Here is a 52,260-nt window from a genome sequence, read left to right as displayed (position 1 = left end):
GATCGAGGAGGCCCTGCGCATCGCCGAGGAGATGGGCGTCGACGTCGACCTCGACGACGACGAGACCACCGGTCCGGAGGTCGTCGTCCGCTGACGCGACGACCCGGCACCGCCTACCCGGCGGCGCGGGCCTCGGGCCACCGGGCGACGGCCTGCGACGCCGCGTGCCCCACGCGGCGCAGCACCCCGGAGACGGCGGAGACGTCGAGGCCGCCGGCGGGCCCGGCCACCGATATGGCCGCGGCGACGCGTCGTCCCGGTCCCCACACCGGCACGGCGAGGCTGGTGACGCCCGGACGGCAGCCGCCCACCTCCACGGCGATGCCCGTCCTGCGCACCCGGCCGAGGTCCTGCCTGAGCCCGTCGGGCCCGGCCATGAGCGAGCCGTCGGCGAAGGCGAGCAGCACCCTGCCCATCGCCGTGCTGCCGGGAGGGGTGACCGACCCCACCGTGATCGGCAGGTGCACGCCGTGGTGGCCGTGCAGCCGTTCCAGGCACAGGACGCCGCCGTCTCCGGGCACGCCGAGCAGCACCGCGTGGTTCGTCACGCGGTACAGGTCGAGCAGGTACGGCAGCAGCCGGTCGCGCAGCGCGGACGGGCGTATCCCGGACGCCTGGACGGCGAGGTCGCGCATGCGCTCACCGAGCCGGTAACCGTTCAGGTGCCGGTCGGCCAGCCGCAGGTCGGCGAGCAGCCCGAGGATGCGATGGACCGTCGACCGGGGCAGTCCGGTGCGCCGGGCCACCTCGGCGGCGCCGATCCAGCCCTGCGCGGGCAGTGCGCCGAGAATCAGGTACGACTTCTCCACGGCGCCGGACGCGCCGCGGGCGGCCCCCGCGTCCACCATCAGAACCTCGGCAGGGGACCGTCGCCTTCAGGCGATGGGGGAATGCCGTCCCTGATTGGTTTTCTGTCCGGGCTCATGGCGAGTTCCTTTGACTGGTGGATTGGATGGGCGGTGCTTTCATGGTGATCATGTGACTCCTCGGGTGCGCGCCTACCCCGGTGCATATGACCTCGGGCACCGCGTGGTGTGGTGCCCGAAGTACCGCCGTCCCGTTCTGGGCGGCCGGGTGAAGGCCGGCCTTGGGGAGCTGATCGGCGGCCTGTTTCGGCTGACCGGCGATTCCGCGCGTGCTGTCTCCGGGTTTTGTCGGCGCCTTCCAGTAGCGTGGTGATCTGATTACTGAGCGTGGAACGAACGTGGGGGGTGGGTGTGCGCCGGTCGTTCACGTTCCTGCTGCGCCCCACCGGTAAGCAGGCCGCCGCGCTCGCCGCCTGCCTTGAGGATCACCGGGTCCTCTACAACGCCGCCCTTGAGCACCGGCGGACCGCCTACCGAAAGGCGGGCGTAACCGTTCGCTACGGTGACCAGTCCGCGGAGTTGAAGCACATCCGTGCCGATGACCCCGCCGGTCAGGGCCGGTGGTCGTTCTCCTCCCAGCAGGCCACCTTGCGCCGGTTGGACACGGCGTTCCGTGAGTTCTTCGCCCGGGTTCGTCAGGGACGCGTGCCCGGGTTCCCCCGGTTCAAGGGGCGCGGCTGGTTCGACACCGTGACCTGGCCGAAAGACGGGGACGGCTGCCGGTGGAACTCCCAACCCGAGCACCCCACGGCGACGTTCGTCCGCCTTCAGGGCGTCGGGCACGTCCGGGTGCACCGGCACCGCCCCGTCAAGGGCCGGGTGAAGACGATCAGTATCAAGCGGGAGGGTTCCCGCTGGTATGTGATCCTGTCGTGCGAAGACGTGCCCGCGCAGCCGCTGCCCGCGACCGGCTCGGCCGTCGGGATCGACATGGGCGTGGCCTTGCTGGTCACGACCAGTGACGGTGAGCCTTTGGCCAACCCGCGCCCCCTGGCCTCCTCCGCCGGTCGTCTCGCGGCGGCCCAGCGGGCCCTCGCCCGCAAGAAGCGGGGGTGCAAACGACGCCTCAAGGCGGCGGCGCGGGTGGCGGCGCTGCACGCGAAGGTCGGGCGTCAACGTCGTGATACCGCGCACAAGGCGGCGCTGGCCCTGGTCCGGGCATATGACGTGATCGTGCATGAGGACCTGCGGATCGCGAACATGACCCGGTCCGCGTCCGGCACGATCGAGGCTCCAGGGCGGAACGTGGCGGCCAAGTCGGGGCTGAACCGGAGCATCCTGGACGCGGGGTGGGGGGTGTTCCTGCGTGTGCTCGCGGACAAGGCTGAAAGCGCCGGTCGCGAGCTGATCGCAGTCAACCCCGCCAACACCTCCCGCATCTGCTCGCGGTGCGGGCACTGCGCGAAGGACAACCGTCTCACCCAGGCCGAGTTCGCCTGTACGGCGTGCGGGCACACCGCGCACGCCGACGTGAACGCGGCGATCAACATTCTCAGGGCAGGGCTTGCCCTTCGCGACGCTGCCGAAGCGGCGTAGCGAGAAGCCGCTCCCTTCAGGGAGCGGAGGAGTCACGAGCCTCCCACCGCTCATCCGGGGCGGCGCGGCGTGCGTATCAGGACCGCCACCAGCACCAGGGCGACCGCGACGAACACCGTGGCGAACAGGAACGCCGTCCCCATCGCCTGCGCGAGGGCCTGGGCGTGGTCGGCGGTGCGGGCCTGGCGCAGGCTCGTGCCGTACACGGTCACGAGGACGGCGAGGCCGAGCGACCCGCCGATCTGCTGCATGGTCTGCATGATCCCCGAGGCGGCGCCGGCGTCGGCGGGCCCCACACCGGCGAGGATCGTCGCGTTCAGCGGCATCAGGAACGCGCCGATGCCGACGCCGAACATCAGGACCGGCACCAGCAGATGCGGCGTGTACGGCGTGCCGGCGTCCAGGCGCGACAGCCAGAACGCGGCGCCGACGACGAGCAGCAGCCCGGCGACGATGAGCGGCATCGCCCCGGTGCGCGGCAGCAGCCGGGGCGTGAACCGGGCGGTGACGAACGTGCCCAGCGACATCGGCAGGAACGCCAGGCCGGTCGCGAGCGCGCTGAATCCCAGCACGTCCTGCAGGAACTGCGACACGAAGAACAGCACGCTGAACAGGCAGGCCATCGTCAGCAGCACGGTGGCGTAGCCGGTCGCCCGGTTGCGGTCGCGGAACAGCCGCAGCGGCATCGTCGGGTGCGCCACCCGGACCTGCGTCACGAGGAAGACGGCCAGCAGCACGAGCGCGAGGACGAACGCGCCGATCGTCACCGCGTCCTCCCATCCGGTGGCGGCGGCCCGGATGAAGCCGTACACCAGGGCGGCCATGCCGGCCGTCCCGGTCAGCGCGCCCGCCAGGTCGAGCCGCCCGGCGCCGCGCCGCGGCTCGGTGACGAACAGCGGGGTGAGCACCGCCACCGCGACCCCGAACGGGACGTTGACGAACAGCACCCAGCGCCAGGAGGTCCACTCGGTGACCACGCCGCCGAGGATCATGCCGAGCGTCTGTCCCAGCCCGGCGGCGGTCGCGTAGACCGCGAGCGCCCGGTTGCGCGGGGCGCCCTCGTCGAAGTTGGTGATCAGCAGCGACATCGCGCCGGGCGAGGCGAGCGCGGCGCCGACGCCCTGCACGGCCCGGGCCGCGAGCAGCTGCCAGGAGGTGACGGCCATGCCGCCGAGCAGCGAGCTCAGCGTGAACAGCACGACGCCGGCGACGAACACCCGGCGGCGGCCGAACAGGTCGCCAGCCCGGCCGCCGAGCAGCAGCAGGCCGCCGAACGTGAGCATGTACGAGCTGAGCACCCACGACAGGGCCGTCGGCGTGAAGTGGAGACCGGCCTGGATCTTCGGCAGGGCGATCGTCATCACGTTGTTGTCGACGATGATCATCATGTAGCAAGTGACGATCAGCGCGAGGACGACGCCCGGGCGGTGACCGTACCTCGGTGGGGCCTGTGCGGGCGGAGCCCCGGTGGACGAGGTGGTGGACGATGCGGACATAGGACTTCAGTTCTCTCGTGAGCGGGTTCTTTCCCTGACGACCATGGGCAGCCGCCGGGGCTGGAGCATCGGAGACCGGGCCGGGCGGATCGTCTCGCCGGGCGCCGGGTGGAGGCTCCACCGCCGCACGAGCGCGGCCATGAAGATCATCATTTCCTCCCAGGCGAACGGCTCGCCGATGCAGCTCCGGTTGCCGGCCCCGAAGGGCAGGTAGGAGATGCGCGGAACGCGCGCTCCGGCGTCCCCGGCCCAGCGGTCCGGGTCGAACCGATGCGGCTCGGGGTACACGGCCGGGTCGCGCTGGATGGCGTGGACGGAGAACAGCACGTGGCTGCCGGCCGGGACGCGGTGGCCGCCGAGATCGACGTCGTCCACCGACCGCCGGGTGAACAGCCAGGCGGGCGGATAGAGCCGCAGCCCCTCGGTGAGCACCCGGCGCAGGAAGCCGAGCTCGGCCAGCGCGTCGTGGCCGAGCGGCCGGGCGCCGAGGACCTCGCGGACCTCGGCGGCGAGCCTGTCCTGCACGTCCGGGTGGGTGCTGAGCAGGTGGCAGGTCCAGCTGAGCACGTCGCGCGCCGTCTCGACGCCCCCCAGGAACAGCGCCATCGCCTCGTCGTGGATCTGCCGGTCGTTCAGGTGCGGACGGGCCCGCAGCAACATCGCCATCATGTCGGCGTCGCCGGTCCCGGCGTCCGTCCCGCGCGCCTCGTACTCCGCGATGACGCCGGCGAGCGCCTCGTCGAGGCGGCGGCGGGCCCGCTCGAACCGGCGGTTGGCGGGGGTCGGCAGCCGTTCCAGCCAGCCCACCGGGAAGGCGATCCGCCTGGTGACGCCCTTGAGCAGCACGGGAAGCGACTCCTCCACGGCGACGGCGACCGGGTCGCCGAGCCCGGAGGAGAACAGCGCCCGGCAGACCACGGCGACGGCGAAGGCGTGGATCTCCAGGTCGAGGTTCACCGTCTGCCCGTCCCGCCACGCGCCGACGCGCTGATCGGCGGCCTCCCGCATCTGCTCGGCGTACGCGGCGATGCGCCGGTGGTGGAACGCCGGCTGCACGAGCCTGCGGTGGGCCATGTGCTGCGGCTCCCTGGAGTTGAGCAGGCCCTCGCCGAGGAACGGCGCCGACTTCTCGTACGCCACGCCCTTGTCGAGCTTGCGCACGTCCTTGGTGAGGATCTGGTGGGCCAGCGCCGGGTCGTTGACCACGTACGCCCGGACCGGTCCGAGCCCGATCGTCACGACGGGGCCGTGACCGCGCAGCGACTCGAAGAAGCCGCGGGGATCGGTGAGCATCCGGTGGAGGTGGCCGAACAGCGGCGCGCCGCCGGGGGCCGGCCTCACCTCGGGCAGGGTGGCGGTCATCGTCCTCATCTCCTCAGGCGACTGCGGGGGCGGTGCCGTGCGGGCGGGCGCCGGCGGCACACGGGCGGCGCTGCCGCCGATCGGTGGGGGCGGCCGGTGCGGGTGGTCAGTGCGGGTGGTCAGTGCGGGTAGTCAGTGCGGGTGGTCAATGCGGGTGGTCAATGCGTGCGGGCCACGACGAACTCGGCCAGCCCGGCGAGCTCGGCGGCGGCCACGGGATCGACGGTCACGCGGTCGAGGGTCCGCAGGGCGGCGTCCAGGTGTCGCGCCGCGCGCTCCGCCGCGAACGCCCGGCCGCCCGCTTCGCGGATCAGGGCGGCCGCCTCGGCCGGCCGCGGCACCGGCGCGCCGAGCAGGGTGGCCAGCCGGCCGGACCGGTCGGCCGCGAGCGCCGCGACCACCGGGAGCGTCTTCTTGCGCCGGCGCAGGTCGTTGTGGACCGGCTTGCCGGTGACCTCCGGGTCGCCCCAGATGCCGAGCAGGTCGTCGACCGCCTGGAACGCCAGGCCGAGTTCGCGTCCCATGCCGGTCACGGCCGCGACCGTCTCGGATGGGGCCCCGGCGAGCACGGCCCCGAGCCCGGCGGCGCAGCCGAGCAGCGAGCCGGTCTTGCCCGCGGCCATCGCCAGGTATTCGTCCACGCCCACCGCGCCGGGGCCCGACCACGGGCGTCCCTCGAACGCGAGGTCGGCGGCCTGCCCGTTGGCCAGGTCGAGCAGCGCGCGGGACAGCAGGCGCACGGCCGCGGGGCCGGTGCCGGGGGTGGCGTTCGCGAGCGTGTCCATGGCGAGGCCCAGCATCGCGTCGCCGGCCAGCACCGCCGCCCCCACGCCGTACGCCTTCCAGACCGTGTCACGGTGCCGCCGCCGCTCGTCGCCGTCCATCACGTCGTCGTGCACGAGGGAGAAACCGTGGACCAGCTCGACCGCCACCGCCCCGGGGACCGCGGCCTCGGCCGGGGCGCCGAGGGCCTGCGCGGTGAGCAGCGCGAGCGCCTGGCGCATGCCCTTGCCACCGTCGCCGGGAACGGCGTTGCCCGCGGCGTCCGTCCAGCCGAAGGCGTAGGCGGTCATCCGCCCGGCCCACGGGTCCAGCCGTCCGACGGCCTCCCGCAGCGCCGGCAGCACAAGGGCGCGGCAGCGGCCGAGCGTGCCGACCGCGCTGTCCTCGGAGACCGTCACAGCGCCCCCACTCTGCTCCGGGCGCGGCGCACCGGCGTCATCAGCAGCCTCCCGGTGCCGAGCGACGCCTTCGGCACCGCGATCTGCGGTTTGCTGCCGCCCGCCGGGCGCAGCCGCCAGCGGGAGGCGATCGCCGCGAGCGTCAGGGTGGTCTCCGCCTTGCCGAAGCCGTCGCCGATGCACTTGCGGCTGCCCGCGCTGAACGGGACCATCGCGCCGCGCGGCACGTGCCCGGCCCGCTCCGGCAGCCAGCGGTCCGGGTCGAACCGGTCCGGGTCCTCGAACACCGCCGGGTTGCGGCCCAGGGCGTACGGGCTGTACATGACCGTCGTGCCCGCGCTCAGCCGCCTGCCCGCCAGCTCCGTCTCCTCGGTGGTGACGCGGGTCAGCAGCCAGGCCGGGGGATACATGCGGAGGGTCTCGTTGAGCACCCGCCAGGTGAGGTCGAGCCGGGGCAGGTCGTCGAACGACGGCGGGCGGCCGCCGAGCACCTCGTCCACCTCCGCGTGCAGGCGCTCCTCGATCTCCGGGTGACGCGCCAGCAGGTGGAGGACCCAGGCCATGGTGTTGCCCGTCGTCTCCGTGCCGCCGATGAGCAGGGTCATGACCTGGTCGTAGACCTCCGCGTCGGACAGCCCCTCACCGGTGCGCTCGTCGCGGGCGTTGACGAGGATCGACAGCAGGTCGCCGCGGTCGGTCCCGGCCCGGCGGGCGTCCTCGATGGTCTCCGCGATGACCGCGTGCATGCGGGCGCGCACCCGCTCGAACCGGCGGTTGCCCGGGGTGGGGATGCGCTCCTGCCAGCCGAGCGGCGCCACCATGCGCTTGTAGACGCCGCGCATGATGATCGGCATGCAGTACGCGACCTCGGGGACGGCCCGCTCGCCCACCGTGGTGGCGAACATGGTCCGCGCGGTGATGCGCAGGGTGAGCGCGTGCATGGCGTCGCTCACGTCGAACGGCTCGCCCTCCCGCCACGCGCCGACGACCTCGTCGATCTCCTCGGCCATCAGGGCGACGTAGCCGGGCATCCGGCTGTGGTGGAAGGCCGGCTGGAGCATTCTGCGCTGCACCCGGTGGTCCTCCCATTCGGAGGCGACCAGGCCGTTGCCCACGAGCAGCCGGGCCTTCTCGAAGAGCGGGCCGCCCTTGTCGAACGTCCGCGACCGCTGCAGCATCCACATCACGACGTCCGGATGGCAGGCGAGGTACGCCTTGCGGGGGCCGAGCCGTACCTCCGCCAGGTCGCCGCGCGGCGGCAGCGCGGCGAGGAACTCCAGCGGCCGGCGCCACAGGTGGACGGCGTGCCCGAGGACCGGGAGCGCGCCCGGCGCCACGACGAACCGGTAGGACGGCGTGGCCGGCGCACGCCGGGCGGAGGTGACCGGGCACGCCTCGCCGGGGCTCCCTGCGGCCGGAACCGGCTCGGGCCCGGCGGACGGCTCAATCCCGACAGAACGCTCGGGCCCGGCGGACGGCTCAATCCCGACAGAACGCTCGGGCCCGGCGGACGGCTCAGTCGCGGCGGAGAGCCCGGGCCCGGCGGAGGTGACCGGGCAGCCCTGGCGGGGGCTCTCGGCGGACGGGCGCGGCTCGGGGACGGTCACGCGGCGCCCCCTTCCACGCCGTACGGCTCCTGGCGGAACCTCGTCACGGGCGCGTGCAGGTCGACCCAGCCCGAGGTGCTGCCGTCCCAGACCGAGCCGTCACCGAAGTATCGCGGGGTGAGGTACTCGAACTCCTGGCTGCCGCCGATCATGTGGTCGAGGGCGCGCAGGTAGGCCCGCACGTCCGCCCGCTCGCCGAGCGGCCCCTCCAGCACGGCGTCGCGGGCCGCGATGTACGCCTTCTCGTGGTCTTCGGCCAGCTCGCACAGCCGGTCGACGGCCTGTTGGAGACAGAGGCCCTCCCGCTCGGTCAGGACCCGGACCACCGTCATCTTGTCGTCCTGCGCGTGCTCCTTCCGCCACGACAGCAGGTCGTTGATTATGATCATCTGGCGCCGGCAGTGCAGGTGGACCTCGGCGAGCCGCGGGATCAGGTCGCTCATGTCGACGCCCGCGCCGTACTCGGTCATCAGCTCGATGAAGTCGCAGCCGAAGCTGTCCATCCGCACGGCCAGGCAGGTCTCGTAGTCGGGCACCTCGTCGGCCAGCTTCGCCCGGATCTCGGTGGCGCAGCCGCGCAGGAACGCGTCGAGGCTCGCGGCGAACCGCCGCACCTGTCCCTCGCCGAGCCCGGGGCTGATCCGCCGCCACAGGTCCTTGCCCGCCCTGACGTACGGGTCGTCGCCGGGCGCGCCGGTGTCGCCGTTGAAGTCGGCCAGGATGGCCGCGAACGCCTCCCTGGCCCTGCCGTCGCTCGCGCCGAGGGCGGAGCGGTCGGAGACGAAGCTGTCGATGACGGTGACGTACTGGTACCAGTCGGCGATGTCCCTGGCCCGCTGCTCGGTGGCGTACGGCACGGTCAGCGGTCCGTACAGCCCGTTGCGCTGCCGCAGGAAGAACAGCAGGTGCTCCTCGCCGGCGAAGCACTCGCCAAGCATGGTCCGCACCCAGCCGTTCGAGGCGAACTCGATCTGGGCGGCGTTGGGGTGGTAGGCGAACGGCAGCAGCCGCGGCAGCTCGGGGAGGAAGAACTCGGTCGGGCTCGCCGTCGCGGGCGAGCCTGCCTCCGGCGGAGGCGATTGCGCGTGGAGAACGTGGCCCATGGCTACTCCCGGGATTTGTCATTCGGGCACGCCGCTGACGCCCGTTGCCGGGCGGGAAGGCATACGTGAACCGGCCGATCGTCAGGCGCGAACAAAAAACGGATGCATTCAGGGCGTCACTCTAAATGCGCCCTTCCCGCCATGTCAACATTACCTACTTGCTTAGTAGGTTGCTGCGGAAAACGGCTGTTCAGCGCGTTATGAGTCGCCGGGGAGCCACTTAGCCTACGTCCATCAGCACGATCGGACAAAGAGGAGGAACTGCCCGATACAGGGAGATATCTCCGGTCGACTCACCCGCTCTTGGAGCCGGAACCTACCGAGTCACGAGTCAAGCTAAGCAGGAATTCGGGCCGGAGAACCGTCGGCTATGCCGTGGAAACGCCGTCCGGAATAGACCGGGAAAAGCGGCCGAGGACGCGTATCCCGGGCTCCGGCGGCACGTTCACGGCAGGCCCAGCCGCCTCCGCGACGGCCCGGGAAACGAGCCCGCCGATCGCGCGGTGCGCGAGCAGGTAACCGTAAATCTCCTGCCGCACCATGTCGGGGCTGTGCGAGCGCAGCATCCGGCCCGGGCCGCGCAGCATGCCGTTGAGCTCGTCGCGCCCGGAGCGGCGCACGCCCCACTCGTGGTGTGCCCGGGCGAGCGTCGCCGCGGGCGCCGCGCCGGGGTCGGTGATGGTGGTGGCCAGGGTCACGCGCTCGCCGCCGGGCGTCTCGTACTCCAGGACGCGCACGAGCGCGGCGCCCGCCTCGCCCGGGTCTCCGGCCGGCAGGCGGCCCGCCGACGCGGCCCGCACCAGCGCGTCACGGGTCTCACCGCCGAGGTCCGGGTCGGCCAGCACGGCGGTGGCGGACCCGTCGGCGCAGGCGGCCACGACCGGAAGCGGAAACCCGGCGGGGACGCGCCACAGCAGTTGCGCGCCCGTCCGGGCCGCGCCGCACCAGTCGGGCCAGCCGAAGAAGTCCGTTCCCGCGATGAGCAGCCAGTCGCCGCCGAGCCGCGGATGGAGCCTGCGGGCCAGGGTCCGCAGGCTCTCCCCTTGGCCGCCGATCTCCGCGGCGACGACGGTGCGCGAGGCGGACTCGGTCACCGTCACGAGGCGGATCCGGGGTAACGCGGAGACCTCGCCGTTCAGCACGCCGTAGCCGAACTCCGCGACGTTCTCCTTGGAATCGGGAGCGTCCCAGTCGGCCGCGTCGAGCCCGGTGATCCGCCACGGGCCGAGGAAGGCGCCGGGGACGCCCGGGTCCGCGACGGGCACCGCCACCCGCGTGAACAGCTCGCGCAGCGGCTCGTGGCCCAGCCGCCTGCGTGCCTGGGTGATGCCGCCGGAGGTGGGCCGCTCACGCCGCGGATCCCAGCAGCCCCAGGAGGAGAAGGTGTCGACGAGGCGTCCGGCGACGTCCTCGTAGTCGCCGTCGGGGAACAACGCCATCCCCATCGCGAAGTAGACCATGAGGTACGGCGGCAGCTTGCCGTCGGACCTCCGGGCCTGCCGCCCCGTCTCCAGCAGCGCCCGGTCGACGGCCTCCCGGGGGATGGACGCCGCCACGACCCCGATCGACAGCCAGTCCGGGAGCCGCCCGTCCACGTCACGCCTCATATGCGGACTGTAGAACACGGCGCGCGGGCCCTCACTCCCGCCGGCGCCTTCCGGCCGCCCTGTTGAGCGACCGCTGTTCGCTGACTCCTCCGCTCCCTGAAGGGAGCGGCGAGAAAGGCGCCGGCACAACCCGGACGGAGGGAAACGGGGAATCACCGAGCAGCCGAAGCAGGCCGCGGATCAGCTCCTCACGGCGGGCCTTCACCCGGCCACCCAGAACGGGACGCGGTACTTTCGGACACCACACCACGTGGTACCCGAGGTGATACGCCGCACCGGGGCAGGCGCGCACCCGAGAAGTCACACGATGACCATGAGAGCACCGCCCATCTCATCAACCGGTGAAAGGAACTCCCGATGAGCCCGGAGACAAAGCCAGCCAGGGACGGCATTCCCCCGTCGCCTGCCGAGGTTCCGCTGGAGTGCATGAATTCAGGCGTGAACGCCCCACGACTCACATCGGCGCTCCAGGGGCGTTTCAGTCCGCTGCGCTTCGATCCGGATCATCGGCTGTCCGGCCCGGACGTCGAAGCCCTGCTGGAGGCGGCCCGATGGGCTCCGTCCGCCGGCAACGCCCAGCCCTGGTCGTTCCATCTGCGCCGCCGAGGGGAGGAAGGACACGATCGGCTCGTCGCGCACCTCGCCGGCAGCTCGCGCCGATGGGCGCCGGATGCCAGCGCGCTGGTCGTCAACCTGGCCCGCCGCGAAGTCGACGACGGCCTGCTGTACTCCGAGTTCGCCGACTACGACCTCGGCCAGGCGGTGGCCCATATGACCGTGCAGGCCCACGCGATGAGCCTGGCGTGCAGGCAGTTTCGCGCCTTCGATCTCGAGGGGCTGCACAACCGACTCGGCGTTCTGCCCGGTTGGCACATTCTCACGATGACGGCCATCGGAGTTCCGCTCCGGGGCGACACGGCACCCCCCGCACGCGAGCGCCGGAGCATCGTGGACCTGCGCACCGCGGGAGTGTCATCTCCATGAAACGCGGCGGCGGCACTCGAGCGCCGGTGATCAGGCCGCCGCGGGTGGCCGGGGATCGGCGCGCGCCGGGGAAGGGAGGCGGGGCCCCCTGCGTCGCCGGGGCGGAACGCCACCGTCAGGGATGGGCGATGAAACGGCCGAACCGGCCCTGGTGATACAGCAGAGGGCGATCCGGGCCGCGTACGTCGGCCTGGGCGACCAGGCCCACGACGAGGATGTGGTCGCCCACCTCGACGGTCTCGTGCGGCAGGCAGATCAGATGCGCGGCCACGTCCTCGAGCAGCGGCGCTCCGAGGTGCCCGGGACGCCACCGGGTGGGCTCGGCGAACCGGTCGATGCCCTTGCGGGCGAACCTGGCGGCGAGTTCGGCCTGCTCGCTGGCCAGCACGTTCACGGCGAAGTGGTCCGCCGAGCGCAGCGAAGGCCAGGTGGTGGACGCCTGGTCCACATAGAAGGAGACGAGGGGCGGGTCCAGGCTGACCGAGGAGAACGAGGTGGCGGTCAGCCCGACGGGTACGCCGTCGCTCTGCGCGGTGATCACGACGACGCCCGCCGCGTGCACCGCGAGGGCACGCTTGAAGCCGTCGGCGTCCAGAGAGGGGGCGGGCAGAGTCTCCGTCATGGAAACCTCCGTGTTGGTCACAGCTGGCTGAGGGGTCGGTCCGGCGATCGGGAGGACCTCGACATGCGCGCCCGGTCCGGGACCGAGCGCCGGCGACGCGGTCGCAGTTCACGTCGGGGTGCCGGGTCAGTTGCACCCCCTGGCTCATACCGCGACGCTACGACCCGTTCGGACGGAAGTCAACATTCCCTACTAGGTTTACATAGATAGCTCTGTTCGACAGCGGCGTCCCGGTTTGCGTGGAAGGTCGGAAGCCTCTAGATTCCCCACTAATTGAGTCTGTTTACCCGGTTTTGAAGGTCGGTCGATGATGCGTGCTGTCGGGCTCCGGGCAGGAGGAGTGCTCCTGCTGGCCGCGATCTGGTGGGCGGTCGCCGCGGCCCGCGTCTGGCCCGAGGTCTTCGTCCCCTCACCCGGCGCGGTGTGGCGGCAGCTGTGGCTCACCTCCTCGGCCCATGACGGCCAGCGAGGGTACAGCGGCTACCTGCTCTACGAGCACCTGCTGGTCAGCCTGCGCCGCATCGGGCTCGGCAGCCTGTACGGCGTGGCCGGCGGCATCGCCGTGGGCCTGCTCATCGGCCTGGTGCCGACGGTCCGGGCGCTGCTCGGGCCGCTGGTCACCTTCGTGCGGACGCTCCCTCCGCTGGCGTACTTCAGCCTCCTGATCATCTGGTTCGGCATCGACGAACTGCCGAAGATCTGGCTGCTGCTCATCGCCGCGATGCCCCCCGTCGCTGTGGCGACCGCGGAGGCGGTGCGCGGTGTGCACGAGGACTATCTGCACGCGGCCCGCTCTCTGGGCGCCAAGCGGTGGCAACTGCCGTACCGCATCGTGCTGCCCTCCGCACTGCCCGAAGTGATCACCGGTGTCCGGGTCGCCGTGGGCGTCGCCTACACGACCGTGGTGGCCGCCGAGACCGTCAACGGCGTGCCGGGCATCGGCGGCATGATCCGCGACGCCCAGCGCTACAACCAGACCGACGTGGTGGTCCTCGGGCTGCTCGTCATCGGCGCGTCCGGCCTGCTCATCGACACCCTCCTGCAACTCCTCGAGCGCACGCTCGTGCCCTGGCGCGGCAGAGCCTGAGAAGGCTCCCGGGCGACACAGAGCCTGAGAAGGCTCCCGGGCGACACAGAGCCTGAGAAGGCTCCCGGACAACACAGAGCCTGAGAAGGGTCCCGGACAACACAAAGCCTGAGAAGGATCCCGGGCAGAGCAGAGCCCGGGGAAGCCCCCCGAAGAAAGACACCGCAATGAGACACCGACTCGTCCCGGCGCTGCTGCTCGTCCTCGGCCTCGCCGCCTGTGCCCCCTCGACGGGTGCGGGCACCGGCGCAGGACAGGCCGCCGCGCCCGCCCGCAACGCCGACGGCTCGCCCAAGGAGATCCGCATCGGCTACCAGCTCATCCCCAACGGCGACCTCATCGTCAAGGACCAGCGGTGGCTGGAGACCGCACTGCCGGACACCACGATCACCTGGACCAAGTTCGACTCCGGCGGCGACGTGAACACCGCGATGGTGGCGGGCGGCATCGACATCGGGCTCGCCGGCAGCGCCCCCGTCACGCGAGGCCTGTCCGCGCCGCTGAACATCCCCTACAAGGTGCCGTGGATCTTCGACGTTATCGGCGAGAACGAGGCGCTGGTGGCCAGGCAGGCCACCTCGATCGCCGGCCTGAAGGGCAAGAAGATCGCCACCCCCTTCTCCTCCACCTCCCACTACAGCCTGCTCGCGGCGCTGCAGCAGGCCGGGCTGAAGGAGTCCGACGTCACCGTCGTCGACCTGGAGCCACAGGACATCCAGGCCGCCTGGACGCGCGGCGACATCGACGCGGCGTACGTGTGGACGCCGGTGCTCGGCGAGCTGCGCAAGACCGGCACGGTGCTGATCACCAGCAAGGACCTGGCCGCCAAGGGCAAACTGACCGCCGACCTGGCGGTGGTGCGCAGCGAGTTCGCCACGGCCTTCCCCGGCGCCCTGCGGACCTGGCTGGTCCAGCAGGACCGGGCGGTCAAGCTGGTGCGCTCCGACGGGCAGGCGGCCGCCGCCGCGGTGGGCCGCCAGCTCAACATCACCCCCGCGGAGGCCGCCGAGCAGATCGGCGAACTCGTCCTGCTGGACGGCGGGCAGCAGGCGGGCGCCGACTATCTGGGCACGCCGGACCGGCCGGGAACGCTCGCGGAGAACCTGCGCAGCACCGCCGAGTTCCTGAAGGCGCAGAACAAGCTGCCCTCCGTCCCCGAACTCTCGGTGTTCCAGGCGGGCCTGGCCACGAAGGAACTGCGCGATGCCTTCCCCGGATGAGGCGCTCACCGTCCGGACCGCCGCGGTGCGGCTCACCGGCGTCAGCCTGACGTACGGCACGCGCGGCGGCGGCCCCTTCCGTCGCCGGGGAGAGCAGGTCGAGGCGTTGCGCGATCTCGACCTTGACGTCGGCCCCGGCGAGTTCGTGACGATAGTGGGGCCGTCCGGGTGCGGCAAGAGCACGCTGCTCCGGCTCGTCGGCGGCTTCGCCTTTCCCAGCACCGGGCGGATCGCCGTCTCGGGATCGACGGTGAACGGTCCCGGGCCGGACCGGGGCGTGGTGTTCCAGCAACCGAGGCTGTTCCCCTGGCTCAACGTCCGGCGCAACGTCGAATTCGGGCTGCGCATGGGCGGGATGCCCGCACCGCGGCGGCGCGAGCGCGCCATGGAGCTCCTCGACCTCGTCGGGCTCGCCGACGCCGCCGCACGCCGCCCGTACGAACTGTCGGGTGGCATGCAGCAGCGCGCCGCGATCGCCCGCGCGCTGGCGCCCGACCCGGCGATCCTGCTGATGGACGAACCGTTCGCGGCCCTGGACGCGCTGACCCGCGAGCGTCTGCAGGAGGAGATCCGCCGCATCTGGCGGGCCACCGGCAAGACCGTGCTGTTCGTCACGCACGGCGTCGACGAGGCCGTCTACCTGGGCACACGGGTGATCGTGCTCAGCCGCCGGCCGGGCCGGATCGTCCTCGACCACCCCTCGGGCCTGCCGTTCGCCGCCGATCCCCGCACCGATCCCGCCTTTCCCGCGCTGCGCGAGACCATCGCCACGGCCGTACGCCGGTCCGCGTCCGGCCCGGCGCCCGATCCAGCGCCCGATCCCCGTACCGATTCCGAGGTGACCTGATGCGCTTCCACTGGTTCCTGCCGACCACGGGCGACGGCCACGACGTCCGCTCCGCCATCACGACCACCGACAGCTTCCGTCCGGCCGCGCGTCCCGCCACCCTCGCATACCTGGCGCAGGTGGCCGGGGCCGCCGAGCAGGCCGGGTTCGAGGCCGCGCTCACTCCCGTCGGCGCGGGCTGCCCCGACCCGTGGATCGTCTGCGCCGCCCTGACCCAGCACACCGAGCGGCTCAAGACGCTGGTCGCCTTCCGCACCGGGTACACCCTGCCCACTCTGCTGGCCCAGCAGGCTCAGGCGTTCCAGGACATCTCCGGCGGGCGACTGCTGCTGAACGTGGTCACCGGCGGCGACCCGGTCGAGCAGCGCGCGTACGGCGACTTCCTCGACCACGACGCCCGCTACGCCAGAACCGGCGAGTTCCTTCAGGTGCTGCGCCGCGCCTGGGCGGGCGCGCCCTTCGACCACCACGGCGAGCACTACCGCGTCGAGGCGGGCGGGCTCACCGAGCCGCTCGCTCCGGCCCCGGACGTCTACTTCGGCGGCGCGTCCCCCGCCGCCGAACGCGTCGCCGCCCGTCACGCCGACGTCGCGCTCATGTGGGGGGAACCGCCGCGGGCCGTCGCGGCGCGGATCGACCGGCTGCGCGCCCTCGCGGCGTCGGCGGGCAGGGAGTTGCGCTACGGCCTGCGCGTCCACGTCATCGCCCGCGACACCGGCGCCGCCGCCTGGGCCGAGGCGGAGCGCCTGCTCGCCGGCATGGACCCCGCCCGCATCGCCGAGGCCCAGCGGCGTTTCGCCCGGTACGACTCGGTGGGGCAGCGCCGCATGGTCGACCTCCACCGCGGCGACACGCGTGACCTGGAGATCCACCCGGGCCTCTGGGCCGGTGTCGGCCTGGTGCGCGAGGGCGCGGGAACCGCCCTCGTCGGGTCCTACGACGAGGTCGCCGCGCTGCTGCGCGAGTACGCGGCGCTGGGCGTGAAGGAGTTCATCCTCTCCGGCTGGCCCCATCTGGAGGAGGCGTACCGCGTCGGCGAGTACGTCCTCCCCCGCCTCCGGCCCGTCGTGGCGGCCTGACGCCCGGGCGGCGGCCCACCCCGGAGTCAGGTCACGACGACGGGGTGGCGCACCACCGCGTCGAAGGCGTAGCCGAGGGCGTTGTACGCCGCACGATCGGGCTGTGAGGCGCCCGTCTCGTCGGCGGCGCGCACGAGCAACCTGAGGTTCCCCGCCCCGTGCGGGGTCCAGGGGAACATCCAGCGGACCCAGCCGCGCGGGTCCCGGTCGTCGCGCAGCCGCGCCGGCCGCCAGGACACGCCCTCGTCGTCGCTGACCTCGACCCGGACCACCCGTCCGCCGCCCGACCACGAACGGCCGCGCAGCAGGTGTTCACGCCCCGCCTCCAACCGGGCCGGCCAGGGCAGTTCGAACGCGCTTTTCACCCCCACCCGGGTCAGCGGCGGGCCGCCCCCGGGCGGGTGACCGGGGCCGTGCATCCGGTACAGCCGCGTGCTCCACGGCGACTCCAGCGGCTCCGCCGACACCTCGACGTCCCCCAGCCACTTGATGGAGGCGGCACCCACCCACCCCGGCACCACCAGCCGCGCCGGATGACCGTGATCGGGCGGCAGCGGCCGCCCGTTCATCTCGTAGGCCACCAGCACGTCGTCCAGCGCCTTGTCCACCGGAAGCGGACGGCGCACCCTTCCCAGGTTCTCCCCCGCCTCGACGTAGTCGGCGTCCAGGCCCCGCGGCATCAGCGCGACCGCCCCGTCGCTCATGCCCGCCCTCTCCAGGAGCGTCGCGAGCCGTACGCCCCGCCACCGGGCGACCCCGACCGCGCCCAGGCGCCAGGGGGTGCCCGACACCTGCTGGTTCTGCTGCTCGCCGTACAGGCGGCGTCCGTTGCCGGCGCACTCGATGAACGCCGTCACCTCCTCGGCGGGCATGCCGAGCAGGTCGCGGTAGGTGAACGCGACCGGCCCCCGGCGCAGGCCGTCGCCCCAGAACGTGAGCCGCCAGGAAGCCGCGTCGATCAGCGGCGTCGCGGTGTGGTTGCGGACGAAGAAGAGGTGGTCAGGCGTCAGGTAGTCCACCTCGCGCAGCGCCTCCCAGCGGGTCTCCGCGTTGGTGCCGTGCACGGCGAACAGGCGGGGCGGCAGGGGCTTGCGGACGCCGGACCGGTGGGACGGCCCGGGAGAGCGGGACTGGCCGGGCGGCGCGGGCGAGGCCAGCCGGGCGGGCGGCACGGGTGGCACGGGCAGCGCGGGTGGCAGCTGTGGCACCGGCGGCGTGGGTGGCATTAGGGGCGCGGGCGGCGTTCCCCCTCCGGCGACCGCCTCGCGCGTCCCCGGATCGTCCTTCGTGGTCGTGAACCGTGGGTCCATGCCTCCCGCTCCTTCGGTGCGTCACGCCCGTCCGTCAGCTCGTCGGCCTCCGCAGGGCGACGGCGGGCACGGGAATGGGCGGGAAGGGGTTGTCGGGCAGCAGGATCACCCGGCGCGGCCGGTCCGCCTGTCCCGCCGCGTCCAGGTGCAGCAGGGCCGCCCCTATCCCCGCCGCCCCGGTCAGGTAGCCGGTGTCGGCCGACACCTCGCCGGGGCGTTGCCGCCGGTACGCCTGATACCATCGGTATCCCCTGCCGTCGTAGCCGGTCGCCCGGCCGATCAGGTGGTCGGCGAGCCTGCGGGCGAACTCCAGATGCTCCTGCTCGCCCGTCACCGCCCACAACCCGACATACAGCTCGATCAGTCCGGCGGTGCCGCAACACTGGCAGGCGACGTTCCACAATCCCGCCGTCTGCCGGAAAGGCGCACCGGACTCCCTGACACCCCGGGCCAGGCGGTCGACCCACTCCAGCTCAGCGGCGTCGCCGGTCACCCGATACAGCTCGAAGAACATGCGCGCGATCCCGGCGGAGCCCGAGCAGTAGCCCAGATGGTCGCCGATTGTCGCCCCGCGCCCGGCCGGGACGCTCGCCGCCCGTACCAGGCCCGCGCCGCGGCGTGCCGCGTCGAGGAACGCCTCCTCGCCCGTCGCGCCGAACAGGCGGGCGAGCAGGAAGGCCGTGCCCGCCGTACCGGCCAGGAACCCGGGCGAGGCCGCCTCCGCGGGCAGGGCCGGGCACGCCGCGGGCCGCCGGCGGGGCACGGACAGACCCGCGATCCGCCGTGCCGCCTCGACGGCCACCTCCTCGTACGCCGGCACGCCGAGCGCCGCCGCCGCGCGCAGCAGCCCGAGCACGACGCCCCCGTCACCCCGAAGCGTGATGTCCCCCGACCAGCCGAGCCCGCCGCCGTCGAGCGCGCGGGCGTCCCGGACGACCCTGTCGGCGGCCGCGATGGCGGCGGCCTCGAAACGCTCCTCGCCCAGCGCCCAACCGGCCTCGCTCAAGGCGAGGACGATTCCCGCCAGGCCGTGGTGGAGCGACGCGTCCGTCTGCTCCGGCCAGGTGGCCGCGAGGTGACTCGCGCCCGCACGGGCGTCCTCCAGGTAGGCCTCGTGTCCCGTCCCCGCGGCGAGCTCCAGGAAGAACAGCACGATCCCGGCCGCCCCTGAGTGGAGGGAGGCGGGCCCGGCGGTCGTCGCGGGCCTGCCGTGCGCGTCGGGATTGGCCCGCCATCGCCGCCCCCGCTCGTCGTCGACGGCGGCCGCGCGGATCCACCGCCCCGCCATGATGGCGGCTGTCAGTGGGGTCTCTGCCCGCTCGCCGGATGAGCGGATCGGATCCAGGCCCATGCGGAGAGTATACCCACAAACCTGGTAGGTAATGGCAAGTAGTTGGGAGACCCGGGTCGCGTCTGTCAACGGCACAACGGCCGCATGAGGATGGTCACCCTTTGCAGGTCGTACGCGCGACCCGGTGCTCGTCACTCGTCGCCGAACCATGCGGCCGGCGCCGGCGTCCCAGCAGACGGTTTCGAAACCGCTTTTCCTCACGTACTTTGATCAACGGGACAGACACCAGAGAGGAACGCCATGACATCTCGCGGGAAGCTGGGCGAGAAGATCGCACTGGCCGCGGTCGGAGCGCTGGCATTGGCGGCGCTCGCGCTGGGCGGCGTCGCTACGGCAAACCGGTCCAACGGGTCGGACGTGACCGTGGTGAAGGAGGCGCGATGGGTCAGCGGCCGCGAAATCCTGTCGACGAACGTGGTGTGCGGAAAGGGCCTGCGGGCCGTGGGCGGAGGTCATGCTTTTCGCGGAGCCCACGACCTCAGCAAGCCGGTGGCGTTTCCGGTAAGCGCGCCCGGCAGCACGAGCGACACTCCCGGTGCCGTGCAGAACGCCTGGGACTTCGTCGTGGTGAACCCCATGAGCGAGAAAATCAGCGTCGAGCTTTACGCGATGTGCGCCCCCGTGGACTGACCCGCTCCCCCGCCAGTCTCATCAGATGTCATAGCCCGTATCAGCAGAGCCGCCAGGGTGACGGCGGCCCGGTGAGAACAGGACGGTCGCGCGAGCGGTCTTCGCCTCCTCACCGCCGGACGCCGCAGGGCTCGCCCCCCTTGGCCGGGAGCACGCCGGCACGGCCGGAGGCAGATCGTCTCGCGGAGGTCACGGGTTCGGCTGAACATCCCCCGCCGGTACGCCGGAGACATGCGCCGGTAACACGGCGCCGCGATGATGGTTACAGTGCGCACGGGGGCGATCATCGCGCGCCAGGGCGTCACTGCGGTCGCGGCGGCTCCCCTGGGTGCCCGCGGACGGTCCCGCAAGCGGCCGGAGGGTCCGGCCGTGCGCCCGGCGGCATGACCGGGCGGGGTGACGGGGCGAGCTGAGCCAGGCGCGGGACGACCGGACGGGGTGAGCGGCGTGAGCGGGAGGAAGACGAGATGCGCCAGTTGACGGCACTCGACGCGCAATTCCTGAGCGTGGAGTCGGCGACCACGGCGGCCCATGTGGCGGGCGTGGCCATACTGGACCCGTCGACCTCGCCATCCGGCTCCCTGACCAGGGAGGCGCTGCTCGCCCTGCTGCGTGAGCGGCTGCATCTCACGCCGCCGCTGCGGATGCGGCTGGCCGACGTGCCCTTCGGTCTCGACCGGCCGTACTGGATCGAGGACCCGCACGTGGACCTCGACGCGCACGTGCACGAGGCGACTCTTCCCGCGCCCGGCGGGGAGCGGGAACTGGCGGCGTACGTGGCGGGCGTCCACGCGCGGCGCCTCGACCGCGGACGGCCGTTGTGGGAGGCGCACCTCATCCACGGCCTGGCGGGCGGCCGCTGCGCCCTCTACACGAAGGTGCACCACTGTGCGATCGACGGCGTGTCGGGCTCGGAGATCCTGGCCGCGCTGCTCGATCCGTCGCCGCAGCCTCGCCAGGTGGAGGCTCCCCCGGCTCCGGCCCCCGCGCCACCGGGGGCGCCCGGGCTGCTCACGATGCTCGCCGGGGCGGTCGCCCGTTCGATCGTCCAGCCGGTGGAGACGCTGTGCTCGCTCGCCCGTGCCGCCACCGACCTGGACGCGATCCCGGTGGTGGCGGCGCTGCCCGACGCCCGGCTCGTGGCTCAGGCCGCCCGCGCGCTCGCCGGAGACGCGCGACCGCTGCCCGAGACGCCGCCGCTGGTCGCGCCGCGCACGCCGTTCAACGGCCCGATTTCCGGGCAGCGGGCGGTCGCCTTCGGCTCCGTCCCGCTGGCGGAGGTCAGGAAGGTGGCCAGAGCCTTCGGCATGGGCCCGAACGACGTGGTGATGACGCTGTGCGCCTCGGCGCTGCGGCGCTGGCTGGTCGCCCACGACGCGCTGCCCGACCGGCCGCTGGTGGCGGCCGTGCCGGTGGCGTTGCGCTCTCACTCGTCAGGCGCCGGTGCTTCGTCCCGTGACTCCGGGGACGGGCGGGTCGGCAACCGGATCTCGGCGATGATCACGCCGCTGGCCACGGACGTCGCCTGTCCCCGAGACCGGCTGGCGACCGTGCGCTCGGCGCTGGCCGCCGCCAAGCGGCGCTTCGCCGTCTCACACCGCACCTGGCTGGACGATGTGTGCGCGATGGTGCCGAACGCCTTCGCGGCGCTGGCCACACCGGTGGTGTTCCGTCTCGCGGGGGTCGCGGGAGCCGGCGTCAACCTCATCGTGTCGAACGTGCCCGGCCCCCGCCGGCCGCTGTACCTCTGCGGCGCCCGGATGCTCTCCTATCACCCGCTGTCGGTGGTCACCGACGCCACCGGGGGGATCAGCATCACCTGCGCGTCCTACGACGACCGGCTGGACTTCGGCGTCGTCGCCTGCCCCACCCGGCTGCCGGACGTGTGGACGATGATCGGCTACCTGCGCGAGGCGATGGACGAACTCACCGCGCTGCTCGACGGCCCCTCCCGAGACCAGGCCCCGGACGACGCAAGCCCGCGGGACGGGCTCGGGCACGACCCCGCGCCCGCCGTACGGCAGACCACGCAGGAGGAGCAGCGGGAGCGGGAGAACGGGAAACGGGAGGACATGGTGCCGGCCTGATCTGTCGCAGAACCGCTCGCCGCCCCGCTCACCACCGCTCATCGTGCGGATACAGCGCGATGCCATCGACACGCGAGGAAGCTAGGCCGGTCACTTCAGGGCGTTTGCGGCGAGCCGTAGATCGGTGAAGGTCCGGTCGAGGTGGGTGTGCAGGTCGTCGGAGCGGCCGGCTCCCCACCGACGGATGGCGATCGAGTAGGCGTCCATGCCCACCTGGGCACACAGGGCCGCGAGCGGCTCGGCGACGCCGCGGGCCCGGAGGGCGTCGGTGAGCGCGGCGACGAGGGCCGCGCTCTTGGCCAGCGCCCGTTCCTGCAGGGCCGGCGTGGCGGCGATGACCGGCGCCCGCCGCTGGGTGATGGGGAGGTTGCGTTCGATCAGCGGCACGGTCTGGTGGAACGCGGCCCGCAGGGTGGGCAGTGGTTTCGTGCCGGCCGGCACTGCTGCGACCGCGCCCGTCAGCAGGTCCCGCAGCTGCGCCTCGCCGTCGAAGAAGACCTCACGTTTGTCGGCGAAGTGGCGGAAAAAGGTCCGCTCGGTGACCCCGGCACGGGCGGCTCCTCGCCGCGCGGCGCAAGGACCGGTTGGAGGCCCTCGCGGCCGAGTTCGGCACCCACCGCGCGCTCCCGATCGCTACCGACGTCACCAGCCAGGACGAGGTACAGGCGATGATCGACGCCGGCGCCGCCCGGTTCGGCGGCATCGACGTCCTGGTCTCCAACGCCGGCGTCGGCCTCGGCAAGGAGTTCGCGGAGACGACGCTGGCGGACTGGCGGCTGGTCATGTGCATTGACGTCGACAGTTGCTTCTTCGGCGCGCAGGCGGCGCTGCCATACCTGAAGGACAGCCGCGGCAGCGTCGTCCAGATCGCCTCGGCCTCCGGGTGAACACCGTCGCCCCGTCACTGACCGGACCGGAAGAACTGGCGACGAGGCACGCCGACCTGATCGAACGCTTCAACCAGCGCCGGGCACTCGCCGGGTTCAGCACCCCGGCCGACGTCGCCGCCGCGGTCAGCTTCCTGGCCTCAGACGACGCCCGTTTCATCACGGGCGCCATCCTGCCCGTCGACGGCGGCATCACGGCCGGCAGCGGCCAGCCCTCTCTGTTCTGAAAGGACCTCCCATGCCCGGAACCATCGACGCGCTCGACCCGGAACTCGCCGCCGCGTTCGCCGCGATGCCTAAGGCCGCGAACGGCACCCTGCTCGAACTCTCCGACATCCCGGGCCTGCGTGCGCGATTGCGCGCGGCCCGCGCCCAGTCGGCCCCGACCTCGGCGGACCCGCGGGTCACGATCGAGACGCTGCGCATCCCCCGAGCCGATCGGACCGAACTCGAGGTGGTCCTCTATCGCCCAGCCGGTGCCGAGCACGCCCTCCCCGCCCTGGTCTGGTTCCACGCCGGAGCCCAAGTCCTCGGCGACAACGCCCGCGACGACGACGCCTACCACTCCGCTCTGGCCCTGCACCTCGACTGCGTCCTGGCCGCCGTTGCCTACCGGCTCGCCCCGGAGACCCCGGCTCCCGGTGCCGCCGAGGACGGCTACCTCGCCTACACCCACCTCACCGAGCACGCTGTCGAGCACCGGATCGACCCGCACCGGATCGGACTCGCCGGTGCCAGCGGCGGCGGAGCACCCGCCGCGGCCACCGCGCTCATGGTGCGCGACCGGCAGGCTGTACGGCCGTGCTCGCTGTCCCTGCTCTACCCGATGCTCGACGACCGCCTGGAGACGCCGTCGAGCTTCGAGGCCATCTCCGAGGTGGTCTTCGCCCGTCCGGACATCCGGCTCGCGTGGGCCGCGGTCCTGGGCGACCGGTTGGGCACGGACGACGTGCACCCGTACTCCGCGCCCGGCCGGGCCACAAACCTCGCCGACCTGCCGGACACATTCGTCGCCGTCGCTCAGTTCGATTTGCTGCGGAACGAGGGCATCGACTTCGCCCGCCGGCTGACCGCCGCCGGTGTGCCGGTCGACCTGCACCTCTACGCTCGGGCGTTCCACGCCTGGGACCGCTTCGCGGCCACGTCGACCCTGGCCCACTCGTTCGAGCAGACCTGGCACACCTTCCTCCGCCGCAACTTGCACGGCTGAGCGGCGAAGTGACCACTTGGACAGAGGTACGCCTCAGTATTCAGAGCCGGCGCGAGTTCAGGCGCTGGTTGTCCGCTCTGCCGGTGATGACGGGAGGTGAGGACGTCGCGTGCACTACGGAGGCACCCGATCGCCCCTCCCCGGGAGTTCCGGTCTGACGTGGTCAGGCCGGGTCACCCCAGGGCTCGGGCGATCAGTTCCGCGACCGCGTCGGGGTCGATGTGGTGGCCGGTGAGCAGGCAGATGCTCTCCTGGTACAGCAGCACCGCGGCGAACGTCGCGGCGGCGGCCTCCAGCCGGGCGGCGTCGCCTCGCCCGCCCGGCAGGGCGAGCTCCAGGGCGAACCTGGCCCTGCGGATGATCTCGGCGTTCAACCGGCCCAGCCGCTCCCGTACGGACAGGTGGGTGTCGGCCTCCCGGAACAGGATGCGCCGCATCGCGGGCGACGCGTGCAGCGGCAGCCCGCGGGCGAGCCGCGACAGCGCGCCGGCCGCGTCGCCGGGGACCGCCTCGATCTCCTCCTCGACCACCACGGTGCGCTCGTCCACCAGCGAGATCAGTACGTCGATCTTGCGGGGGAAGTAGTGGAAGACCAGGCCCTTGGGCACGCCGGCGAGTTCGGCGATGCGCGCGGTCGGCGTGGCCTCGTAGCCGCCGCCGGAGAACAGTTCCTCGGCGGCGTCGAGGATGCGGGTGCGGGCGTCGCCGTCGGGCGGCTGCCCCCTTCTCCGCGAGCGCGACCACGCCTTGGCGGTCTGGAGAGGGCTGTCCACGGTCCGAACCATAACCAGAGTGGGCGCCCCAACACCATGACGCGAGGGACAGGGCACGCATACGCCCGCCCGCCGGCGGTGACCGGCGGGCGGGCGTACGGGGGCGCCGGCTTCCCGGCGGCGGTGGGTGCACCGCCGGGAGGCCGGCGACGTGGGGCCGGGAACCGGCGTCAGTGGCCCGTTGCCTGCTCGGCGCCGAGGCCGGTGAGCGAACGGACCTCGATCTCGGCGTACTTCGACGCGTTGTACTCCTTGCTCACGACCGTGCCGATGTAGCCGCACAGGAAGCCGATCGGGATCGAGAAGATGCCCGGGTTCGACAGCGGGATCAGGTGGAAGTCGGCGTCGGGGAACATCGCCGTCGGCGCGCCCGAGACGACCGGCGAGAAGATCACCAGCACCACGGCGGAGACCAGGCCGCCATAGATGGCCGAGACCGCGCCCGCGGTGTTGAACCTCTTCCAGAACAGGCTGTAGAGGATCGCCGGCAGGTTGCCCGACGCGGCGACCGCGAAGGCCAGCGACACGAGGAACGCCACGTTGAGCGACTGGGCGAAGATGCTCAGCGCGATCGCGACCGCGCCGATCACGAACGCGGCGACGCGGGCGACCACGACCTCCTGGCGCTCGGTGGCGGTGCCCCGCTTGAAGACGTGGGCGTACAGGTCGTGGGCGAAGCTGGAGGAGGAGGCGAGGGTCAGGCCCGCGACCACCGCGAGGATCGTCGCGAACGCGACGGCCGCGATGACCGCCAGCAGGACCGTGCCGCCGACGTCGCCGAAGATGTCCTGACCCACCTTCTGGGCGAGCAGCGGGGCCGCAGTGTTGCCTGCCTTGTCGGCCGAGGCGATCGTCTTCGAGCCCACGAGGGCGGCGGCGCCGAAGCCGAGCACCAGCGTCAGCAGGTAGAACACGCCGATGATGCCGATGCCCCACAGGACCGACTTGCGGGCGTCCCTGGCGGTCGGCACCGTGTAGAAGCGGATGAGGACGTGCGGCAGGCCGGCGGTGCCGAGCACCAGGGCCAGGCCGAGGCTGATCAGGTCGATCTTGCCCCAGGTGCCCTGAGCGGCGGTGCCGTACTTCAGGCCCGCGTTGAGGAAGCTGTCGCCCTTACCGCTCTGGGCGGCGGCGTCGCCGAGCAGCCCGGACAGGTTGAAGCCGAACTTGCCGAGCACGAGCAGGGTGATCAGCGCGGCGCCGACCATCAGCATGACGGCCTTGACGATCTGCACCCAGGTGGTGCCCTTCATGCCGCCGAACACGACATAAATGATCATCAGCAGGCCGACGGCGATGATCGTCCAGATCTTGCCGGCCTCGGAGTGGACGCCGAGCAGCAGGCCGACGAGCGCGCCCGCGCCGACCATCTGCGCGAGCAGGTAGAAGATGCTGACGACGATCGTGGACACGCCGGCCGCCGTACGGACCGGGCGCGGCGACATCCGGAACGCCAGCACGTCGGCCATCGTGTACTTGCCCGAGTTGCGCATGAGCTCGGCGACGAGCAGCAGCGCGACCAGCCAGGCGACGAGGAAGCCGATGGAGTAGAGGAAGCCGTCGTAGCCCGACAGCGCGATGATGCCGGCGATGCCGAGGAACGACGCGGCCGACATGTAGTCGCCACCGATCGCCAGGCCGTTCTGCAGGCCGCTGAACGACCGGCCGCCGGCGTAGAAGTCCGCCGCGCTCTTGGTGTTGCGGCTGGCCCAGAACGTGATCCCCAGGGTCAGGGCGACGAAGACCAGGAAGAGGATCGTGGACAGCGTCTCGTGGCTCACTTGGCGCCCTCCCCGATCTCGTCGCGGGTCTCGGCCTCGCCACGCAGCTCGTCGGCGATCGGGTCGAGCTTGGCCGCGGCGTGCCGCGAGTACGCCCAGGCGATCAGGAACGTCGACACGAACTGCAGCACGCCGAAGACGAGGGCGACGTTGATGTTGCCGAACAGTTTGGTGCCCATGAAGCCGCGGGCGAAGCCGGACAGCACCACGTAGAGCAGATACCACACCAGGAAGGCGATGGTCATGGGGAAGACCCAGGACCGGAAGCGGCGGCGCAGCTCCTGGAACTGCTCACCCGCCTGTATACGCTCGTAAACCGATGGATCATGCTGGACGGTCACAAGATCTCCTTCGGCAAGTGATCTGAATCACTTCAACGTAGGAGCGCGGCGCGTCCGCCGACGAGTCCCGATGCCCGCCATGTCGCCCAGCCGTACCTGCCGCTCGTTCACATGGCGCATCCGTGCGACGAATGGTCGGTTGCTCGCGCCGAGCGGTCACATCACCGCGTCACCGCACCGCGGGCCGCACGAGAACGCCGGCCGGACGAAACCAGGACCGCGTGGACTACATGACTCGGGGGCGCCAGTCGCCGCGGTCGACGTTCAGCGTCTCCGGCGTGTGCAGGCGGACCATCGTACGCGCCACGCCGCGGGGCACCCGCGAGGGCGTCAGCAGCGACACCACCACCATGACCGTGAACGACACGGGCACCGTCCAGGCCGCCGGCTCCGCCAGCAGCGACCCCGCCCAGCCGGTGTGCGGCCCGCCGATGATCGTGACCACGACCGCCGCGCAGGCCAGCCCTCCCCCGGCCAGCAGCCCGGCCAGCGCGCCCGCCGTCGTCAGCCTGCGCCACCAGATGCCGAGCACGAGCAGCGGGCAGAACGACGAGGCGGCAACGGCGAACGCCAGCCCCACGACGGTCGCCACCGGCAGCGACCGGGCCGCGCCGGCCAGCGCGAACGGCACGAGCACCGCGAGCACGGTCGCGACACGGAACGCGCGAACCCCGCCGCGCAGGATGTCCTGCGCGATCACCCCGGCGACCGACACCGTCAGTCCCGACGAGGTCGACAGGAACGCCGCGAACGCCCCCGCGGTCACCAGCGCGGTCAGGAACTCGCCCACCGGCCCGCTCACCAGCCGCCCCGGCAGCGCGATGACCACGGTGTCGCTCTGCGGCATGCCGTAGACGTGACCGAGGTAGCCGTACACGGCGGGCATCAGGTAGAAGGCGCCGAGCAGCGTCAGCACGACGAGCGTGGTGCGGCGGGCGGCGCGGCCGTCGGGGTTGGTGTAGAAGCGGACGAGCACGTGCGGCAGTCCCATCGTCCCGAGGAACGTCGCCAGGATCAGCGAGTACGTCTCGTAGACGGGATGCTCGCGGCCGTGCAGCGGCAGCGCCCACGCGTCGCCCGGGGCGAGCCCCGGCCTTCCGTGCGACCACCAGGCCACCAGCATGAACGCCAGCGGCACCGCCAGCGCGGTCAGCTTCAGCCAATACTGGAACGCCTGGACGAAGGTGATCGACCGCATGCCGCCCGACAGCACGTTGGTCGCGACCACCCCCGCCACCAGCAGGCTGCCCGCCCACGGCGGCGCCCCGGTGATCGTACGGAAGACCAGCCCGGCGCTCTGGAACTGCGGCATGAGGTACAGCCAGCCGATCAGCACGACGAGCACGCTCGACAGCCGCCGCACCGCCATCGACTCCAGCCGCGCCTCCGCGAAGTCGGGCAGGGTGTAGGCCCCCGATCGCCGCAGCGGCGCCGACACCAGCACGAGCAGCACGAGGTAACCGCCGGTCCAGCCGACCGGCAGCCACAGCATGTCCGCGCCGAAGGTGAGGATCAGCCCCGCGATGCCGAGGAAGGAGGCCGCCGACAGGTACTCACCCCCGATCGCCGAGGCGTTCCACAGGGGCGAGACCGTGCGGGAGGCGACGTAGAAGTCCGACGTGGTGCGGGACATCCGGATGCCGAACGCGCCGATGAGGACCGTCGCCAGCATGACCAGGACGACGGCCGCGATCTGGCTCACCGGCACGTCGCTCTCGTCCGCGCGCCGTCTCGGCCCGCGCGCGCCGTCCTCATCGGCGTTCCACGAGGTCCGCGAAGTCGCGCTCGTTGCGCTCGGCCTGCCGCACGTACAGCCAGGCGCCCCCGACGAGCGCCGGGTAGATCAGCCCCGCGAGCACGACCCACGGCAGCGGCAGCCCGGCGAGCTCGGCCGCGCGCAGCTCCGGGGCCAGCAGGAACAGCAGCGGCAGCCCGCCCACGACGCAGGCCAGCAGGGTGCACACGAACAACGCCAGGCGAAACTGCGTGCGCACCAGGGAGCGCATGTAGACCTCGCCGAGGCGGGTCTGCTCGTCGATCTCGCGGGTGAGCGGGTGCCGCGGCCTGCGGGCCGCCGCCGTGCGCGGGCTGGTCACCGTCACCCTGCGGGGCTTCCCGGCCGGCGCCGCCCCCTCGCCCTGTCCGCGCGCGCCGGTCGCCGCCGCTCTGCGGGGCTTGCCGGTCATCGCGCCCTCACCGCCCGCTCACCGGGTCTGGCCCTTGCGGGCCCGGCGGACGAGCAGGTCGCGCAGCTCCCGGGTATGGCGGCGGCTCACCGGGATCTCGGTGTCCCCCACGCGCACCACGCACTTGCCCGAGTCGATGTGCAGCTCGTCGATGTGCTTGACGGCGACGAGATGGCTGCGGTGCACGCGCAGGAAGCCGGCCGACGCCCAGCGCTCCTCCAGCGTGGCCAGCGGGATGCGGACCAGGTGGCTGCCGGTCGCCGTGTGCAGCCGCGCGTAGTCGCCCTGCGCCTCGACATACCGCACCTCGGTGCTCGCGACGAACCGGGTGACGCCGCCCAGCTCGACCGGGATCGTGTCCGCCTGCGGCCCCTCCCCCTGCTCGCCCCGGCTGCCGCACACGCGGCGGATCGCCTCGGCCAGCCGTTCCGGCCGTACGGGCTTGAGCAGGTAGTCTTCGGCCTTCAGCTCGAAGGCGTCCACGGCGTGGTCCTCGTACGCCGTCACAAAGACGATCTTCGGCGGGCGGGTGAACTGGGTCAGCAACCGGCCCAGCACCACTCCGTCGAGCCCGCGCATGCGGATGTCGAGGAAGACCGCGTCCACCGGCCTGCCGTCCGCGATGGCGCGGTCGAGCAGTCGCAGCGCGGCGGCCCCGTCGCGGGCGGTGAGCACGTCGCCGATGCGGGGATCCGCGCGCAGCAGGTAGGCGACGTCCTCCAGCGCGGGTTGCTCGTCGTCCACCGCCAGAACCCGCAGACCGCTCACGATCACCCCTCTCGCACCGACCGATCCCTAAGAGAGTGATGACCGGAACGTGTGGAAGTCAACGCCTCCCCATCACGACCGCATCACGGCTGGGATCGCGGCGAGTCCGGGGTCAGGCCGGACGGCGGCGGAGCAGCGCCCCCGGGTCGAGCGTCACCCGCAACGGCTCGTCGAGCGTCACCGGCTCGCCCATCCGCACGTCATGGCGCTGGCGGTGTTCGCCCGCGGCGAGCTCGAAGACGATGAGGCGCGGCTCCGGCTGATCGAGGCGGACCACCCAGTAGAACGGGATGCCGATGCTCGCGTAGACCTCACGCTTGGTGATCATGTCACGGGTGATCGCGTCCTTTCCGGTGATCTCGACGGCGATCAGGACGTCCTGCCCCTTGAGCAGGTCATAACCACCCTCGGCCAGCTCGCCCGGCACGGTGACGAGATCGGGACTGCGATAGCCGGGCAGTGGCCCCGGGACGTCGACGTCGACCGGGCCGATGGTGATCAGATCCAGCCCGGCGTCCTCGGCCGCGTCATCTAGCAGGCGCATGAGCCGGTAGGCGACGTACTGGTGCTCGGGCGCGGGAGACTTCATGACCAGGAGGTTCCCGTCCTCGATCTCGTACCGGAACCCTTCCGGCAGGTCACGCGTGTCGTCCCGGGTCCACGGGTAGAGCGTCCCGTGCTGACCGAACTCGATCGTCACGCTCATGAGCTTGGAAACCTCCGGGCAAGGAGCGGCCCGACCGATGTGAACACTAACGGTAACCAAATAAATACGTACAGCTTTTCGAACGGCACGGACGCCGGGGACGCTCTCGGTTCAGGTTTGGACGCCGGGGTGATATTTGGGGATCCGCACGGTGACCTTGGTGCCCGCGCCCTCGCCGGTCTCCACGACGAGGCCATACTCGTCGCCGTAGACCTGCCGCAGCCGCTCGTCCACGTTGGCGACGCCGATGCCGCCCGCGCCCGAGCGGTCCTCCCCGGCGAGCACCCGCCGCAGCCGTTCTGGGTCCATGCCGACGCCGTCGTCCTCGACCGTGATGCCGCACTCCGCGCCCGCGTCCTCGGCGACGATCGTGATGCGGCCCGCGCCCGGCTTGGCCTCCAGGCCGTGCCGCACGGCGTTCTCCACCAGCGGCTGCAGGCACAGGAACGGCACGGCCACGGGCAGCACCTCCGGCGCGATGCGCAGCGTGACCTGGAGCTGGTCGCCGAACCTGGCCCGTTCGAGCGTGAGATAACGGTCGATCGAGCGCAGCTCCTCGGCCAGCGTCGTGAAGTCGCCGTGCCGCCGGAAGGAGTAGCGGGTGAAGTCGGCGAACTCCAGCAGCAGCTCCCTGGCCTGCTCGGGGTCGCTGCGGACGAACGACGCGATCGTGGTCAGCGAGTTGTACACGAAGTGGGGCGAGATCTGCGCCCGCAGCGCCCGGACCTCCGCCTCCATCAGCATCGTCCGGGAGCGGTCGAGCTCGGCCAGCTCCAGCTGCGAGTCGACCCACCGCGCGACCTCCTGCGCCGCCCGCACGAGCCCGGCCGAGGCGTGGTCGCCGTACGCCGCCAGCGAGCCGACGACCCGGTCGTCGGTCGTGAGCGGGACGACGACGGCGTTCCTGATGGGGCATTCGGGCCGCGTGCAGTCGAGCGCGAGCACCTGAGTCCGGCCGTCCTTCAGCGTCTCCGCGGCGTGGTCGAACGCCTCGGCCGCGTGGTGGTCGCCCACGCCGTCGTAGACGAGCAGTTCCTCGCCGTTGGTGATGGCGATGGCCGGGGAGCCGAGCAGCTCGCGCAGGTGCCGCGACGCCTTGAGCGTGCCGGCCTGGGTGAGCCCCGCGCGCAGCGGCGGCGCGGCCAGCGAAGCGGTGTGCAGGGTCTCGAACGTCGCCCGCTCGGCGGGGCTGCTGCCGAGGTCGCGACGGCCGCGCAGCACCCGCCACAGCACGACCGCGGGCACGGCGACGAGGACGGCGACGACGAGCGCGGTGACGACCGGTTCCACGCCGCCGCAGCCTATCCCCCGTCCGCCGCCCGAACGCGGGCGCGGCGGTGAACGGTCGTCACCGCGCGCCGGGACGTCGGGCGAGCGCGTCGGAGCCGCGGGCCTTCTAGGTTCGTCCTCATGAAGACGGGCGACCCCGCCGAGCGTGTCACCATGGCCGTCGGAGTTCTCATCGTGGATCTCGCCCTGCTGATGGCGACGGGGGGCGCCATCGACTGGGTGCGCGACCGCGGTGTGCTGTGCGACGGCGGCACGGTGTTCTGCTCGGGCGAGGACCCCACTTTCGCGCAGTGGCGGGCGGAGATGGCTGTCCGCTCCACCGTCGCGTACGGCTCGTTCGCCGTCATGGCCTCGATCATGATTGCCAGCCTGGTCGTCGCCAGGCGGCGTGGACGCACGGGAATCGTGATCATGCAGCTCACCGCCCTCGTGGTCGTGGCGGTGCTCGCGATCCTGTGGGAGCCCTACAAGCAGTGGTGACGGATCCGCGCGTGACGGTCTCGGCGCCTACCGGACGGGCGTCTTGTGGACGAACGCGGCGACCGCCTCGCCCAGCTCGCGGCCCGCGTCCTCCTGGAGGAAGTGACCGGCGCCGGCGATGACCGGGTGGTCGAGCCCGGCCGCGCCGCGCATGCTCTTCTTCAGGATCGGCGCCATCCCGCCGGTGATGGGATCGCGGTCGGAGAACGCGACGAGGAACGGCAGGTCGAGGGTGACGAGGGTCTGCCAGGCGGCGCGGTTGGCGGGAGCGGCCGGATCGTCGGGGGTGATCGGCACCAGGCCGGGCATAGCCCGCGGCCCCGCCTTGAACTCCTCCGAGGGGAACGGCGCGTCGTAGGCCCGCCGTACGGGCTCGGGCAGTTCGGTGACGCAGCCGGATTGGACGAACCGGGCGACGTCGAGCACGGGCGCCTTCTCGACGGCCTCCCGGAAGCGGTGCCACACCTCTGGCATCGGGAAGTCGCCGGTCGGCAACCCGGTGTTGGCCGCGACAATCCGGGCGAAGCGGCCGGTGTGCTCGGCGACGAGCCGCAGCCCGATCAGCCCGCCCCAGTCCTGGCCCACCAGCGTCACGTCGCGCAGGCCGAGCGCGTCGAAGGCGAGCGACCGCACCCACTCCACGTGCCGGGCGTACGTGTGGTCCTCCGGGCGGGCCGGCTTGTCCGACCGGCCGAAACCGATCAGGTCGGGGGCGATCGCCCGGCAGCCCGCCTCGGCGAGCACGGCCATCACGTGCCGGTAGAGGAACGACCAGCTCGGCTCGCCGTGCAGCAGCAGCACCGGCGGCCCGTCGATCGGGCCCGCCTCGGCGTACGCCATCCGCGCGCCGCCGGTCACCTCGGCGTAGCGGGGTTCGCAGGGGAAGCCGGGCAGGCCGGTGAAGCGCTCGTCGGGGGTGCGCAGGAAATCCATGCTCTCGTCCTTTACGACGTAGATTCGCGGGAGCGTTGCGGGCATCGAGGCCCGGTCGCATGCCGGGATCGAGCCGCCCGGTGCGCGCGGTGCCGCCCGGCTACGGACGACACCGAATCCGGCTCATCGGGCCCGTCTCATCGGCGCAGGGCTCATCGGGGCAGGGCTCATCGGGGCCCGGCCGTGGCAGGGTCGTCGAGCGCGGCGCGGATGCGGGCGGCGTAGTCCCCGATCTCGGCGTCCCCGTCGTACTTGACGCGGGGCCAGAAGAAGCCGCGCAGGCCGTCCTTGCGGTTGCGCGGCACGACGTGGACGTGCAGGTGGGGCACGCTCTGGCTGATCCGGTTGTTCATCGCGACGAACGTGCCGGCCGCGCCGGTGCCCGCCTCGACCGCCCGCGCGACGGCCTGGACCCGGGCGAAGAACGGTCCGACCGCCTCCGGCGGCAGGTCCGGCAGGGTCTCGACGTGGCCGCGCGGCACGACGAGGACGTGCCCCTTGAACACGGGCCGGGCGTCGAGGAAGGCCGCCGCGACCTCGTCGTCCAGCACCACGTGGGCGGGCCGCTCCCCCGCCGCGATCTCGCAGAACACGCAGCCGTCCACGGTCACCATCCGAGCCGGGCCTCGCCCTCGATGAGGGCCTTGGCGATGATCAGCCGCTGCACGTCGTTGGTGCCCTCCCCGATCGCCATGAGCGGCGCGTCGCGGTAGAGACGCTCGACGACGAACTCCTGCGAGTAGCCGTAGCCGCCGTGGACCCGCATCGCCTCCATCGTCGCCCTGAGCGCCACCTCGGAGGCGAAGTACTTCGCCATCGCTGCCTCGCTGCGCACCGGTCCCGCCTCCGACCGCACGGCGGCCCAGTAGGTCATGAGCCTGGCCGCCTGGATCTCGGTCGCCATGTCGGCCAGTTTGAGCTGGATTGCCTGAAAGTCGGCGATCGGCTGCCCGAACGCGTGCCGTTCGCGGGCGTAGCCGAGGGCCGCGTCGTAGGCGCACTGGGCGACGCCCACGGCCCGGGCGGCGATGTTGAGGCGGCCGAGTTCGAGCGCCGACAGCACCTGCTGCATGCCTCGCCCCTCCGTGTCGCCGAGCAGGCGCGACGCCGGCACGCGCACGCCGTCGAGGACGACCTCGCACGTCTCGGTGCCCTTGTAGCCGAGCTTGGGCAGGTCACGGCTGACAGTGAGCCCCTCGCTGCCGGCGTCCACCAGCAGCACCGACATCCCGCGGTGGGCGGGTGTCTCGACCGAGGTCTTCACCAGCACGGGCAGCGGGTCGGCGTGCCGCGCGTTGGTGATCCACGTCTTGGTTCCGGTGACGACGTAGTGGTCGCCGTCGCGGACCGCCCGGGTGGCGATGCCCTGCAGGTCGGTGCCCGCGCCCGGCTCGGTCAGCGCGATCCCGGTGCGCCTGGCGCCGGTCGCCAGGTCGGGCAGATAGTGGCGGCGCTGCTCGTCGGTGCCGTATCTGGCGATCATCCAGGTGGACAGGGAGTGGGAGCCGAGCACCCCCGCCACGCCCATCCAGCCCCGGGCGATCTCCTCGAAGACGAGGGCGAACGACACCCGGTCGAGGTCGAGCCCGCCGTGCTCCTCAGGGACGGTGATGCCGAACAGGCCCAGTTGCGCGAACCGCCGGACGATCTCCTCGGGATAGCGCCCGGTGCGCTCCCACTCGGCGGCGACGGGGACGATCTCCTTGTCCACGAACGCCCGCAGCGTCCGCCGGAACAGCCGCTGGTCCTCGTTCAACTCGAAGTCCATCAGGCCTCCATCGGGCCGGTCTTGGCACGCGGGAAATACCCCTTGTCGTGGGGCGCGTCGCGCTTGTAGACCATGACCGCGCGACGCCACGACATCACCTCGTCCCCGTCCTGGTTCAGGCCCCGCGTGCGGCAGGTGACGATGCCGGCGTACGGCCGGGACTTCGACTCGCGTTTGCCGGCCACGATCGACTCGGCGTAGAGCGTGTCGCCCACGAAGACCGGATGGGTCAGCCGGATCTCGTCCCAGCCGAGGTTCATCATGGCCGTCTGGCTGACGTCGATGACCGACAACCCGAGCACGATCGCCACCGAGAGCCCCGAGTTCACGATGATCTTCCCGACCGGAGCCCGAGCGGCGAAGTGCGCGTTGAAATGGTTCTGGTTGGTGTTCATCGTCAGCAGGGTGAACCAGGTGTTGTCGGCCTCACTGATCGTCCGGCCGAGCGGATGCTGGTAGACGTCGCCGACCACGAAGTCCTCGTAATAGCGCCCTATGCGGGCCTCATGGACCGTCACACCAGAAGCCTATTCTGGATCACTCCCGCGCAGGGAGAAGCCGCCGACGCGCCGCCGCGGCACCCCCGGCGGCACGCGATCATGATGGTGACCACATCTCACAGCGACGGCTCGCCGAGGACAGGCATGAGAGTTACCGAGTGGCACACCAGGGACCTGGCCGTTCAGGATCGGTTTGCCTCCTGGCGCGAGACGATGTCGCAGACGCTGCTCGTGTGCACATGGTTGACCACGGACCGTCCCGCCTCCTTCGACGCGTCGGCCCGAGTGGTCAATTTCGGCGATTTTCACTTCTCGGCGATGAGCCACCACACACTGCAGGCGAATCGGCCCGCGAAACTCATCCGGCGGTCGGACCCGGAAGTCTTCCAGCTGCACCTCGTCCTCACCGGCGGTGGCGGCATAAGTCAGGGGGGACGGGATGCCGCCTTCCAGTCGGGGCAGTTCTACTTCATCGATTCCTCCGTGCCCTATCAGGGGTGGCGAGGAGCCGGCGAGGATCCGGCCCGTTCGCTGATCGTCCAGTTTCCCCGTGAGGCGCTCGGCCTGCGGTCCGGCATGGTCAGGCGGCTCGCGGCGACGCCGATTCCCGTCCAGCACGGCATCACCGGGGTCCTGGCAGGGCATCTCACGCACCTGGCGGAACACGCGGAGGGCCTCACGCCTCGCAACGCGCAGGCGGTCGCCACCGTCACCCTCGATCTGATCGCGGCCACCTGCGCCGACCGGTTCGAGACCACCGCGCTGCTGTCGCCCGAAGCACGGCACCAGGCTCTCCTGTCGCTTGTTCACGATTTCATCCGGCAGCGGCTCGGCGACCCGGACCTGACTCCGGAAACGATCGCCGCGGCACACCAGATCTCCGTCCGGCACCTGTACAAGATCTTCCAGGACCAGGGCGTCACCGTCGCGTCCTGGATTCGCCGTTGCCGGCTGGAACGATGCCACCGCGACCTCGCCGATCCCCGGCAGGGTTCTCGTTCCGTCCAGAGCATCGCCGCCCGCTGGGGTTTCACCGACGCCGCGACCTTCAGCCGGGCCTTCCGCGCCGCCTACGGCATGTCACCGCGCGAGCATCGGAACACGGCGGCGGAAACCGGTCCGTGAGGGGCTGGACGCACCAGACGTCCATGCCCCACCGGAAGGAGAAGCCTGATCCCGGCTGGAACCGATCACGATCGCCAGTCCGTCGCGAACGCGCGGGCCGGATTGCCGATGAAGATCGCGGATGCGACGTCATCGCCCAGCTCCCGCTTGATCCGCGGGCGTAGTCCGCCGAGCAGGAACGGCATGCCCGGACCGTCGGCGCCGGACCTGGCCGCCGCGGTGACCGTGTCGCCGCCGAGCAGGATCTGACGGGAGTGACCCGCGCCGGCGAGCGCCTCCAGGCAGTCCAGCAGGCGCCAGTCGCCGCCGTGGTGCGCCCGCGACGGGCCGTCGAACGCCAGGAACGCGCCGGCCTCGGCGGCCTCCCGGTGGACGCGCGTGTCCGGGAACCGGTGCAGGTGCCCGAGGATGACGCGGTGCGGGGCGACCCCGTGCGTACGGCACAGCAGGTCGAGCACGTCCATGGCCGCGGTTCCGGCCTCCAGATGGACACCGATGGGCGCGCCGGTGGCGTGGTGCGCCTCCGCCGCGGCGGCCATGACGTGCCGCGCGTGGTCGTCGAGCCGGTGATAGGCGCCGGCGACCTTGATCAGGCCCGCTCTCACGGGAGCGGCGGTCAGCTCGTGGACGAACAGGCCGGTCAGCCCGCCGTGCACGCGCCGCAGCCGGTCCGGGTCGTAGTGCCTGGCCTGATGCAGGCCGGTGGCGGAGACGATGTGCACGCCGGACCGCCGGGACAGGCCCGGCAGCTCTTCCGCCCGCGGCCCCAGTCCCCAGGGGGTCCACTGCACCACCGCACGCCCGCCGAGAGCGGCGAAGGCGTCGAGCTCGGCGAGCGCGGCCCCCGCGTCGTCCAGTTCCTGACCCGGCAGGGCCGGCGAGGCGAGGAACAGATGATCGTGGGCGTCGCAGACCCCCAGGTCCTCCGGTGGCACGTCTCCGAGCACGGTCCGGACGGCCACCGTCATCGCCGCTCCTCCCGCTCCGTGTCGCCGAGCGCCGCGACGGCCACGCGGAGCCCGGCCAGCGCCCTGGGCACGCCGATGTAGGGGGCCAGATGCACGAACACCTCGACGATCTCCTGCCGGGTCATCCCCACGCGCAGCGCGGTCGTGACGTGACCGGCCAGTTGCGGGTCGACGCCGCCGACAGCGGTGAGGGCGGCGAGGTTGACGAGCTGCCGGTCGCGCAGCGACAGTCCCTCGCGCAGATAGGTGCCTCCGAACAGAGCCGTGACGATCCAGTCGGGAAACCCCGGGGCGACCTCCTCGAGACCCGGGAGAACGGCCTGCCGGGTGGCCTCGTCCTGCAGGAGTCCGAGCAGCCGGTATCCCTCCTCGCGGTCCAGCCGGGCCCGCGTCAGCGCCTGCCTCGTCGTCATGTTCCATTCCTCCTCGTCCATGTAACGCTTCGGGCGTTACAAGGAGGACTGTAACCGATGTAACGGCTGAAGCGTTACCCTGGTTGGGTGACCAGTGACGACAAGCTCGCCTTCCGCTTCGACTGCGGCGCCGTCTGGCTGAACCTGCTCGCCACCAGAGGGCGCACGTTCAGCGCGGCGCCGGTGGAACGGCTCGCCACCCCCGCCCGCCTGGCCGAGTGGCTGGAGCGATGCGAGCTGTCCCCGGTCCGGCCCCCGGACCAGGAGGACCTGCACCACACGTGGGCGCTGCGGGAGACGCTGCGCATGCTCGCGCTGGCCACCGTCGAGGAGCGGCCGCCGTCGGCGGAGGCCGTGGCCCACCTGGCCGCGTTCATCGAGGAGCACGACGACCCGGTCCGGCTGAGCGCGGACGACCGCCTGCGGCGCGAGCCCCCGGCGACCACCGCGCACGCGCTCGCCCGGATCGCCCGCCAGGCGGTGGACCAGATGACCGGCTCCGACCGGCTCGCTCTGAAGAGCTGTCCCGAGCCCGACTGCAGGGGTGTCTTCGTCGATCCGCCGGGACGCAGGCGCTGGTGCCCGTCCCCCGCGTGCGCGAGCCGGGGCAGGGTTCGCGCACTCCGCGCCCGCCGCAACGCCGCCCCGTCCGGTGACGGCCGCGGAGCAGGCCCATCCTGAGGATCAGCTCTGCGCGTCCAGAGCGGCCCGCTCGCCGGCGCTGCGGATCCGTTCGAGCTGCGCCTGGGTGACGTTCAGGGCGCCGAACTGCTTCACCGCCTGGTAGTAGGTCCAGGCGATGCCGTCGCAGGTGCTTTTGCCGACGCCGGAATATCCCGCGCAGATTTGCCGCATGTCGAAATAGAACGCGTCGTCGATGTGCGTCTTGTTCGCCGGGAACCGGCTCACCGCCTTGTAGTTGCGGTAGCCGAAGTCGTGACGCCGGCAGGGCATCCTGAAGTCGAACCCGAGAGGCTGGTCGGGACTGCTCGAGCACAGATCCGTCGACCAGTCGAACGCGTAGTCCGCCCAGGCCTGCTGGTTCTGCCACGCCGAGCGCCAACCGGCGGCGCTCGACGCCGTGGGCTGGGTGAACGACGACAACGCCGCGAGCTTCTGTTCGAGCGTCGCGGCGTGCGCGGGCAGCGGTGCCGCGAGGAACGCGACGGAGGAGAGGGCGGCGGCTGTGAGGGCGCGTCTGACCATGGGGGCTCCGCCTTCGGCTGGGGGGTGCTCTCATGGCAGGGGTCTGCCACCGCCCAACAATGAGCCCATTCATTCGTCATTTCTGGCGCGAGATCACACCGAGATCGCCGCGGACGTTCATTGACAATGGCCGTTTACACAGGCGACGTCGGCGGGTAAATGCCTCGGCTCGAAAAGACGATCCGCCCGAGGCCGTCTCTCCCGGCCGCCGCCGGGCGGTCCCGCACCGGGCGCACGCCCGCGCGGGAAAAGCCGTTGTCCGGCGGCCGCACCGTTCGCCATTCTCAGGGGAATGAGCATTCCGTACCGGCAGATCCGCGCCGCCTTCACCGCCACGACCGTCACGGTCTATCAGGCGTACGACGAGGCCGTCGCGGCCCCGGCCGTCGCCGCGCAACGCTTCGTCCCGCCTTTCAAGCGCGAACGGATGACCTGGATCAAGCCGTCCTTCCTGTGGATGATGTATCGCTGCGGCTGGGCCGCGAAGCCCGGCCAGACCAGGGTGCTGGCCATCGAGATCACCCGGGAGGGATTCGAGTGGGCGCTCGGGCACGCCTGTCTCAGTCATCCGGAGAACACGGACCACGCGGCATGGAGGCAGCGTCTGCGCGACAGTCCGGTCCGCATTCAGTGGGACCCCGAACGCGACCCGCACCACAACCCGCTGCCGTACCGGTCCGTGCAGATAGGCCTGTCCGGCGAGGCCGTCGCCCGTTATGTCGATCAGTGGATCGTGGCGATCACCGATCTGACCGGTCAGGTGCATGACATCCACCGGGCGCTGCGCCACGGACGGGACGTCACGGACCTGCTGCCGGCGGAGGCCCCCTATCCTCTGCCCGCGCGGCTCGCCCTGGCCATCGGCGCCACGGCGACGGCCGATCTCGGTTGATCACCGGAGCACGCGCACGCCGCCCCGCGACGGCGCTGCTGCACTGAGTTCGCCCTGTGTCCGCCCTGTGTCCGCCCGGTGCGCCGGCGGGTCTCAGGTGCGTCCGGTGGGGGCTTCGCTCAGCCCTTCCTCGGGCTCGGGGTCCTTCGGCGGATCACGGGGGTCGACGTACGGCTCCGCCGGCGACTCGCCTTCGGCGATCTTGCGACCGCGCTGGAGCTCGGCGTCGAGCTCGGCGCCGCTCAGGATGACGAGGTTCGACAGCCACAGCCAGACGAGGAAGACGACCACGGCGGCGAGCGTGCCGTACGTCTTGTTGTAGGAGCCGAACTTCGCGACGTACAGCCCGAAACCGGCGGACACCACGACCCAGGCCACGACGGCGAACAGACTGCCGGGGCTGAGCCACCGCACGCCGGGCTGGCGGACGTTGGGCGCGGCGTAGTAGAGCAGAGTGATCATGCCCGCCGCGAGCAGCACGAGCACCGGCCACTTCACGATGCCCCAGACCGTGACCGCGGTCGGCCCGAGACCGATCAGGTTCCCCGCGATCTCGGCGAGCCGGCCGGTGAAGGTGACGGCGAGCACGGAGGCCGCCATCAGGATCACGAGCAGGAGCGTCAGCCCCACCCGGAGCGGGGTCACCTTCCAGAACGGACGGCCTTCGCGGATGTCGAAGATCGCGTTGGTCGCCCGGATGAACGCGCCCATGTAGCCGGAGGCCGCCCACAGCGCGAGCAGCAGACCCGTGATCGCGAACACCCCTGCCGTGCCCTGGTGCTGCTGCACGTTGGCGAGGCCGGTCTGCAGCATCTGCTGGACCGGCCCCGGCGTCAGCGACTTGATGTTCCCGAGCAGCGGGCCGGTGGCGCTCTGCCCCAGCAGGCCGAGTATCGACACCAGCACGATCAACCCGGGGAAGATCGAGAGGACGGCGTAGTACGTCAGCGACGCCGCCCAGTCGGGAACGTTGTCCTCCTTGAACTCCTTGGCCGTGCGCTTGACGACCGCGATCCAGTCGCGGCGCGACAGCCTCTCCAGCGGCCCCTGCTCGTCCTCGGGGTCGGTGATCAATGGGCGAACCTCCGCATGAGCGTGCGACGTGACTGCGAGAACATCCGGCGTCCGCCGCCCATGCGGCTCCGGCCGAAGGCGCCGCGCACGCTGGTGCGGCCGAACATGCTCCTCCCGCCGAGCATTCGGGAACCGCCGCCGATCCGGGAGCCGCCGAGTCGGGAGCCGAACGGGCGCTTGCCGCCGAACGCGCCCTTGCCGCCAAGCGGGCCGATGCCGCCGAGCCTCTTCCGGGAGCCGAACATCTTCGACCCGGACATCCTGGAACCGAACATCTTCGAGCCGGACATCCGGGAGCCGAGCGGCTTGCCGGTCATGCCGGATGTCCCGAACAGGCCCTTGCCCCGGCCCGTACGGGCTCTGCCGAGTCCGCGGGCCTTCGGAATGCTCGCCCTGCCGGAAATGCCCTTCTGGAACATCCCGGTCATGCCGGGCCTCGTCGTACGGCCCTGGCTCCGGGTGATCCGGCGGAGCAGCAGCAGCGCGGTGCCCACGGCGCCGGCGGTGGCGACCAGGCCGGGACGGCGCTTCGCCTGCTCGCCCACCCTGCCGGCGGCTCCGCGCAGCGGCTCCGGCGTGGCCTCCCGCACACGGCCGGTGACTCCGGCCACCCTGGCCCGCGCGGCCGCGGTGGTCGCGTGCACGCGTTCCTGCGCGCGCGCTTTCACGTCGGCCTTGGCGGCCAGCGCCTCGATCGTGTCGCCGAGGTCGTCGCGGGTCCGTTCGATCTCCTGGCGGACCTCGCTGATCTCGTCGTGGCCCTTCTTCTCCCCGCCCTCGCTCTTGGTCCCGGTGTCCCGGGCCGCGGCGACGGGCTCAGGCCCGGGTCGCGCCTGCCGTACGGCGTTCAGCGACTCCGGCTCCGTGACCGGATCGGACACGTCCTGTCTGTGCACACCCACGGTCCCGGCGTTCGGCCGGGCCGCTCCGGGTTCGGTCTCGGTCATCTGCGCGCACTCTCCTTCATGACGTCGATGTCCGCTTTGAGGCTGCGCATCGCCTCGTCGGGAGTGGGCGGCGCCGCACGGGACACCTGCTCCTTGCCCACCAGGGCGAGCAGCCCGGCGAGCGCCAGCAACGCGACGCCGATGATCAGGGCGCTGGCCCAGCCCGGCAGCACGAGCGCGAGCGCCAGAATCGCCGTGGCCACGAGGGCTCCCCCGCCGTAGAACGCGATGAGACCGGCGGCGCCGAGCAGGCCCGCGCCCATGCCCGCGCGTTTGCCCTTGCGAGTCATTTCCAGCCGCGCCAGCCGCAGTTCGTCGCGGATCAGCCGGGAGACGTCCTCGGACAGCCGGCGGACGAGTTCGCCCGTGGACAGCGACTCCTTCTGGATGGTCATGGCCTGCCTCCCTTCCAGGGTTGGGAAGCGCCTACCCGCAGCCGAGAGCCCTAACCACGGCCCTCGGCGGGGTGAACGGCCCGGCTGTTACAGATGAAAGTTTCAGTTATGAATTCACTTCACATCTGTCAGAGGTACGCAAAAGGCCAGCAAGGGGCCCCGGCTCACCGCCGGGCGGGATCCCGGGGTGAGGCGCAGGCAACCTGTCATTGACATACCGGGGGCCCAATCCACAATCCTGATGTGGGAGCGCTCCCATCGTATCGGTTCAGATTCACCCCTGCCCGCATCGGCCACGAAATCCGCTACCTGGCATTTCTTCGCCCGATGCTCCCACCCCCAACCCACTTTGGAGATCCTCCACAAATGCGAACGAGAGCTCTTAGTACGGGAGCGCTCCCACGATCGCGGAGACCGCTCGCCCTGCTGGCGGCCGCCACCGTGAGCGGCGGCCTCCTCGTCGGGCTGGCGCAGACCCCCGCCTCCGCCGCCGTGGCCTGCGACGTCCAGTATGCGCTCAACTCCTGGGGTTCCGGCTCGGGCGGTTTCACGGCCAGCCTGGACATCAAGAACCTCGGCGACCCGATCAACAACTGGACGCTCCGGTTCACCTTCCCCAACGGGCAGAAACTGTCGAACGGCTGGTCGGCGAACTGGAGCCAGAGCGGCACCACCGTCACGGCCACGAGCATGTCCTGGAACGGCAACCTCGGCTCCGGGGCGGCGACCAACATCGGGTTCCAGGGAACGTGGACCGGCAGCAACGACAAGCCCGCCTCGTTCTCCATCAACGGGGTGACCTGTGGGGCGACCGTGAGCCCCTCCCCACCCGTGAGCCCGTCGCCGTCGCCCGTCGTGTCGCCCTCGCCGGACGTGTCGCCCTCGCCCGACGTGTCGCCCTCGGCGTCGCCGTCGACGAGCCCCACCCCGGGCACGGACAACGAGTACGTCAAGAACTTCCTGACGATGTACAACAAGATCCACGACCCGGTCAACGGGTACTTCTCGCCGCAGGGCGTGCCGTACCACTCGGTCGAGACGTTCATGGTGGAGGCGCCGGACCACGGCCACGAGACCACGTCCGAGGCGTTCAGCTACTACCTATGGCTGGAAGCCATGTACGGCAAGGTCACCGGCGACTGGTCGAAGTTCAACACCGCGTGGACGACGATGGAGAAGTACATCATCCCGTCGCACGCCGACCAGCCCACCAACGACAAGTACGACGCCAGCAAGCCGGCGACGTACGCGGGTGAGTGGAACGACATCAGCGGCTACCCGTCGCGGCTCGACAGCAGCGTCAGCGTCGGCTCCGACCCGATCGCGGGCGAGCTGAAGAGCGCCTACGGCACCAGCGACATCTACGGCATGCACTGGCTGCTGGACGTCGACAACGTCTACGGCTACGGCCGCTGCGGCGACGGCACCACCAAGCCGGCGTACATCAACACCTATCAGCGCGGCCCTGAGGAGTCGGTCTTCGAGACCATCCCGCAGCCGTCGTGCGACACCTTCAAGTTCGGCGGCCCGAACGGGTACCTCGACCTGTTCACCGGCGACGCCTCCTACGCGAAGCAGTGGAAGTACACCAACGCGCCGGACGCCGACGCCCGCGCCGTCCAGGCCGCCTACTGGGCGCTGACCTGGGCGACCGAGCAGGGCAAGCAGTCGCAGGTCTCCACCGCGGTCGCCAACGCGGCGAAGATGGGCGACTACCTGCGCTACGCGATGTACGACAAGTACTTCAAGCAGCCAGGCTGCACCAGCACCTCCTGCGCGGCCGGCACCGGCAAGAACGCGTCGAACTACCTGCTGTCCTGGTACTACGCCTGGGGCGGCGCGACGGACACCTCGGCCGGATGGGCCTGGCGCATCGGCTCCAGCCACAACCACTCGGGCTACCAGAACCCGATGGCGGCCTGGGCGCTGTCGAGCGTGAACTCGCTGAAGCCCAAGGGTTCGACCGCCGTCAACGACTGGTCGACCAGCCTCAACCGTCAGCTGCAGTTCTACAAGTGGCTGCAGTCGGACGAGGGCGCCATCGCCGGCGGCGCGACCAACAGCTGGGAGGGCCACTACGCCAGCCCGCCGTCCAGCCTGCCCAAGTTCTTCGGCATGGCCTACGACTGGCAGCCGGTCTACCACGACCCGCCGTCCAACCAGTGGTTCGGCTTCCAGGTCTGGACGATGGAGCGCGTGGCGGAGCTGTACTACGCCACGGGCAACGCCCACGCCAAGGAGATCCTCGACAAGTGGGTCGCCTGGGCGCTGTCGGGCACCACGATCAACGCCGACGGCACCTTCCGGATGCCCTCGACCCTCAGGTGGACCGGCCAGCCCGTGGGCAACTTCAACAGCCCCAATGACTGGCCCAACGCCAACCCGGGCCTGCACGTGACCATCCAGGACTACACCGACGACGTCGGCGTGGCCGGCGCGTACGCCAAGACCCTGATGTTCTACGCGGCCAAGTCGGGCAACACCCAGGCCAAGAACACCGCCAAGGCGCTGCTCGACGGCGTCTGGCAGCACGACCAGGACGCCAAGGGCGTGTCGGTCGCCGAGACCAAGGCGGACTACAACCGCATCGACGACCCGATCTACGTCCCGTCCGGCTGGACCGGCAAGATGCCGAACGGCGACCCGATCAACAGCAACTCGACCTTCATCTCCATCCGGTCCTTCCTCAAGAGCGACCCGGACTGGCCGAAGGTCCAGTCGTACCTGAACGGCGGCTCCGCGCCGGTCTTCCACTACCACCGATTCTGGGCGCAGACCGACGTGGCCACCGCGCTCGGACAGTACGGCCTGCTCTTCCCCAACGGCTGAGCGAGCCCCGTAAGCCGGGGTGCGGTGTCGCCTGACCCTTCACCGCACCCCCAAGGGAGTGTCCCGTGATCCTCGCCGATCCACGGGACACGACCGACGTAAACCGGGGCGCGGCGGCGCCTGACCCGCTGCCGCGCCCCCGATTCCCCCCACCCATGCGAGGCATACATCCATGCGGCGTACGTTTCCGGCACTGGCGGCGCTGATCCTCTCCACCGCGGTCGTCCCCGCCGCGGTTCCCACCGCGGCTTCCGCGGCCCCGGCGTTCAACTACGGCGAGGCGTTGCAGAAGTCGCTGTTCTTCTATGAGGCCCAGCAGTCCGGCACGCTGCCGTCCACCAACCGCGTCACCTGGCGCGGCGACTCGGCTCTCAACGACGGCAAGGACGCCGGCCTGGACCTGACCGGCGGCTGGTTCGACGCGGGCGACCACGTCAAGTTCGGCCTGCCGATGGCGTTCAGCACGACGATGCTCGCGTGGGGCGCGGTGGACTACCGCGACGCCTACGCCTCGTCGGGGCAGCTCACCTACCTGCTGAACAACCTGCGCTTCGTCAACGACTACTTCATCAAGGCCCACCCGTCGTCCAACGTCCTGTACGGCCAGGTCGGCAGCGGCAACCCCGACCACGCCTGGTGGGGGGCGGCCGAGGTGCTGCCGATGAACCGGCCCTCGTACAAGATCGACTCCTCCTGCGCCGGGTCCGACCTGGCCGGTGAGACGGCGGCCGCGATGGCCGCGTCCTCGATCGTCTTCCGGCCCACCGACCCGTCGTACGCCGACAAGCTCCTCACCCACGCCAAGCAGCTCTACACCTTCGCCGACACGGTGCGGGGCAAGTACAGCGACTGCATCACCGACGCGGCCTCCTTCTACAAGTCCTGGAGCGGGTACAACGACGAGCTGGTGTGGGGCGCCATCTGGCTCTACCGCGCCACCCAGGACGCCTCCTACCTGGCGAAGGCCGAGTCGTACTACGCCAACCTCGGCACCGAGTCGCAGTCGACCACCAAGTCGTACAAGTGGACGATCGCCTGGGACGACAAGTCGTACGGCTGCTACGCGCTGCTGGCGAAGCTGACCGGCAAGCAGCAGTACGCCGACGACGCCAACCGGTGGCTCGACTGGTGGACGGTCGGCGTCAACGGGCAGAAGGTGAACTACTCCCCCGGCGGCCAGGCCGTGCTCGACTCGTGGGGCTCGCTGCGTTACGCCGCCAACACCGCGTTCGTCGCGCTCTTCTACAGCGACTGGCTGACCGACGCCACGCGCAAGGCCCGCTACCACGACTTCGCGGTGCGGCAGATCAACTACGCGCTCGGCGACAACCCGCGCAAGTCGTCGTACGAGATCGGTTTCGGAAACAACCCGCCGCGCAACCCGCACCACCGGACCGCGCACGGCACCTGGACCAACAATCACGACGGCGAGCCGGCGCAGAGCCGGCACATCCTGTACGGCGCGCTGGTCGGCGGGCCCAAGTCGGCCGACGACGCCTACACCGACAGCCGGGCCGACTACACGATGAACGAGGTCGCCACCGACTACAACGCCGGCTTCACCAGCGCGCTCGTGCGGCTGTACAAGGAGTACGGCGGCACCCCGCTGGCGAACTTCCCGGTCGCGGAGACCCCCGACGGCCCGGAGATCTACCTCCAGGCGGCGCTCAACGCCACCGGCCAGAACTTCACCGAGATCAAGACGATGGTCTACAACCACTCGGCCTGGCCCGCCCGCGCGCTGACCGACGGGTCGTTCCGCTACTACTTCACCCTCGACGGCGACACCACGCCGAGCCAGATCACGCTGACGGCGAACTACAACCAGTGCAAGCCGCCGACCGGGCCGACGCAGTTCTCCGGCAAGGTCTACTACGTCACGATCGACTGCTCCGGGCAGACCATCGCCCCGCAGGGGCAGTCGGAGTCGCGGCGTGAGGTGCAGTTCCGCATCGCCAGCTCCGGCTCGTGGGACCCGTCGAACGACTGGTCCTACACCGGGGTGTCGACGACGCCCTCCACGCCGGTGACGGTGCAGAACATGACGCTGTACTCGGGATCCACCAAGATCTGGGGCAACGCGCCGGGCACCGAGGCGTCCCCGTCCCCGTCGCCGTCGGTCTCCCCGTCGGCGTCCCCGTCGGCGTCCCCGTCCGCGTCGCCCTCGGCCTCGCCCGACGTGTCGCCCTCCCCGTCGCCGGCGATCTCGCCGTCGCCCTCGCCGTCCCCGGTGACCGGCAAGGCGTGCACCGCGACGTACAAGGTCACCAGCTCGTGGCAGGGCGGTTTCCAGGCGGACGTGACCGTACGCAACTCGGGCGCGTCGGCCATCACCGGATGGACGGTGGGCTGGACGTTCCCGAACGGCCAGACCGTCTCCCAGCTGTGGAGCGGCACCGTCAGCCAGAGCGGGTCGAACGTCACGGTGAAGAACCTGTCCTGGAACGGCAGCCTGGGCTCCGGCGCCACCACGAGCTTCGGCTTCACCGGCACCGGCTCGGGCACCGCACCGTCGTCCGTCACCTGCACCCCCGCGTAGCCCGCTTCCGGGCTCGCCCCAGTCGCCCGCCTTCCCCAGACGGACCCCTCTTTGGGGAAGGCGGGCATCCACATCGGCCCGCCGGCGACGTGGCCGGCGATGCGCTCGAGGACAACGGCACGATCCGGCGTCCCGGTGAACGGCCGGGCAGCGCGAGAAAGGGAGATCGATGTTCAAAGCGACGATCGCCGCGGCGGCCCTGGTCCTGGCGTCCGCGGGGGTGACCGCCCTCCCGGCCGCCGCGGACTCGCTCGGCTGCACGGCGACGTACACGATCACCAGCGTGTGGGGCGGTTCGCAGAGCCACGGCGCGCTCGCGCAGGTGACCGTGCACAACAGCGGGTCGTCGGCGATCAAAGGCTGGCGCGTGGGGTGGCGTTACACCGACGGCACCGTCGTCGCCCAGGTCGGGGGAGCCGTGCCACTCCCGGTGATCGGCCTGCCGGGCGTCTACGCGTTCGGCAACGAGAGCTACAACGGCGACATTCCGATGGGCGGCTCGACGGTCTTCGGCCTCATGACCACCGGGGGCGGCGGCAGAGCTCCCAGCGTCACCTGCACCCCCGCCTGATCCGCCCGCGCGCGGACTCTCCCCACCCGCGCGGGGACGGCCCGCCTGGGCCGGACACGGACGATCCCCCGGGACACCCTCCCGGGGGATCGTCTTTTCTCGTTATACGAACTGAACGCGACCGGGCGGATCACACCACGCCATGCCGGTCACCGGGCCCACACCGGTCACCAGGCCTCCGGAGGCAGGTTCACATCACCGACGCGGTCGTAGATGACGGTCTCGTCCGCCAGCCTGACGACCACCACGCGGCGGGCGAGTCCCGCCCTCTCCAGCGCCTTCGCCGACTCCACGGCGTTCTTCGCATAGTGGTAGCGGTCACGACTACCGGTGAACGGGCTCTCCCTGTCGCACCTGACCTCGTAGCGGTCATCCGGCCAAGGGTGGACAAGCCCGTCACTGGTGCGGCGCTCGGTAGCGGTCGCGGTCATTGCAACACCTCTCTTGTCGCGGAGGGACCTCCGCTCAGAAAGACCCCCCTGCCCCCCCAACGTCTAAGTATTCCTCATATGCAACGTTTGTTTCACGGCACCCCCTCGAACAGGAGGGCGAGGACAGCACGATGTCACGCGGCGGGCAGCATCACGCGGAACGCGGTGCGGCCGGGGCGGCTTTCGACGTCGGCGGTGCCGCCGTGGGCCGCCACCACCGCCCGCACGATCGCGAGCCCCAGGCCGCTGCCGCCCGAGGCGCGGGTGCGGGCCTTGTCCGCGCGGACGAACCGTTCGAAGATCTCGCCCCGCAGGTCCTCGGGGATGCCGGGCCCGTCGTCGGTAACGGTCAGCTCGACCGTGTCCGGCCCCGGAGGACCCGATACCCGATGACCCGGTGCCCGATGAGACAGTGCGACGGTGACGGTCGTTCCGGGCGGGGTGTGCGCGCGGGCGTTGCCCAGCAGGTTGGCCACCACCTGGTGCAGCCGGTCGGGGTCCCCGGGCACGGTGACCGGCTCTTCCGGCAGGTCGAGCCTCCAGCGGTGGTCCGGCCCGTAGGCGCGGGCGTCGCCGATGGCGTCGATGACCAGGCGGGTGAGGTCGACCTCCTCGCGGGCCAGCGGCCGGCCGGCGTCGAGCCGGGCCAGCAGCAGCAGGTCGTCCACGAGAGTGCCCATGCGGGCCGACTCGGCGTCGATGCGTTCCAGGGCGTGCCGTACGGCGCCGGGGACGGCCTCCTCGTCGCGGCGCGCGAGCTGCACGTGGGCGCGGACGGTGGCGAGCGGGGTGCGCAGTTCGTGGCTGGCGTCGGCGGCGAAGGTGCGCATCCGCTGCTCGCTGGCGTGCCGGTGGGCGAGCGCCCGCCCCACGTGGCCGAGCATGCGGTTGAACGCCTCCCCCACCTGGCCGATCTCGGTGCGGGGGTCCTCGTCGGGCACTCCGTCGGGCAGGGCGACCTCGCCGTCGGCCAGCGGCAGGCGGGCCACCCTCCGGGCCGTCGCCGCGACCCGGTCCAGCGGGCGCAGCGACAGCCTCACCCAGACGGCCCCGGCGATCCCGGTCACGAGCACGACGACGGCGAACACCCCGATCTCGGCCATCTGCAGGCGCCGGACGGTGGTCCGCACGTCCTTCAGCGGCAGCCCGGTGACCAGCGACTCCCCCTCGGAATTGCGCACGGCCATGACCCGGTAGTGACCGAGGCCGCCCGAGGACAGGTCCAGCGTGTGCCCGAGCCCGTCGGATGGGACGGCGGCCAGCGCCTTCTGGTCCGCGGCCGACAGCACCGGGTCGGCCCGGCCCACGACCGCGGGGGCGCCCGTCCGTCCGTCCCGCACGAGCACGCCCAGCGTGCCGGGCGCCTGCCCGCGCGAGTCCCCGCGCTGGCCGTACGGATCGCGCGGGTATCCGTGCTCGCGCGCCTCGTGTTCCTCGTGGGCCAGGCTCGCCGCGAACCGCCCGGCCGTCATGGACAGCTGCTGGTCCAGTCGTTCGACCATGAACCGTTCGAGCAGGAGGGACGAGGCCGCCCCGGCCGCCGCGCAGGCGAGCACGAGCAACACCAAAGTGCCCACCACCAGCCGGCCCCGCAGCGTCGTCGGCGCCAGGCGAAGGCGGCGGGTGCGCCGGGCTCTCGCCCGCGACGGCCCGGTCACGGCACTGCGATCACGGTCGCAGGACGTATCCCACGCCCCGCACCGTGTGGATCAGCGGCCTCCGGCCCGCGTCGATCTTCTTGCGCAGGTAGCTGATGTACAGCTCGACCACGTGCGCCTGCCCGCCGAAGTCGTACGACCAGACGCGGTCGAGGATCTGCGCCTTGCTCAGCACGCGCCGGGGGTTGCGCATGAGGAAGCGCAGCAGCTCGAACTCGGTCGGCGTGAGCTCGACCAGGTCTCCGTCCCGGGTCACCTCGCGGGCGTCCTCGTCCATCGTCAGGCCGCCCACCATCAGCCGGTCGCCCTCGGCGCTGCGCGCCATGCCGGCGCGGCGCAGCAGCCCGCGCAGCCGGGCGAGCACCTCCTCCAGGCTGAACGGCTTGGTCACGTAGTCGTCCCCGCCCGCGGTGATGCCGGCGATGCGGTCCTCCACGGCGTCGCGCGCGGTCAGGAACAGCACGCACACGTCCGGGGCCTCGGCGCGCAGGCGGCGCAGCACCTCCAGCCCGTCGAAGTCGGGCAGCATCACGTCCAGCAGCACCGCGTCGGGCTGGAACTCCCGCGCCTCCCGCACGGCCGACGTCCCGTCGTCCGCCGTGCGCACCTCCCAGCCCTCGTACTTCAGCACCGCGCCGAGGACCTCGACGAGGTCCGGCTCGTCGTCGACCACGAGGACGCGTACGGGGTTTCCGTCGGGACGGACCAGACCGGGCCGTTCATTCGAAGTCTTACGCATGATGATTCCAGGGTCTCCCCGCTCACCTGGCATCCCCTGTGAGCCACCTCAGAGAATCCTATGAATGATCCGCAGGTGCCCCGGTTCATAGGAAAACAAGAGGTTCGGTTGGCACGGTGAGTCGCGTGAGGACAACGAGGAGGCACGCGTGACCACCACCTTGCCGGGAACAGCGGTGACGACGGGGCAGGCCCACGTGCCACGCGGAAGCGCGCGTGCCCGGCCCGAGGCCGTCCTGGCGCTCGTCGCGGCGGGAGCGGTCGCGGTCGTCGGCATGTGGTGGGCGAACACGCCCGGCGTCGCGGGGCCGGACGAGTGGCTGACGAACGCGGGACGCATCACCGGGCTGCTCGCCGGATACGCGATCGCCGTGCTGCTGGCGCTGATGGCCCGGGTCCCCGCGCTCGAGCGCGGCGTCGGCTCCGACCGGCTCGCCCGGTGGCACTCGATGGGCGGCCGCTACGTCGTCGGCCTGGCGGTGGCGCACATGCTGCTGATCATCTGGGGCTACGCCCTGACCGACCGCACCGACGTGGTGAGCGAGACGGCGACGCTGAACCTCACCTATCCCGACGTGCTGAAGGCCACCGTCGCGCTGCTGCTCCTGGTGGGCGTCGGTGTCGTCTCCGCGCGCGGGATCCGCCCGAAGCTGCGCTACGAGACGTGGTTCCACCTGCACTTCTACACCTACCTGGCGGCATACCTGGCCTTCGGGCACCAACTGGCCACGGGCGCGGAGTTCGCCGTCGCCCCGGTCGCCCGCACCTGCTGGTACGTCCTCTACTGGGGCGTCGCGGCGCTGCTCGTGTGGTATCGCTTCCTGACGCCCGTGCGGCTGGCCGTACGGCACCGCCTGAGGGTCGCCCGGGTGGTGC

General features: G+C 71.6%; 49 protein-coding genes and 1 pseudogene (1 of these 50 running past the window's edge). 18 read left to right on the top strand and 32 right to left on the bottom strand.

The genetic code is table 11. The annotated features are described in order from the left end of the window. Positions 1–113: 113 nt before the first annotated feature. Positions 114–848 (bottom strand): IclR family transcriptional regulator C-terminal domain-containing protein, encoded by a 735-nt coding sequence (locus AB0O28_RS12100; protein ID WP_363639148.1) that lies wholly within the window; start codon positions 846–848, stop codon positions 114–116. Between the two features lie 345 nt (positions 849–1,193). Here AB0O28_RS12100 and AB0O28_RS12095 point away from each other — a divergent pair, with 345 nt between their 5' ends. Next, on the top strand, positions 1,194–2,402 hold the full coding sequence (locus tag AB0O28_RS12095) for a transposase (RefSeq protein ID WP_363639146.1): 1,209 nt from the start codon (positions 1,194–1,196) through the stop codon (positions 2,400–2,402). Positions 2,403–2,452: 50 nt separating this feature from the next. Here AB0O28_RS12095 and AB0O28_RS12090 read toward each other — a convergent pair whose 3' ends face one another. The 6 genes from AB0O28_RS12090 to AB0O28_RS12065 form a co-directional block, all read right to left on the bottom strand. Further along, complete coding sequence (locus tag AB0O28_RS12090) at positions 2,453–3,898, bottom strand: MFS transporter (protein WP_363639144.1); 1,446 nt, start codon at positions 3,896–3,898, stop codon at positions 2,453–2,455. Between the two features lie 6 nt (positions 3,899–3,904). Next, positions 3,905–5,260 (bottom strand): cytochrome P450, encoded by a 1,356-nt coding sequence (locus tag AB0O28_RS12085; RefSeq protein WP_363639142.1) that lies wholly within the window; start codon positions 5,258–5,260, stop codon positions 3,905–3,907. A 158-nt stretch (positions 5,261–5,418) separates the two neighbouring features. Beyond that, positions 5,419–6,441, bottom strand: a complete 1,023-nt coding sequence (locus AB0O28_RS12080; protein WP_363639140.1) for a polyprenyl synthetase family protein — start codon at positions 6,439–6,441, stop codon at positions 5,419–5,421. Continuing rightward, on the bottom strand, positions 6,438–8,048 hold the full coding sequence (locus AB0O28_RS12075; protein ID WP_363639138.1) for a cytochrome P450: 1,611 nt from the start codon (positions 8,046–8,048) through the stop codon (positions 6,438–6,440). Before AB0O28_RS12075 ends, AB0O28_RS12080 begins: the two co-directional genes overlap by 4 nt. Next, positions 8,045–9,151 carry a terpene synthase family protein gene (locus AB0O28_RS12070; protein ID WP_363639136.1) on the bottom strand — a complete coding sequence of 369 codons (1,107 nt, stop codon included), beginning with the start codon at positions 9,149–9,151 and terminating at the stop codon, positions 8,045–8,047. Before AB0O28_RS12070 ends, AB0O28_RS12075 begins: the two co-directional genes overlap by 4 nt. Before the next feature lie 368 nt (positions 9,152–9,519). Beyond that, on the bottom strand, positions 9,520–10,758 hold the full coding sequence (locus tag AB0O28_RS12065; protein WP_363639134.1) for a transposase domain-containing protein: 1,239 nt from the start codon (positions 10,756–10,758) through the stop codon (positions 9,520–9,522). 438 nt (positions 10,759–11,196) lie between these two features. Here AB0O28_RS12065 and AB0O28_RS12060 point away from each other — a divergent pair, with 438 nt between their 5' ends. Beyond that, the gene (locus tag AB0O28_RS12060) at positions 11,197–11,742 is read left to right on the top strand and encodes a nitroreductase family protein (protein WP_363639132.1); all 546 of its coding nucleotides are present in this window, start codon (positions 11,197–11,199) and stop codon (positions 11,740–11,742) included. Between the two features lie 115 nt (positions 11,743–11,857). On the opposite strand, the gene AB0O28_RS12055 is transcribed toward AB0O28_RS12060, so the two are convergent. Next, complete coding sequence (locus AB0O28_RS12055) at positions 11,858–12,364, bottom strand: flavin reductase family protein (protein ID WP_363639130.1); 507 nt, start codon at positions 12,362–12,364, stop codon at positions 11,858–11,860. 307 nt (positions 12,365–12,671) lie between these two features. On the opposite strand from AB0O28_RS12055, the gene AB0O28_RS12050 reads away from it, so the two are divergent. From AB0O28_RS12050 to AB0O28_RS12035, 4 genes are all read left to right on the top strand, one after another. Beyond that, entirely contained in the window at positions 12,672–13,451 is a 780-nt protein-coding gene (locus AB0O28_RS12050) for an ABC transporter permease (protein WP_363639128.1), read from the top strand. A 167-nt stretch (positions 13,452–13,618) separates the two neighbouring features. After that, on the top strand, positions 13,619–14,671 hold the full coding sequence (locus AB0O28_RS12045) for a glycine betaine ABC transporter substrate-binding protein (protein WP_363639126.1): 1,053 nt from the start codon (positions 13,619–13,621) through the stop codon (positions 14,669–14,671). Continuing rightward, positions 14,655–15,518 (top strand): ABC transporter ATP-binding protein, encoded by an 864-nt coding sequence (locus tag AB0O28_RS12040; protein ID WP_363639124.1) that lies wholly within the window; start codon positions 14,655–14,657, stop codon positions 15,516–15,518. Before AB0O28_RS12045 ends, AB0O28_RS12040 begins: the two co-directional genes overlap by 17 nt. Next, positions 15,518–16,597, top strand: a complete 1,080-nt coding sequence (locus AB0O28_RS12035) for an LLM class flavin-dependent oxidoreductase (RefSeq protein ID WP_363639122.1) — start codon at positions 15,518–15,520, stop codon at positions 16,595–16,597. Before AB0O28_RS12040 ends, AB0O28_RS12035 begins: the two co-directional genes overlap by 1 nt. A 26-nt stretch (positions 16,598–16,623) precedes the next feature. On the opposite strand, the gene AB0O28_RS12030 is transcribed toward AB0O28_RS12035, so the two are convergent. After that, the gene (locus tag AB0O28_RS12030) at positions 16,624–17,907 is read right to left on the bottom strand and encodes a sulfite oxidase (protein ID WP_363639120.1); all 1,284 of its coding nucleotides are present in this window, start codon (positions 17,905–17,907) and stop codon (positions 16,624–16,626) included. Between the two features lie 34 nt (positions 17,908–17,941). After that, positions 17,942–19,258 carry a lanthionine synthetase LanC family protein gene (locus AB0O28_RS12025; RefSeq protein ID WP_363639118.1) on the bottom strand — a complete coding sequence of 439 codons (1,317 nt, stop codon included), beginning with the start codon at positions 19,256–19,258 and terminating at the stop codon, positions 17,942–17,944. Between the two features lie 240 nt (positions 19,259–19,498). On the opposite strand from AB0O28_RS12025, the gene AB0O28_RS12020 reads away from it, so the two are divergent. Continuing rightward, positions 19,499–19,888: a hypothetical protein gene (locus AB0O28_RS12020; protein WP_363639116.1), complete on the top strand. Its 390-nt coding sequence runs from the start codon at positions 19,499–19,501 to the stop codon at positions 19,886–19,888. Positions 19,889–20,355: 467 nt separating this feature from the next. After that, the gene (locus AB0O28_RS12015; RefSeq protein WP_363639114.1) at positions 20,356–21,975 is read left to right on the top strand and encodes a wax ester/triacylglycerol synthase family O-acyltransferase; all 1,620 of its coding nucleotides are present in this window, start codon (positions 20,356–20,358) and stop codon (positions 21,973–21,975) included. Between the two features lie 90 nt (positions 21,976–22,065). On the opposite strand, the gene AB0O28_RS12010 is transcribed toward AB0O28_RS12015, so the two are convergent. Beyond that, positions 22,066–22,416, bottom strand: a complete 351-nt coding sequence (locus AB0O28_RS12010) for a hypothetical protein (RefSeq protein WP_363639112.1) — start codon at positions 22,414–22,416, stop codon at positions 22,066–22,068. A gap of 143 nt (positions 22,417–22,559) precedes the next feature. Here AB0O28_RS12010 and AB0O28_RS12005 point away from each other — a divergent pair. Both AB0O28_RS12005 and AB0O28_RS12000 read left to right on the top strand, forming a co-directional pair. After that, positions 22,560–23,089 (top strand): annotated as a pseudogene (locus AB0O28_RS12005) (SDR family oxidoreductase). A gap of 11 nt (positions 23,090–23,100) precedes the next feature. Beyond that, positions 23,101–24,072, top strand: coding sequence for an alpha/beta hydrolase fold domain-containing protein (locus tag AB0O28_RS12000; RefSeq protein WP_363639110.1), 972 nt, complete (start codon positions 23,101–23,103; stop codon positions 24,070–24,072). A 173-nt stretch (positions 24,073–24,245) separates the two neighbouring features. On the opposite strand, the gene AB0O28_RS11995 is transcribed toward AB0O28_RS12000, so the two are convergent. The 8 genes from AB0O28_RS11995 to AB0O28_RS11960 form a co-directional block, all read right to left on the bottom strand. Beyond that, positions 24,246–24,845: a helix-turn-helix domain-containing protein gene (locus AB0O28_RS11995; protein ID WP_363639108.1), complete on the bottom strand. Its 600-nt coding sequence runs from the start codon at positions 24,843–24,845 to the stop codon at positions 24,246–24,248. 170 nt (positions 24,846–25,015) lie between these two features. Then, positions 25,016–26,626 (bottom strand): cation acetate symporter, encoded by a 1,611-nt coding sequence (locus tag AB0O28_RS11990; RefSeq protein ID WP_363639106.1) that lies wholly within the window; start codon positions 26,624–26,626, stop codon positions 25,016–25,018. Continuing rightward, a complete protein-coding gene (locus tag AB0O28_RS11985) occupies positions 26,623–26,967 on the bottom strand; it encodes a DUF485 domain-containing protein (RefSeq protein ID WP_363639104.1) in 345 nt (114 codons plus the stop codon). The genes AB0O28_RS11990 and AB0O28_RS11985 overlap by 4 nt, the downstream gene beginning before the upstream one ends. 226 nt (positions 26,968–27,193) lie before the next feature. Next, positions 27,194–28,675 (bottom strand): cation acetate symporter, encoded by a 1,482-nt coding sequence (locus AB0O28_RS11980; RefSeq protein WP_363639102.1) that lies wholly within the window; start codon positions 28,673–28,675, stop codon positions 27,194–27,196. 43 nt (positions 28,676–28,718) lie between these two features. Then, the gene (locus AB0O28_RS11975; RefSeq protein WP_363639100.1) at positions 28,719–29,153 is read right to left on the bottom strand and encodes a hypothetical protein; all 435 of its coding nucleotides are present in this window, start codon (positions 29,151–29,153) and stop codon (positions 28,719–28,721) included. Positions 29,154–29,171: 18 nt separating this feature from the next. Further along, entirely contained in the window at positions 29,172–29,921 is a 750-nt protein-coding gene (locus AB0O28_RS11970) for a LytTR family DNA-binding domain-containing protein (protein WP_363639098.1), read from the bottom strand. Positions 29,922–30,033: 112 nt separating this feature from the next. Continuing rightward, positions 30,034–30,627, bottom strand: a complete 594-nt coding sequence (locus AB0O28_RS11965) for a Uma2 family endonuclease (protein ID WP_363639096.1) — start codon at positions 30,625–30,627, stop codon at positions 30,034–30,036. Positions 30,628–30,738: 111 nt separating this feature from the next. After that, on the bottom strand, positions 30,739–31,917 hold the full coding sequence (locus AB0O28_RS11960) for a histidine kinase (protein ID WP_363639094.1): 1,179 nt from the start codon (positions 31,915–31,917) through the stop codon (positions 30,739–30,741). Between the two features lie 120 nt (positions 31,918–32,037). Here AB0O28_RS11960 and AB0O28_RS11955 point away from each other — a divergent pair, with 120 nt between their 5' ends. Further along, the gene (locus AB0O28_RS11955; protein ID WP_363639092.1) at positions 32,038–32,397 is read left to right on the top strand and encodes a hypothetical protein; all 360 of its coding nucleotides are present in this window, start codon (positions 32,038–32,040) and stop codon (positions 32,395–32,397) included. 27 nt (positions 32,398–32,424) lie between these two features. On the opposite strand, the gene AB0O28_RS11950 is transcribed toward AB0O28_RS11955, so the two are convergent. The 4 genes from AB0O28_RS11950 to AB0O28_RS11935 all read right to left on the bottom strand — a co-directional run bounded on the left by AB0O28_RS11950 (position 32,425) and on the right by AB0O28_RS11935 (position 35,571). Further along, positions 32,425–33,330, bottom strand: a complete 906-nt coding sequence (locus AB0O28_RS11950; protein ID WP_363639090.1) for a haloalkane dehalogenase — start codon at positions 33,328–33,330, stop codon at positions 32,425–32,427. Between the two features lie 167 nt (positions 33,331–33,497). Continuing rightward, on the bottom strand, positions 33,498–33,935 hold the full coding sequence (locus AB0O28_RS11945) for an HIT family protein (RefSeq protein ID WP_363639088.1): 438 nt from the start codon (positions 33,933–33,935) through the stop codon (positions 33,498–33,500). A gap of 2 nt (positions 33,936–33,937) precedes the next feature. Next, positions 33,938–35,098, bottom strand: coding sequence for an acyl-CoA dehydrogenase family protein (locus AB0O28_RS11940; RefSeq protein ID WP_363639086.1), 1,161 nt, complete (start codon positions 35,096–35,098; stop codon positions 33,938–33,940). Further along, on the bottom strand, positions 35,098–35,571 hold the full coding sequence (locus tag AB0O28_RS11935; RefSeq protein WP_363639084.1) for a MaoC family dehydratase: 474 nt from the start codon (positions 35,569–35,571) through the stop codon (positions 35,098–35,100). Before AB0O28_RS11935 ends, AB0O28_RS11940 begins: the two co-directional genes overlap by 1 nt. Between AB0O28_RS11935 and AB0O28_RS11930 the strand changes: the two genes are divergently transcribed. Next, on the top strand, positions 35,548–36,723 hold the full coding sequence (locus AB0O28_RS11930) for a helix-turn-helix domain-containing protein (protein ID WP_363639082.1): 1,176 nt from the start codon (positions 35,548–35,550) through the stop codon (positions 36,721–36,723). The genes AB0O28_RS11935 and AB0O28_RS11930 overlap by 24 nt on opposite strands. A gap of 65 nt (positions 36,724–36,788) precedes the next feature. Here AB0O28_RS11930 and AB0O28_RS11925 read toward each other — a convergent pair whose 3' ends face one another. After that, on the bottom strand, positions 36,789–37,691 hold the full coding sequence (locus AB0O28_RS11925) for a hypothetical protein (RefSeq protein ID WP_363639079.1): 903 nt from the start codon (positions 37,689–37,691) through the stop codon (positions 36,789–36,791). After that, positions 37,688–38,104 (bottom strand): carboxymuconolactone decarboxylase family protein, encoded by a 417-nt coding sequence (locus tag AB0O28_RS11920; protein WP_363639077.1) that lies wholly within the window; start codon positions 38,102–38,104, stop codon positions 37,688–37,690. Before AB0O28_RS11920 ends, AB0O28_RS11925 begins: the two co-directional genes overlap by 4 nt. Positions 38,105–38,191: 87 nt before the next feature. On the opposite strand from AB0O28_RS11920, the gene AB0O28_RS11915 reads away from it, so the two are divergent. After that, positions 38,192–38,785 carry a CGNR zinc finger domain-containing protein gene (locus AB0O28_RS11915; RefSeq protein WP_363639074.1) on the top strand — a complete coding sequence of 198 codons (594 nt, stop codon included), beginning with the start codon at positions 38,192–38,194 and terminating at the stop codon, positions 38,783–38,785. A gap of 3 nt (positions 38,786–38,788) precedes the next feature. Here AB0O28_RS11915 and AB0O28_RS11910 read toward each other — a convergent pair whose 3' ends face one another. Then, positions 38,789–39,310, bottom strand: coding sequence for a phospholipase (locus AB0O28_RS11910; protein ID WP_363639072.1), 522 nt, complete (start codon positions 39,308–39,310; stop codon positions 38,789–38,791). Between the two features lie 292 nt (positions 39,311–39,602). Here AB0O28_RS11910 and AB0O28_RS11905 point away from each other — a divergent pair, with 292 nt between their 5' ends. Next, positions 39,603–40,202 carry a DUF4291 domain-containing protein gene (locus AB0O28_RS11905; RefSeq protein ID WP_363639070.1) on the top strand — a complete coding sequence of 200 codons (600 nt, stop codon included), beginning with the start codon at positions 39,603–39,605 and terminating at the stop codon, positions 40,200–40,202. A gap of 93 nt (positions 40,203–40,295) precedes the next feature. Here AB0O28_RS11905 and AB0O28_RS11900 read toward each other — a convergent pair whose 3' ends face one another. Genes AB0O28_RS11900 through AB0O28_RS11890 form a run of 3 tightly spaced genes read right to left on the bottom strand, consistent with a single transcriptional unit; the run spans position 40,296 to position 42,618 of the window. Then, positions 40,296–41,276 carry a YihY/virulence factor BrkB family protein gene (locus tag AB0O28_RS11900; RefSeq protein WP_363639068.1) on the bottom strand — a complete coding sequence of 327 codons (981 nt, stop codon included), beginning with the start codon at positions 41,274–41,276 and terminating at the stop codon, positions 40,296–40,298. Then, entirely contained in the window at positions 41,273–42,223 is a 951-nt protein-coding gene (locus AB0O28_RS11895) for a DUF3618 domain-containing protein (protein WP_363639066.1), read from the bottom strand. Before AB0O28_RS11895 ends, AB0O28_RS11900 begins: the two co-directional genes overlap by 4 nt. After that, positions 42,220–42,618, bottom strand: coding sequence for a phage holin family protein (locus AB0O28_RS11890; RefSeq protein WP_363639064.1), 399 nt, complete (start codon positions 42,616–42,618; stop codon positions 42,220–42,222). The genes AB0O28_RS11895 and AB0O28_RS11890 overlap by 4 nt, the downstream gene beginning before the upstream one ends. Before the next feature lie 441 nt (positions 42,619–43,059). Here AB0O28_RS11890 and AB0O28_RS11885 point away from each other — a divergent pair, with 441 nt between their 5' ends. The 3 genes from AB0O28_RS11885 (at position 43,060) to AB0O28_RS11875 (ending at position 48,557) form a co-directional block, all read left to right on the top strand. Further along, positions 43,060–45,447 carry a glycoside hydrolase family 48 protein gene (locus tag AB0O28_RS11885; RefSeq protein WP_363639062.1) on the top strand — a complete coding sequence of 796 codons (2,388 nt, stop codon included), beginning with the start codon at positions 43,060–43,062 and terminating at the stop codon, positions 45,445–45,447. Between the two features lie 172 nt (positions 45,448–45,619). Further along, a complete protein-coding gene (locus AB0O28_RS11880; protein WP_363639060.1) occupies positions 45,620–47,986 on the top strand; it encodes a glycoside hydrolase family 9 protein in 2,367 nt (788 codons plus the stop codon). A 169-nt stretch (positions 47,987–48,155) separates the two neighbouring features. Further along, on the top strand, positions 48,156–48,557 hold the full coding sequence (locus AB0O28_RS11875; RefSeq protein WP_363639058.1) for a cellulose binding domain-containing protein: 402 nt from the start codon (positions 48,156–48,158) through the stop codon (positions 48,555–48,557). Positions 48,558–48,724: 167 nt separating this feature from the next. Here the strand turns inward: AB0O28_RS11875 and AB0O28_RS11870 are convergent, their stop codons facing one another. From AB0O28_RS11870 to AB0O28_RS11860, 3 genes are all read right to left on the bottom strand, one after another. After that, entirely contained in the window at positions 48,725–48,988 is a 264-nt protein-coding gene (locus AB0O28_RS11870; RefSeq protein ID WP_363639056.1) for a hypothetical protein, read from the bottom strand. Between the two features lie 134 nt (positions 48,989–49,122). After that, positions 49,123–50,646, bottom strand: a complete 1,524-nt coding sequence (locus AB0O28_RS11865) for a HAMP domain-containing sensor histidine kinase (protein ID WP_363639054.1) — start codon at positions 50,644–50,646, stop codon at positions 49,123–49,125. Positions 50,647–50,656: 10 nt separating this feature from the next. Further along, complete coding sequence (locus AB0O28_RS11860; RefSeq protein ID WP_363639052.1) at positions 50,657–51,385, bottom strand: response regulator transcription factor; 729 nt, start codon at positions 51,383–51,385, stop codon at positions 50,657–50,659. Between the two features lie 148 nt (positions 51,386–51,533). On the opposite strand from AB0O28_RS11860, the gene AB0O28_RS11855 reads away from it, so the two are divergent. Beyond that, positions 51,534–52,260, top strand: the 5' portion of a protein-coding gene (locus AB0O28_RS11855) for a ferredoxin reductase family protein (protein WP_363639050.1). The gene runs 647 nt beyond the window's last position; the window shows 727 of its 1,374 coding nt (coding positions 1–727); it begins with the start codon at positions 51,534–51,536; the stop codon falls past the right edge of the window.

This window comes from Microbispora sp. NPDC088329 (assembly GCF_040685655.1).
Classification (GTDB): Bacteria; Actinomycetota; Actinomycetes; order Streptosporangiales; family Streptosporangiaceae; genus Microbispora.
The sequence above is the reverse complement of the archived record's forward strand: the minus strand, read 5'-3'. Positions and strand labels throughout refer to the sequence as shown.

Excerpts from the sequence above, each read along its gene's own strand:
- AB0O28_RS12100 (WP_363639148.1), bottom strand. The coding sequence starts at position 848 with ATGGTGGACGCGGGGGCCGCCCGCGGCGCGTCCGGCGCCGTGGAGAAG.
- AB0O28_RS12090 (WP_363639144.1), bottom strand. The coding sequence starts at position 3,898 with ATGTCCGCATCGTCCACCACCTCGTCCACCGGGGCTCCGCCCGCACAG.
- AB0O28_RS12085 (WP_363639142.1), bottom strand. The coding sequence starts at position 5,260 with ATGACCGCCACCCTGCCCGAGGTGAGGCCGGCCCCCGGCGGCGCGCCG.
- AB0O28_RS12070 (WP_363639136.1), bottom strand. The coding sequence starts at position 9,151 with ATGGGCCACGTTCTCCACGCGCAATCGCCTCCGCCGGAGGCAGGCTCG.
- AB0O28_RS12065 (WP_363639134.1), bottom strand. The coding sequence starts at position 10,758 with ATGAGGCGTGACGTGGACGGGCGGCTCCCGGACTGGCTGTCGATCGGG.
- AB0O28_RS12055 (WP_363639130.1), bottom strand. The coding sequence starts at position 12,364 with ATGACGGAGACTCTGCCCGCCCCCTCTCTGGACGCCGACGGCTTCAAG.
- AB0O28_RS12050 (WP_363639128.1), top strand. The coding sequence starts at position 12,672 with ATGATGCGTGCTGTCGGGCTCCGGGCAGGAGGAGTGCTCCTGCTGGCC.
- AB0O28_RS12045 (WP_363639126.1), top strand. The coding sequence starts at position 13,619 with ATGAGACACCGACTCGTCCCGGCGCTGCTGCTCGTCCTCGGCCTCGCC.
- AB0O28_RS12040 (WP_363639124.1), top strand. The coding sequence starts at position 14,655 with ATGCCTTCCCCGGATGAGGCGCTCACCGTCCGGACCGCCGCGGTGCGG.
- AB0O28_RS12035 (WP_363639122.1), top strand. The coding sequence starts at position 15,518 with ATGCGCTTCCACTGGTTCCTGCCGACCACGGGCGACGGCCACGACGTC.
- AB0O28_RS12030 (WP_363639120.1), bottom strand. The coding sequence starts at position 17,907 with ATGGACCCACGGTTCACGACCACGAAGGACGATCCGGGGACGCGCGAG.
- AB0O28_RS12025 (WP_363639118.1), bottom strand. The coding sequence starts at position 19,258 with ATGGGCCTGGATCCGATCCGCTCATCCGGCGAGCGGGCAGAGACCCCA.
- AB0O28_RS12020 (WP_363639116.1), top strand. The coding sequence starts at position 19,499 with ATGACATCTCGCGGGAAGCTGGGCGAGAAGATCGCACTGGCCGCGGTC.
- AB0O28_RS12015 (WP_363639114.1), top strand. The coding sequence starts at position 20,356 with ATGCGCCAGTTGACGGCACTCGACGCGCAATTCCTGAGCGTGGAGTCG.
- AB0O28_RS12000 (WP_363639110.1), top strand. The coding sequence starts at position 23,101 with ATGCCCGGAACCATCGACGCGCTCGACCCGGAACTCGCCGCCGCGTTC.
- AB0O28_RS11975 (WP_363639100.1), bottom strand. The coding sequence starts at position 29,153 with ATGACCGGCAAGCCCCGCAGAGCGGCGGCGACCGGCGCGCGCGGACAG.
- AB0O28_RS11965 (WP_363639096.1), bottom strand. The coding sequence starts at position 30,627 with ATGAGCGTGACGATCGAGTTCGGTCAGCACGGGACGCTCTACCCGTGG.
- AB0O28_RS11955 (WP_363639092.1), top strand. The coding sequence starts at position 32,038 with ATGAAGACGGGCGACCCCGCCGAGCGTGTCACCATGGCCGTCGGAGTT.
- AB0O28_RS11950 (WP_363639090.1), bottom strand. The coding sequence starts at position 33,330 with ATGGATTTCCTGCGCACCCCCGACGAGCGCTTCACCGGCCTGCCCGGC.
- AB0O28_RS11940 (WP_363639086.1), bottom strand. The coding sequence starts at position 35,098 with ATGGACTTCGAGTTGAACGAGGACCAGCGGCTGTTCCGGCGGACGCTG.
- AB0O28_RS11930 (WP_363639082.1), top strand. The coding sequence starts at position 35,548 with ATGCTGGTAGACGTCGCCGACCACGAAGTCCTCGTAATAGCGCCCTAT.
- AB0O28_RS11925 (WP_363639079.1), bottom strand. The coding sequence starts at position 37,691 with ATGACGGTGGCCGTCCGGACCGTGCTCGGAGACGTGCCACCGGAGGAC.
- AB0O28_RS11920 (WP_363639077.1), bottom strand. The coding sequence starts at position 38,104 with ATGACGACGAGGCAGGCGCTGACGCGGGCCCGGCTGGACCGCGAGGAG.
- AB0O28_RS11910 (WP_363639072.1), bottom strand. The coding sequence starts at position 39,310 with ATGGTCAGACGCGCCCTCACAGCCGCCGCCCTCTCCTCCGTCGCGTTC.
- AB0O28_RS11905 (WP_363639070.1), top strand. The coding sequence starts at position 39,603 with ATGAGCATTCCGTACCGGCAGATCCGCGCCGCCTTCACCGCCACGACC.
- AB0O28_RS11895 (WP_363639066.1), bottom strand. The coding sequence starts at position 42,223 with ATGACCGAGACCGAACCCGGAGCGGCCCGGCCGAACGCCGGGACCGTG.
- AB0O28_RS11890 (WP_363639064.1), bottom strand. The coding sequence starts at position 42,618 with ATGACCATCCAGAAGGAGTCGCTGTCCACGGGCGAACTCGTCCGCCGG.
- AB0O28_RS11880 (WP_363639060.1), top strand. The coding sequence starts at position 45,620 with ATGCGGCGTACGTTTCCGGCACTGGCGGCGCTGATCCTCTCCACCGCG.
- AB0O28_RS11875 (WP_363639058.1), top strand. The coding sequence starts at position 48,156 with ATGTTCAAAGCGACGATCGCCGCGGCGGCCCTGGTCCTGGCGTCCGCG.
- AB0O28_RS11870 (WP_363639056.1), bottom strand. The coding sequence starts at position 48,988 with ATGACCGCGACCGCTACCGAGCGCCGCACCAGTGACGGGCTTGTCCAC.
- AB0O28_RS11860 (WP_363639052.1), bottom strand. The coding sequence starts at position 51,385 with ATGCGTAAGACTTCGAATGAACGGCCCGGTCTGGTCCGTCCCGACGGA.